The sequence below is a fragment of the Sulfitobacter sp. W027 genome (assembly GCF_025143985.1).
Classification (GTDB): domain Bacteria; phylum Pseudomonadota; class Alphaproteobacteria; order Rhodobacterales; family Rhodobacteraceae; genus Sulfitobacter.
Map to the genome: position 1 here is coordinate 1 of NZ_CP083568.1, position 57,671 is coordinate 57,671.

Below are 57,671 nucleotides of genomic sequence, written 5' to 3' on the forward strand. Positions count from 1 at the left end.
GCCGGTTGGTGCTGGCAAATTTGCCGCCGCTCTCCGATTCCCATTTCCAAACTTTAGGGGGCGTATATTCGGGCGTATCCGACATGTTGATATTCCTTGTTATTCGGGTCTGCTTTGTAGGTGGGGCTTTGCGCAGCGCTTGCAAGCGCTGTGCCGCAACGAAAAGGCCGCCCCAAGAAGGAGCGGCCTTAAAAATCGAATTGCTGCAAGTCTCAGCCCTGACGGGCTTTGAACCGGCGCTGCGTTTTGTTGATGACGTAAACGCGGCCTTTGCGACGCACAACACGGCAATCGCGATGCCGATTCTTGAGCGAGCGGAGCGAATTGCGAACCTTCATAGGTGGTCTCCTCATGTCGTGGCGCGGGCCAGCGCCTGGGTTGCGGGCAACCGCCAAGGCGGGTCGATGAATAAATGGTGGGCGATACTGGGATCGAACCAGTGACCCCTTCGATGTCAACGAAGTGCTCTACCGCTGAGCTAATCACCCACTTAACGACGTTTCATAATCGGCCCCAAACAAAAATGGGGCGCGAAATTTCGCGCCGTTTGGGTGCTATAAAAGGAGTCGGCAGGAGGATCAAGGGCTTTTGACGCGGAATAAACACGCTATGTTCGACGCAGAGGGATTTATTATGCCTATGACCGCCTACGAAGTACTGCATCCTGACCGCAACCGCTCTTGTGTGGTCTTTGCGTCGCCCCATTCAGGGCGCGATTATGCAGCGTCTTTTCTGCGGCGGTCGGTTTTGGATGAACATGCGATCCGCTCTTCTGAGGATGCCTTTGTCGATCTATTGTTCAATTGTGCCCCGCTTCATGGGGCATCCTTTATCAGGGCAGGCGCTCCGCGGGCCTATATCGATCTCAACCGCGCGCCGGAGGAGTTGGACCCATCCGTCATCGAAGGAATACCGCGACAGGGGCATAATCCGCGCGTGGCTTCCGGACTGGGGGTAATCCCTCGCGTGGTGGCCAATGGCCGTGCGATCTACCGTGGCAAGCTGTCCCTAGAAGAGGCGCAGTTGCGAATCGACAGCTACTGGCGGCCTTACCATGCAAAATTACAGGAATTGCTGACCCGGGCGCATCGCCGTTTTGGGCAGGCGGTGCTGGTTGATTGCCACTCCATGCCGCATGAGGCCATGGACGGCGTGGCGCGTGGCGGCATGCGGCGGCCCGATGTGGTGCTGGGCGACCGCTTTGGCGCGGCGGCGGGCGGAGACGTGGTCGACCGAATCGAAGCGGCCTTTGTCGATGCCGGTTTCGTAGTGACACGCAATTCGCCCTTTGCCGGTGCCTATATCACCCAAGCCTATGGCCGCCCCTCACGTGGGCAACATGCGGTGCAGGTTGAGATCGACCGCGCGCTTTACATGAACGAGCGTCTGATTCGCCCGAATGGCGCTTTCGAGGCGGTGCAGGCGGCGCTGCAACGTGTTGTCGCCGAAGTGGCACAGATCGGGCAGGAACGTCTTCCGCTCGCGGCGGAGTAACGTCAGCGCAGGGCGCGGCCCTTCACGATCGCCTTCTCTCCAAAGCGGCTGCGGATACTATCGGCCGCGCGTTCGGCACGGCCACGCTGTGCGGCACCGGGGTCAAGCAAATCACCTGCCATATCTGCGCCTTCTGCACCCGAAAGGTCCGACAGCCCCACGCCAATAAGCCGGTAGGAGGTTTTGTGGTCGACCTGATCGAAAAGGGCGCGGGCGGTGCGATAGATGCGGTCGGCCAGTTGCGTCGGGTCGTGCAGCGACAGGCGGCGGGACAGCAAAGAGTGATCGGCACGTTTGAGCTTTAGGGTCACCACCCGGCCTGCAATCTCTTTCGCCTTTGCCCGGTCCGCGACCTTTTCCGCCAAGCGCCAGATGTGGCCGTCGAGAATCTCCGCATCGCCGGTATCGTCAAAGAATGTCGTCTCATTGCTGATCGATTTTACCGGACGGTGCCTTGACACGCGCCGCTTGTCTTGGCCGCGTGCAAGGTGCCACAGCCGGTCGCCCATACTGCCGAAGCGGGCAATGAGGTCGGTCTGCTCCCACCGCAACAGATCGGAGAAGCTGCGGATGCCTGCTTTTTCCAACGAGGTTTGTGTGGCCGCCCCAACGCCCCAGATCATACCGACAGGTTTGTCGCGCAGAAAAGCAGCAGTTTCCCCCGCGCCAATCACCGAAAAACCATGTGGTTTGTCGAGGTCCGACGCAACCTTGGCCAAGAACTTGTTATGGCTAAGCCCGATGGAGCCAGTCAGTCCCAATTCCAGCTTCATCCGTCGCACCAGACGCGCCAGCATGACAGCAGGGGGCTGGCCGTGCAGCCGCGCGGTGCCGGTCATGTCGAGGAAGGCTTCATCAAGGGACAGAGGTTCAATTGCCGGGGTCATCTCTTCCATCATCGCGCGGATCGCGCGGGAGGCTTCGACATAGGCCTCCATCCGCGGTTTGATGATCACCGCCTCGGGCAAAGCTTGAGCGCCTGAAAACATCGGCATGGCAGAGCGCACACCCCGGATCCGCGCCACATAGCAAGCAGTCGACACGACCCCGCGCCGCCCGCCGCCGATGATAACCGGTTTGCCCGCGAGTTCAGGATTGTCGCGTTTCTCGACCGAGGCATAGAAGGCGTCGCAATCCATATGGGCGATCGACAGGTCGAACAGTCCGGGTGCGACAGCACGCGCGGGCTGCCACAACGTGGACAGCGTCGTGCAGGCACGATTTCATTCAGACAGTCGCGACAGAGGGTAGCTGCCGAAGTTCTGGGTCGCGACAACCGAAAGGGCCGTCGCACCAGAGCTGTAGGTAAAGGAACCGATGTCGATCCCAATCCCGATGTAATCCAGATCGGGGCTAAGAATATTGGCCCGGTGACCGGGACTCTCCATCAACAGCCTGTGCAGGTTTGCAACATCGTCGCGATAGCCTTCTTCGCCCCGCTCTGACTGGATGGCGAGGTTTTCCGCGGTGCGCCAGCTGCCCGACAGATCGAAGTCCGCAGCCCGAATGCGTTGTGTCGGAGACGTGTCATCAACGCCCGTATGGGAAAACACATTGTTCTCCAGCATCCATTCCGAATGATCATCCGCAGATTGGTTGAGGTTCGTTTCAAGCTCAAAGAGGTCCAGATTGAGTGCAGATCGTTCTTGGTTGACGAGTTCCAGCATGTAGAGTTCTAAATCGGTAGCATAGACCATGGGCCGTCTTTTCCTTTTACATGGGCGCCGGAAAAGAAAACTCCGGAACACGAAAGCTGTTGGGGAACCTATTGGTTGATTGGGTCGCGATTACGGCCTGCGTGAGGAAATAGAAAGACGTCGCCGCAAGCGGTCCACACCCGGCGCGGAAATCTGCCACCTTCAGTTAAATTGGCAGTTTTAACTTAAGAATATCTTACCCCCCGGTTGTGTTCTTTGTCTGTGTCCGGACCCAGCCCAGGAACGCCAGGTCCGCATTGCGCAAGACGGCCTGCCCGTTGCGGTCCCAATAGCTGTGCCAATCGGCTTCCAGCGCGTAGACATCTACACCAGGCATCAATGCGCGTGCGGCCTCTAGCGCATCCACGCTCAGCTGCGGCGCACTGCCATGCTCTAGCACCACGGGACGGCGTGAGAAGACCATCAGATCACCGGGTTCTTCGAGCATGTCATAATCAGGGAGATGAGCCGCGCTGGCCATCTTGCGCAGAGCCGCGCGGAACACCCGCAGAGGGGCCGCAGATCCGGACTTCTTATGCAGCGTTGTGACACTTACCCGCCATTCGCGCTGTCGGCCACAATGCTTGCGTGCCAACTCATAGATGCGCCGCTCCAAGGGCTTGCGCAGGCGAAAATAGTCCCGGCTCAACGTCAGCACGGACTTGGTCTGCACAGCACGGAACAACCATTCGCTCAGTGTGACGCCGACAGAGATCATCCGCCCGCCCCGCGCACGGCGCTTGATCTCCCAGGATTCGATAAGGCCTAAACCCTGTGTCGTCTCAATCCCGCCAGTGGCCATATTCGTAGTGATGCGTGTCCCCGCCAGACGCTCGAACGCATCCTTCAGACGGGCATAGGCATCCCCGGATGTATCGCGGTTGGTCGCTACCAGCAGGTCGTGTGCTTTAAGAGTAATGTGGCGCGAAATTTTACGTCCTGCATTCACTGCCGCCATCAACTGACTGATGCAGAAAATGAGAATGTCCTTGTCATGGATTGTTGCCCGCCCTTTGACCGAGGGGATCACCTCGATGGTGGTCCCACCATGCGCATAGGACAAAATGCGTTTGTCGGGCCGGGTCGAAAGGGAGAAAATCGGATGCTCCATCGTGCCCAAGTCATCTTTGGGCGCTGCATCAAATACATCGCAGACGAAAAAATCTGCCGTAGGATGTCGGTCCGGCGACAAGCTGGATACAGGAATATCGGTCATGGCTGTCACCCTGCCTGCAGGTGCGCTGTCGCACCTTGTGTCACTGCTCGCCCGAGGTTGCGGATCATGTCGCCCGCATATCACTCAGATTATACTGCCCCGATTCTTTCGGGGTTTCAGTGACACCTAACCTAAAGTCATAGATACCCCCCCGTCCAGAACTGCTATCGGGGGACCAGAGTCATCTTTTCGGGGGATCAGAGTCACCGTATCGGGGGTTCAGAGTCGGAGAGCTTGGAAAAACCGGGGCTTACCCTTTGGTTTTAAACATTTAAACGAAGGTAGAATGTCCCTGTAACTGTATTATAACCAAATATAACTGAAAAAATTTCCAAATTGCCTCAAATATGTCCCATCCTACAGACTGATACCGCCTTATTTTCTCAGAAAACTCTGACGATGTAGCATCTTTAGTTTCATGTTCGCTCTTTTATGGTACGGTACCGGAAACGACGCACATTAGGAGCATTCATGCCACCCGAAACAGCGGGCCATCTGCCCCCCTATTTCCACATCGACCCCGATCAGGCCAATGCAGCACTGGGTACACCGACCACCACAGAAAACTTTAAAAAGCTGGCGCATGCTTGTGACACTGGCCGACAGGATCTGCAAAACCGCGGCTTACAGGGAGAAAGCGGGCGAAGCTTGCGTCGGTTCTCGACCTGGGAAATTACCCGTTACCTAATCCCCGTCGCCACAGGTCATTTTCGCCGAGTGCTCAAACAGAACCCCGATTTGCCGCAAGGGATTTCCGAAACGGCGGGCGGCGCCAAGTGGTTTACGCTTGATGAAGTTCAGCGCCTGCGTGCGCATTTCGGCAACGAGGGGTCCAAAGCCAAAGAATACTTGCCCTACCGCCCTAAGGGTTTGCCCGCCAAGATGGTCGCCGTAGCCAATTTCAAAGGGGGTGTGGGCAAGACCTCGACGGCGGCGCATCTGGCCATGTCCGCGGCCCTTGATGGCTATAAGGTGCTGGTGGTTGATCTGGACTCCCAAGGCTCCATGACCTCGATCTTTGGCGGTGCGGTCAAGGACGAATGGCAGACAGTGTTCCCGCTAATGGCACGCCACTACGCACTACAGTTGCGTTTGGAGAACCAGCGCCGAATGGACCGCGGCGAGGGGCCTTTGCCGCTTGATGATACGCTTACCGAGGCCTTGAAGGTCGATAGCAAAAGCCTGATCCAGAGCACTCACTGGCCCAACATCGACCTCATCGGCGCGCAGCTCAACCTTTATTGGGCCGAATTCCAAGTGCCGGTCTGGCGCATGCAGGCGCGTGGTTGGAAGCTGTGGGATGCGCTGACGGATATGTTCGCAGCTGACGGCGTGCTGGACGACTACGACGTGATCTTTCTCGATACCCCCCCTGCCCTTGGCTATCTGACAATCAACGGGCTGGCCGCCGCTGACATCCTGCTGGTGCCGCTTGGGGCTTCGTTTCTGGAATTCGACAGTACCGGTCGGTTCTTTGACATGTTGCATGCCACCTTCGGCTCCATTGAGGAGGCTGAGAATATGGCAGCCCGAGCCCTGGGGCGCGAGGGGCTTAATTTCGAATGGGACGCGGTGCGCGCGGTGGTCACTCGGTATGATGGCGCGCAGCAGGCAGAACTTGCTGCATTAATGCAAAGCTATCTTGGCACCGCTCTCTCGCCGCATCGACAGGATTTCACCGCGCTGATCGGACAGGCTGGCGAACAGGTACAGGGCATTTACGAAGCCGACTACCGTGATTTTAACCGTGAGACCTATGTACGCGGTCGTGAAACGTTTGATGCGACCTACGCCGCATTCAAACAGTTGCTGATCGGAGCCTGGAGGCGAGACGAACTGGCTTCCAGAGACACCGGTGCGCAGGTTGTTTAATGACCATGCGGACCTTTTGCCGAATGTTTAAACCTCACGCCGATCCTCGCCCGGCCCCCGCAACAGGAGACGCCCCATGGCCAAACGCAAACGCTTGACCCCCGCCAACCCCGATTTCTTGAATCCTGATTTCTCCGTGAGGGCGCCTGAGACGAAATCCATGGCGCCCTTGGGGGGTATGCGCGCCCCAATCGCGGACGTCGCTTCTGAAGCCTCGGCCACAGCTGCTTTGCAGGAAGTAAGCCGCGAACTGCATGAGGCGCGCGCGCAGGGTCGGATGATCGCCGCCCTGCCGCTGTCTGCGATCCGGCTTGATCACTTGGTGCGCGACCGGATCGCACATGATGACGATGATATGGCGGCCCTCGTTAGCTCTCTGCGCGACCGCGGCCAGCAAACCCCGATCGAGGTCGTGGCGCTGGCAGAGGGTGGTTACGGCCTGATCTCAGGGTGGCGGCGCTGCACGGCGCTGATGCAACTTCATGCGGAAGGTCACGGCGACGGCACTGTGCTTGCGATTGAGCGCCGGCCCAATGATGCCTCGGATGCCTATATCGCGATGGTCGAGGAAAACGAGATCCGCGTGGGTCTAAGCTACTTTGAGCGTGCCCGTATCGCCGCTAAGGCCGTGGAACAGGGTGTGTTCGACACTGAAAAAAGGGCATTGCTGAATCTTTTCGGAACGGCCTCCCGCGCCAAGCGATCCAAGATCAGATCCTTCCTGACGATTGTCGGTGCCCTTGATGGCGCCCTTCGTTTTCCGCAGTCCATTGGAGAGCGTTTAGGCCTGCAACTCTCAAGCGCATTAGAGCGTGACACGGATCTGGGGGCGCGTCTACGGGCTGAACTTCAGGACGGGCGGGTGGAAACGCCAGAGGATGAGATGCAGCTTCTGACGCAGGGGCTCGCAGTAGAATCAGACTCTAAAGACCGCAAAAATACAACTGCCCTGCCAGCGTATTCCGAGCGGGACCTACGCGACGGCCTGCATGTGCGCGTGTACAAATCAGACGGTCGGATCGAGCTGAGTGGCCCTGCCCTTACACCTGAATTGCGCGCCCGTCTGTTGCGATGGCTTGAGAGTTCTTAACAAAACAGGCTCTATCCGTCAGGATAGAGCCTGTTTTAAATGTTTCGCGCGCGAAACATTTCTCTATTTCAGCAAAGATGCCAAGTAGGTACCGTAAGTATTCTTAGCGTATCTTTCAGCCAGCTCAGCCAGTTCGGAGCGGCTGATCCAACCCTTCGAAAACCCGATCTCTTCGGGGCAACCCACCTGCATACCTTGACGGCTTGATAGAGTTCTTACGAAGTTGCTCGCGTCAAGAAGGCTTGCGTGGGTGCCCGTATCGAGCCACGCATACCCTCGGCCCATTTGCTGCACTGTTAGGCTGCCATCATGCAAATAGCTTTCCAGCAAAGCGGTGATCTCCAGCTCGCCGCGCGCGGAGGGTTGGACCTTGCGTGCGCGTGCAGGCGCCGTACCGTCGAGGAAGTAGAGTCCAGTGACCGCGTAATTCGATGGTGGTACTTCCGGTTTTTCGATGATCGAACGCACCGTGCCATCGGGAGCGAAATCAACCACTCCATAGCGTTCCGGATCATGCACGCGGTACCCAAATACGGTCCCGCCTTCCTGCTTATTGTCTGCCTCGGCCAATTGCTCGGGCAGCCCATGGCCAAAGAAAATATTGTCGCCCAGAACCATCGCGCTTGATGCCCCGTCTAGAAATTCTTCAGCTAGGATATAGGCCTGCGCCAGCCCATCAGGTGAGGGTTGTTGGATGTATGTGATCTGCAGTCCCCACTGGCTGCCGTCTCCCAGCGTGCGCTGGAATTGGTCTTGATCCTGTGGCGTGGTGATCACAGCAATCTCGCGGATACCCGCGAGCATCAGGACCGACAAAGGATAATAGACCATCGGCTTGTCATAGATCGGCAAAAGCTGCTTGGAAACGCCGACGGTGATCGGGTACAGCCGCGTGCCCGACCCGCCAGCCAGAATGATGCCCTTGCGCGCCTTCGTGCTTTGGTCCGTCATAATAATAACTTTCTTACAATCTGTGCCAAATTGGCTTTCCAAATTGGGGGGGATATCCCGAAGTCAGACTCTAACGCTGAGCAGTCGAGCCTTGAGTTAAGGGGACGTGTGGCCGGTGTCGGGTAGTCGCATGTGGGGATTCCAGTCACGTCAACCTTCCGCCCCGCCGCAGCAAATGTTTCGCGCGCGAAACATTTCCAACTCGTGGATGGCGTGCCAGCGTAGTGATAGGTGCCGCCGCTTTGGCCTGTGCGCATTGCCCGCGCCATATCTAGCAAAGCCGCTGCGATGCCGGCTGCGGGGGTCGGGCCACCGATTTGGTCATCGACCACACTCAATGCGTCGCGTGTCTCTGACAGGCGGAGCATCGTTTTGACGAAGTTGTTGCCATGGGCCGAGAACACCCAAGACGTGCGTAGGATCGCATATGCCCCGCCGGCCTCGCGCACCGCCTCTTCGCCCGCAGCCTTGGTGCGCCCATAAACACTCAGGGGGGCGATCGGGTCATTGACCTGCCACGGGTCTGTGCCACTGCCGTCAAATACATAGTCGGTCGAGACATGTAGGAACGGAATACCCAGATCCGCGCAGGCCTGCGCCATGGCGGCGGGGGCCTGCGCGTTGATCATCTGGGCAAGGTCGGGCTCCTCCTCGGCGCGGTCTACGGCGGTGTAGGCTGCCGCATTAATCACCACATCGGGGCGGTGCTCTCTGATCGCGGCTGCACAGGACGCCGGATCGCTCAGATCGGCAGCGTGACGGTCCAGAGCTGTGACATCGGCTTGCAATTGAAGCTCAGTGGCGATTTGGCCGGTCTTGCCAAAAACGAGGATCATCCGGTCTTCCCCAGACGCTCGCCCACGCCATCGCGGGCCTGTAGCGCGCGCCACCAAGTTTCATTATCCAGATACCATTGCACGGTTAGGGCAAGGCCTTCCTCGACGGTAACGGAAGGATGCCAACCCAGCTCGGTGTTCATGCGGGCAGGGTCGATAGCATAACGCGCATCATGGCCGGGGCGGTCGGCGACGAAGGTGATTAGGTCCGCATAGGTGCCACTGTCGCGGGGGCGCTTTTCATCCAGGATCCCACAGATCGTTTTAACCAGCTTCAAATTGGTGCGCTCATTCTCACCCCCGATGTTATAGGATCGGCCCAGCTTGCCTTTCTCCAGCACGCATAAAAGCGCGTCGGCGTGATCCTCGACATAGAGCCAATCGCGGATGTTAGCGCCGTCGCCGTAGATCGGTAACGGCTTGCCCGCCAGCGCGTTCAGGATCACCACGGGGACCAGTTTTTCAGGGAAATGGTAGGGCCCGTAGTTGTTAGAGCAATTGGTCAGGACCACGGGAAGCCCGTAGGTTTCGGCCCAAGCGCGCACCAAGTGGTCGCTTGCGGCTTTAGATGCGGAGTAGGGGCTGCGGGGATCGTAGGGGGTGTCTTCGGTGAACATGCCTGCGGGGCCCAGCGACCCGAAAACCTCATCCGTCGAAATGTGGTGAAAGCGGAATGTGTTGGGCCGGCCCTGCGCGGTCCAGTAGGCGCGCGCGGCTTCCAGCATGTGATAGGTGCCGGTGATGTTAGTTTCGATGAAATTACCCGGCCCATCAATCGAGCGGTCGACGTGGCTTTCGGCTGCCAGATGCATGATTGCATCGGGTTTGTGGGTCTTTAAAATGCGGTCCAGCGCGGCACGATCCCGGATGTCGGCATGCTCAAACGTATAAAGAGGGCTGTTGGCCACCTCGGCCACGTTATCAAGGCAGGCGGCATAGGTCAGAGCATCGAGATTGACCACCCGATGCCCCCGCGCCACAGCAAGCCGCACAACTGCCGATCCGATGAAGCCAGCACCGCCGGTTACGAGAATTTTCATGTGTCCTGGCCTTCGAAGCTGAATGGTGTGTCGATATCCGCCAGCCGGGGCGCTTGAGCATCCTTTGCCGAAAGCCGTGGCGCGTCTTCGCCCAATCCCCAGTCGATCCCGATATCAGGATCATCATAGCGCACGGCAGCATCGCAGTCAGGGGCATAGTAATCGGTGCATTTGTAGATAATCTCAGTGTCGGGTGCACGGGTCACAAACCCATGCAGGAAACCCGCAGGGATCAGCAGTTGCTTACCGTTCTGCGCCGAAAGCTCGACGCCGACCCATTGAGCATATGTCGGGCTGCCGCGGCGGATGTCGACGGCCACGTCCAAAAGTGCCCCACGCCCGCACCGTACCAACTTGGCCTGTGCATGGGGGGGCTTTTGGAAATGCAGGCCCCGCACTGTGCCCGCCGCCTCACTGAGGGAATGGTTGTCCTGCACGAAGTCATAATGTAGACCAGCTTGCTCCATCCGCGCCTTATTCCAGCTTTCGGAAAAAAAGCCGCGGGCATCTCCATGGCGGGCCGGGGTCAAAACAACGACCCCCGGCAATGCTGTTTCTTCGATCTTCATCGGGAAATTCCTTGAACCTGAAAACCTGGACCTTCTTGCCAGATTGGGGTCAGAAAGCAACCCGAAGTGCCGGGAGCGGCCTGCGGTGTTTGACTTGGCGGAAGAACTATGACCAGAGCCACACGGAGTTTCAGGCTGGAGATATACTTAGGATGCAAACCACGCTGCCGCCCCTGTCACAGCGCCTTGTAGCAGTTGTCGTGACGTACAATCGGCTGGACCAGCTTCGTCTGACCGTGGCGCGTCTGTTGGCGGCGACCTCAGAAGGGCTAGATCGTATCATTGTGATCGATAACGCCAGTACGGATGGGACGGCTGGCTGGCTGGCGGCCCAGAATGATCCGCATCTGGTGGTGCAGCGCTGTGCGGTGAATGGCGGCGGAGCAGGCGGGTTTGAGGCAGGGATGCGCTTTGCCGTAGATACCTTTAATCCTGAGTGGATCCTGGTCATGGACGACGATGCGCGCCCTGCGCCGGGGGCCGTAGCGGCCTTTTTGGATGCTGACCGCAGCAGTGCGATGGCGTGGTCGGCGGCAGTCTACCATCCTGACGGGCGGATTTGTGATATGAATCGCCCCACGCTTAATCCTTTCTGGCACCGCGGCATGGTCTGGCGCACGCTAAAGGGCGCACTACGGGGACGCGGACGGGCCGGGTTTCACCTAAATCCCGCCGATTACGAGGGCAGTGATTTCAGGGCCGTCGACAGCGGATCCTTTGTCGGGCTGTTTGTTTCGCGCGCGGCGATCAAGACAGTGGGGTATCCAGATGGGTCGCTGTTCATCTACGGCGATGATGTGCTCTATTCGCTGGCTATGAGACAAGCAGGGGGCACGATCCTGTTTGATCCCGCCATTCGGTTCGAACATGATTTTACCACCATTTCAGGCGCTGATCAGCGTTTCCGTCCTCTTTGGAAATCCTATTATCATTACCGTAATCTGCTGATGGTCTATCGCCTGGCTGCTGGTCCGTGGTTCTGGCTGGTGCTGCTGATGATGATGGTGAAATGGGCGCTCAAGGCCCGGTTCCACTCGGGAGAACGGGGACGCTACCTGATGCTGCTGGGCCGCGCGATCCGCGACGGGCTGCTGCGGCGCACTCAGATCCCTCACGCCCGCGTGTTGGCATGGGCCAATCCAGCGTCTTCGCGCCCCTAATTGCGGCTACCGGTTGAGAATGACACGGTGATACCTGCCCATCAAGACGACCCCTAGAAACCCACAGACTCCCGCAAACAGCAGCACATAACTGATGCTGACATAGGAGGCTTCATAGCTGCTGTAGAAACCGCGCCGCATCAATCCCGTGACATGCATGATCGGATTGTACCACAAGATATCCTGTAGCGCGCGTGGCATGCTTTCGTAAAGAAAAAGAACGCCTGAGATCAAGAACATGGGTCGCATGAGGATGCTCCAGATCTGCATCCAGATGTTGAAGAGCCCGAACAGGACACAATTCAGAAGACCCACGCCTAACCCCACCGCAGCGGCCAGGCAAATTGATTGAACAATTGCGCCAACGTCCAGGATGATACGGCTATCGATGGTCAGAACCAGTCCCGTCAGGATGATGATGATCACGAGGGTTTCGGTCAGAACGCCCAGGATAAACCGCGCCAGAACGGCATCCACCCAGGTCACGGCGGGATAGAAGAGCAGGGCGCGCGAAAAGTTGATGCATCGCCCCACCGCAGAACCGAGGTTGTTGTACATCCCGAACGGCAGGAAGCCCGTTGCGAAAAACAACAGGAAACTGGTTCCCAATGGCGGTGTGCGCACCAGAAGAGAAAATCCGAAACCCAAGACAGCGATGCCGCCCAGCGGCTCCAACACGGCCCAAGCATAGCCCCCCGGGGAGCGCCCGTAGCGCGTGGCCATTTCGCGCAGGATCAAGGCCGAGACGGCTCTGAACGTCGCAAAGCTTCGATTTGCACCATGCGCGACGGGACTAACCTGGGCAGAGGGACGCGACATTACGGTTTGCTCCAGTGCTGGCAATACCGGGATCAGTATGTAAAAGATTCCTTAGAAGTTCAAACCATCTTCCGGAAGCAAAATGAGTGAAATGACCCCGAAAGACAGCGCGTCTGCCGAACCTGCTCCGGCCCCCCGGAAGGTCGAGAAGGTGGAGCCCTATGTCCGCCCCGTACGTCGAACGGTAAAGGCGGCGCGTTTCCGGCGTCGTCATTTTGGTTTGGTCCTTTCCTTTTTGGCCGTGGTTCTCATCCCGCTGTCGGTGGTGGGGTTCTACCTTTGGGTGATCGCAAAGGATCAATACATCTCGCTAACCGGTTTCACGGTGCGTCAGGAAGAGGGGGGGAGCGCCTCGGCACTGCTGGGCGGCTTGGCCAGTCTGACAGGAGCATCGGCCTCCTCGGACGGGGACATTCTCTACGAGTTTATACTGAGTCAGTCTCTCGTTCAGAAGATCGACGAAAATGTGGGCCTGCGTGAACATTACAGCAGATATTGGGACGACGATCCGTTCTTTGCCCTGAAGCCCGATGCCAGCATTGAGGATTTGGACAGCTACTGGCGTCGGATCGTAAGTGTTTCCTATGACCGTAGTTCGGGATTGATGGAAATGCGGATAGAGGCGTTCACGCCTGAAAAAGCTCGCGAGATTGCTGTCGAGATCCTGCGATTAAGCCAGAACATGATCAATGACCTTAACGAGCAGGCCCGCGAGGATGCGATGCGCTACGCGCGAATTGATCTTGAAGAGGCGGTCGGAAGGCTCAAAGTGGCCCGTGAGGCACTGACGGCGTTCCGATCCGGGAACCAGCTTGTCGATCCGGCTTCGGATATTCAGGGCCGTGCAGGTGTGATCAACAACCTGCAGCAGCAATTGGCCGAAGCCTTGATTGAGTTGGATCTTCTCAGCGGAACCGATGGGGCTGATCCGCGTCAGCGTCAGGCGGAGCGGCTGATTACCGTGATCCGCGAGCGGATCGCCAACGAGCGCGAGCAGCTGTCCAGTGGGGCAGGGGCGGGGGATGATTACCCGGCCCTGATAGCGGAATACGAAGGTCTAATCGTGGACCGGGAGTTTGCCGAGGAGACATACCGTGCATCACTGGCTGCACTTGATGTAGCCCGGGCCAATGCCTCCCGGCAGAGCCGGTATCTGGCGACATACATCGCGCCAACACTGGCACAGACCAGTGAATATCCCCGTCGTGCCGTGATTTTTGGTCTGGCCTCACTATTCCTGGTGATGGGGTGGGCAATCATGGCATTGGTGTATTATTCCATCCGCGACCGTAGCTGACGGAAAGGGCTGCGATGATCCGCTTTGAGAACCTGAGCAAGAGCTACTGGGTACAGGGCTTTCAGAAGGTTGTGATCGACCATCTCAACACCGAGTTGCCGACCGGTAAGTCGTTGGCGCTGCTGGGGCTAAACGGAGCCGGTAAATCGACCCTGATGCAGCTAATTGCTGGCACGTTGCGCCCCGATAGCGGACGGGTGGTGTCGGATGGGTCGATCTCTTGGCCGGTGGGATTCGGCGGATCATTCCACCCGGATCTGACAGGCGCGCAGAACGTTCGGTTCATCGCGCGTATCTACGGAGTGGACACCGACGAACTGGTCGCCTTTGTCGAGGATTTCGCGGAACTGGGCAAACACTTCGACATGCCGGTACGCAGCTATTCTTCGGGTATGAGGTCACGCCTGACGTTTGGGGCGTCTTTCGGTATCAAATTCGATACTTACCTCGTTGATGAGGTTACTGCAGTGGGCGACGCTGCGTTCCGCCGCAAGAGCAAGGCGCTGTTCAAGGAACGCATGCAGACATCTAGTGCAATCCTTGTTTCGCATGAGATGGGGCAGGTGCGCGACTATTGTGATGCTGCCATCCTGCTGGCAGATGGTCATTTGACCTATTTCGAAGATGTCGAAACAGCGATCAAGTTCCATCTCGATGCCATCGAGGATAGATAACCTAAGAGCTGCGCCGCTTGAAATTCGGGCCATCCTCCTCAATAAGGCCTGATATCTTTTCCCTTAATGCACCGGTATGTGGGCAGGACGTAAAAAACGATGAAACGCTTTGTGATCCTGGGGCTGCCGCGCAGCGGAACGACCTATCTGATGAGTTTGTTGGACGCACATCGCAACGTGATCTGTGCGGGGGAACAGTACAATCCTTATGCGGTTATCGGCTCTAAGCATGACGACAGTCACGCTGCCATACTGGGCCGCGACAAGGATCCGGTCGGCCATATGTACAGGTTCTTTGACGAGGCGGCCGCTAAAGGCGCGGCCAGCGGCGGTTTCAAGTTCATGATCGGCCACAACCTGAATGTATTGCGCGCCCTTGCCACAGACCCCGAAGTGTCCATCATCTACGTCTGGCGCGAGAACCGGCTGGCGCAGGTGTCTTCCCTCATCAAGGCGTACCAAAGCAAGAAATGGGCGCAAAGCAAGGCCGATGAGCATGTGACGCGTAAGATCAAGGCGACCCCGCGCCAGATCAGCCACCGTTGGCATGAATATTCGACATTCGATCATCTGATCTCGATTTGGCTGGCAGGGGTGCCCAACCCCAAGGTCACCTATGAGTACCGCGAATTGTTCCAGCCCGGCTTCGAAGAGAAAATCTGTAATTTTCTGGAAGTACCGTACCGACCCGGCATGAAAAGCCCGTTGATCAAACAAAGCAGCAATTCCATCGCGGACCGTTTCGAGGACCCCAAGCCTATTCGCTACTATTTCAACCAGATCGGGCTGAAGCGCTGGCTGGAAGACGAGTTGTGAGCCGCCCTCTCCGGGTTCTCTACTACAACTGGGTCGACTATCTGGATACGGAAAAGCGCGGCGGCGGTGTAACACTGTATCAGCGCAATTTGATGGAGGGGTTAGAAGGTCGCGATAATGTCGAGGCGGTTTTCCTCTCTGCCGGGCTTGGTCATGATCTGAGGGCGCGCGCCCCGCGGTGGGAACCTGTGCGTCATGGACCCGCTGAAAACGGCGACTGCCGGTATGAGTTGATCAACTCTGGTGTGCTGGCCTCGGCGCATGCCAGCTTCGGCGATCCCGCACAGGTGTCGCATCCGCCCACCAGCGATGTATTTTTCGACTTCGTCGCGCGGACTGGCCCCTATGACGTAATCCACTTCAACAATCTTGAAGGGTTGCCCGTTGAGGTTCTGGCGGTCAAAGAACAGCATCCGGAGACCCGGATTGTCTTGTCCTTGCACAATTACTACCCGATCTGCCCGCAGGTGAACCTCTGGGCACATGAGCGTGAAACCTGCGAAGACTTCCAAGGTGGCGCACGCTGCGTCACCTGCCTGCCGCATCAGCATGACGCGCGCCTGCTGCGCGGAGCTAATGCGGTGTCCTACCGGCTGCGCTGTGCGGGATTGCAGCCGGGTACATGGGCCTATGATTTGGCTTTCCGCGGCATTCTGGCCATAGGCCGACGCGGCTTGCAGGCGCTACGCTGGTTGCGGGGCCGAGGGCAGGTGATGGCGGAAAACCGTTTGTTAGAGCCGCATGTGGCGGCAGATCGTGCCAAAGCTTTTGCGGCGCGTCGTGCAGCCATGATCGACCTGATCAATACCCATTGTGATCATGTGCTATGTGTCTCGGATGCGGTGCGCATGTTGGCGCAGCGCTACGGCGTTGCCTCGGCACTGACCCGCACAAGCTATATCGGGACCCGTGCCGCCGAGTTCTACGACGAGACGGCACCCGCCCAGGATAACCCCCAGAAACAGACCCTGACACTGGGGTATCTGGGCTACATGCGCCGCGACAAAGGGTTCTTTTTCCTGCTGGATGCGCTGGAAGCATTGCCCCCGGATCTCGCTGCTCGGCTGCGCATCATGGTCGCCGCGCGCGCGGCGGACCCTGCCACTATGGCGCGGTTGCGTGCGTTGGGCGATCATCTGGCGGAGGTGATCTATCACGATGGTTATACCCACGCGGAGTTGGAAGCGATTTTGGCGCCGGTAGATATAGGAGTGGTGCCTGTGTTGTGGCACGACAACCTGCCGCAGGTCGCCATTGAGATGCACGCGCGCCGTATCCCCTTGTTGACGGCAGCAAGGGGCGGTGCGCCGGAACTGGGAAACTGCCCGGAGATGGTGTTTGCGCCAGGCGACGTTGCAGACTTTGCCCGACGGATACAGGCTCTTTTGGCCGGAGAGATCTCCATGCAGGCCTATTGGCACGGGGCGATGCGTCCGGTGACCGTACCTGAGCATCTCGTGGAACTGCTGGAAATTTACGAGGAGCATGAGGCGGCACCCTGAGCCGTGCTTGCGCCCTGTTGCCCCCCTTATCCCCTTTGGCCTGCGCAGGGCTCTATGATCGGCCCGGGGTTGCGGGGGAATGCGCAGCTTCAGCCGCGGAGCCTGCGCCTGACGAAAGGCACATCCGTCCATTTTTGCGATAGATCAGGATCGAAGATCACGCTGCGCCCCTCAGAGACGAGGGCGAGATATTTACGGTATTCCTCGGCGTTGTTGAAATGCTGGCCGCGCAGAACTTCGGCCTGTGCTTTGCGCCGAAAATCGGTGTTGTACTTGAAATGCGCAAACAGCAATTCGCGCGGGGCGATGCGCGCGTCGCCGACGAAATGCAACCCCGCCGAAAGGCGCATCCACGGCTGGTAACGCAGCAGCGCCAGTTTTTGCGCGACGAACATGCTGCGGTGCGAGCCTGCAATCAGCCGGTGGCGCAGCGCAGAGGTCCAGCAGCGCTGATCGGCAAAGGGGCCGCGGGCCAAGGTGTTGGCAAGGAACGGTACGCGGTCGGCGTAACCGGCTTGGTCGAAGGGCGTGCCTTGGGCAAAATCGGCATCCTCTAACGGGCCTTGAGGGTACATATCGAGCATGAAGACACGGATGGCCTCGGCAGTCTCGAAATCAGAGTGGTTGAGAAGTTGCGCCAATGTTTGGCTCTGTTTCTCCTGCCAGACCAGCAGTTCGTCGGCATCCGCCACCAAGGACCACTTGCCAACCCGGAAGGCTGCCATCATGGCCTGCTGCCAGGCCACGCCGTATTGCGACAGGCGATAATCCGTATCCACCGAAAACAGCGCCACATCGGGTTGCTGTGCCAGATATTCCAGCGTGCCATCGTCCGAGCAATTGTCGGCGATCAGGAACGCTTCCACGCCCAGCTTGCGGTAATGGGCTAGGAAATGTGGCAGCATGAACATCTCGTTGCGCATGCAGGCCACCACTGCCACCCTTGCATCGCGCGCCCGGGTAACGCTGTCCTCCGAGCTGACGAGTTCCAGCGCGTTGCTCTGATAACCCAGTTCGGCCTCTTGGTAGCTCGGCCAGATCTTGCGCGGCCACAGGCCGGGCTTGTCGTAGCGCACCAATGCATCTGCTTGATCAAGATGAGTATCGAGATGCACCAGTTGCAAGGGGGCCGTCTGGCTGGGGTGAAAGCTGTTGTGCCACAGCGGGACGGGGAGGGCGTCTCCATAGGTCCGGCGGCGCATGGAGATGCGGTAGTCCTCTTCGGCGGGAGAGATGCCGCGCATGGCCAGAAGATCGCCCAGCATCTTGTCTTCCATGAACGAAACGCTAATCAATTGCTGCCCCTCGGGGCTTGCGGCTGCTTCCAAGGCGGCGGCCATGGCTGTGCGACTAAGGGCGTAGCCAGTGCCACCATCGGTGTATTCCGAGGGCTCTGGCGATTTGTCCAGATCGAACCGGCCGCGCAGGGAGCTGGATTTACCCTGGTGCCATTTGCGGTCCATCTGTCCCACTGTGCGATAGAGGCGGCGGCCGTAATAGTCGAACTTGCGGTAGCTGAGCGAGTGGAAAAACAGCGGCGCGTTGAGAAAACAGTCGTCGTCGATCTTCACCATATGCCCGTAGCGGGTGTTGTCATGCACCCATCTAATGGCGGCCAACGTTTTTTGCGGCAGCCCTTCGTAGTCGTCGGGCGCGTCCAGATAGACGATGTCGCCATCCCGTGTACCGTCGCCGTCACCGACCACGACGACATAAGGCACGCCCAGATCCTCCAGCAGGCCCAGCCAGCCCGCGCGCATCGCGGGGATGCGCGTATCAAGGTAGGGCACGCAGGAAAACACTGTGATAATGGTATCGAACAGCGGATGACCGTCCGGTAGGCCTGTGTTGTCACTCGCGGGCAAAGCGGCCAGGGAAATGTCAAGATGATCGACCAGCGCTTGCACCACGGGCAGCAAATCCTCACGGTGCTGGAGGCGGCGCAGGGGCTGGTGCAAAGCGGGTGCCGCGCGCCATTGCGCGCCCTGGGCGTCAAGAAGGACGATTTGCTGGCGGATCCAGTCGCATATTGCCTGCACCTGAGCAGCGTCGCTGTCATGTAGGCTGTCGATCAGGGCCACGGCCATGCCCAGCCCCAAATGATGCGATCCTGCATCAGCTAACTGGCCAAAGCTGTCCGTCAGGGCCTCCGCCAGAGCGGCCTGCGAGGGATTTGCGGTCAACGCAAGTGCTTGCTGCGCGGCCTGTTGCTGGGTGTCGAAATAAGGTGCTCGAGGGGTTTTCGGATAAAGTAGTGGCAGCGCCGTGGCCGCCATGGCCGCGACCTCCGCCGCGACGGGCGCGCTACCGGGGCTGGCCATATGGCGCAGGACGTTGCGATCGCGGTCCCGGCTGTCGGGCGTGTGCAGTGTGCCTAGATCGGACAGGGTGATACCGCCCTCTGAGAGAGTGGGCAGGCCTGCAGGACCGAAGATCTCGCGGCGGACGCGTGGGGCGTCATGGGTTTTTGCGATCTCGAACAGTTGCAAGGCGCGGTGCTTTTGCAGGGCGTCTGTGCGGTTTGAGGCGATGTCGTCAAAGGCCGCCCGCGCCTGTGCGATGTCGGTGGGCAGATCGGCTGCTTTTTCCAGATCAGACCAAAACTGCCTTGACAGGCCATAGATCTCCAGACAGAGCGCCACGACCTCTTGTTGTTGTCGCGGGGGAAGGCGGTGGCGCTGCAGGATTAGGGTGGCCGCGGTGCGGATCAATTCGCGGCAATGCACAGGCTCCCAATAGTTCTCCACGCGCGCCCTGAGAAACGCGGCGAAGGCATTGAGCATACGGATGCGTATATCAACCGGGGTTGTGGCATGCGTGAGGCCAATGCGCACCGCCCAAGCGATGGCGGGCATTACCAGCCATTCGCGTCGCGGCTCGGTGAGCGTCGCCAGACCCTCGGCAGCCTCGCGGTACTGCCCGTCCGCCACCAGATAGGGCAGGCTTGCCGAGACGGCCCAGCGGCTGCCCGCGTGGGGCAGGGGCAGCAGGCCACGGCTTTTGGCGCGCTGGTAAAGGCCCTCGAAATCTCGGTCCTGCGCACAGAAGAATTCCGCCAACTCCAGAAACATTGGGGCCTGTGCTGCCGGAGAGACCTGAAGTCCGTCCAGAACGGCGAGTGCTTCCGGGGACTGCTCGGGCGGGGCGGTTCGGCTCTGCGCCAAGCGGGCAACAACGGTTGCGACCTCGCGGTCAATAGGATCGCCCGCGAGGGGCGGCGGGGCCGGTCTGTCTTGCGTGGCGCTGTCGTTCTCCATGAAGTCCTGCACATCGTAGAAAGCGGCCAGTTCATCAATCCGCTTGTGTGCAGGCGCAGAGAGCAGCGGCAGCAATCCAGCATAACGGATATATTCCAGCGTGTTGAGGCATAGGGTGCTGTCGCTTGTCGCCAACGGCAATGTCAGCAGCGCCTCAATCCGCGCGGCGAGGTCCGTGCGCGTAAGGGTGATCCGGTCGGTTTCGGCGCCTTGAATCAATTCCAGCGTGAGCCCCGCTTCAGCGGGCAGATCGCGCCAGAGAGAAGCAGGCAGCAGGGCGGTGGCCGTGCCTTGCGGTGCGGCGGTAAGTGGCAGGGCCGTGGGGGGGCAAGATACGTCAGAGGACAGCGCTTGCAGTTTAGCCGTGTCGCCCGTGGTGCCAATGCGCAGAGCGAGGCGGCTGTCGAGGACAAGGCCGGTCTGGGGCATCTGCGGGATCACATGTGGGGTGCTGACCGTACCGTTGGTATGGAACCCGGCGATGGCCTCCAATCCGGGGAAACGGGTGTGGCGGCGCAGACCCCGCGGGGCGATGTCGAAGACCTCCTCGCCATTCAGCAGGACGCGAACGCGGGGCGGGGCGAAGTCAAAGACGACGTCCGCGCGCCCCGAGGACAGGTCCACCACATAAGGAATTTCAGCCTTCCATGTGCCGTCGGGGTGCTGGCTGTTGAACACGGCCAGCCCCTCCGCCTGACGTAGCGATAGGTGAAACAGGACTTGGTCGCGGCCCGCCGCCTGAAAATAGATGTTGGCAAAAGGCATGGTGTGGAAATCGGCCCGCAAAGTGAGAAGCCCGTGTTCTTGCAGATTGAAGGCGTGCAGAGGCTTGCTGTTTCCCGCAGGCAGGGCGGGCACTTTGCGGTGGTGAAGTGCAGCCTGCCCGATCCGGCCCATCCGGCCATAGAGCACGGCCATGGGATCAAGCAAACGTGCCAGCCGCGGGCCCACGAACTGATCAAGGCCCGCCTGGCGGTCGTTCCCGTACCCCTGCCATAGGGCGATGAGGGCAGCCCCCAGCACCATCTGCATCCGCGATGCGCGGCTGGCGTATTGACCGAAATACACCTGTTCGCGCAGGGCACGGGCAAAGAGCTTGCGCTGCCAGCCATCCGGCAGGGCCTGTTGTAGAGTGTCTGGAAGGGCCCGCGTGACGGCGCGGGTCAGGGCGGTATGGCCGCGGGACAGCGCGCGCGCGTTGAACGGGGTGTGCCACCTTTCGAACCCACCGTCGCGCAGGGTGACAGTAATGCCGGCATGGGGAATGTAGGTGGTGCAGGGGGCCAGCAGAGCCGCGTTCAGGCACAGTGCCCAATCAGATCTGGGCCCGTCGGTGAAACCCAAGTCGTGGGTGGTGAGAAAGGCGCGCGCGAATATTTTGGCGCTGCTTTGGGCCTCAAGACTCAGAGCTTGGCTGGGAGACAGATTAAGCGGACCTGCAGGCGGGCTGCCCTGCGACCACTGGTCCATATCGAGGATGCCATTGTGATAGGTCGTCAGCCCTGTATCGACATGCGCCAGTCGCATCTGTGTGATGCCGAAATCTGCCTGCGCGCGCAGCATGGCCTCGGTTCGTTGCAAGAGCGTCCAGGGTGTCAGGGCATCGCCGGTTTGCACGAACACCACATAGATGCCGCGTGCCTGTGATAGCCCGTGGTTGAAGGCGACACCCGCCCCCTCGCGCGGGGCACGCAGAATTTTCCAATGGGCAGGCAAGTCCTTCTGATGTGCGCCCACAGCCTGCTGTGCGGCCTTGTTCTGGCAGACGATCAGCGCCTCAAAGCCGGGTGCCGTCTGCGCGCGCAGAGCCGTGAGGCTGCGATCAAGAGCTTCGGTATCATTACCATCCCAGAATAGGATCACGCTGAGGGGCAGGGTGCCTGCCATTTCCAGCGCCCAGCTGCGCCCGATGTCAGGGTCCCAATCGCTGTCATAGTCCAACCCATTCCGCTGCAAAAAGTCCTGCGCGGCGACGGCGAAACGCCGGCGGCGGTCAGGGTCGGCGATCACGGTGCTGCGCTCGAACGTCAGACGGCTTGCGAGGCGGGCGAGAGCGGTGCGCCCGCCGGGGCGATCACTGGCCTCGAATTGCGCGGCAAGGGTTTCAAGCACGTCAAACTGTTCAAATACGCGGTCGCTGTCCTGTCCGGTGATTTGGCCCGCGCGGCCGCGTGTCTGCAGATAAAGCGCCTCGGGCAGGTGAACGATGTGGTCGGTGCGCGCGGCGGCGCGGTGGAAGAAACCGTGGTCCTCGAACCATGTGCCGTTGTCAAAGCGCAGACCTTCGATCAGATCGCGGCGGTAGAGTTTGTTCCAAGCTGATGGAAAATGGCGGATCACATCGCACCAGTCGTGCAGCGGATAGCGGCGCCAAGAGTTATGCTGGGCCAGATCCGGCGCACCGTGGATGGCAGAATGTACGCTGCCTGTGCCGTCTGCCATGTTGGACTGGACGGCGCAGGCCACCCAGTCTGCGCCGCTTTCCTCTAGCACCTGCCACATCCGCATCAGATAGTCCGGCATGATCTGGTCATCACTGTCGACAAAGGCGATGTATCTGCCCACGGCCTGGCTGAGCCCGGTGTTGCGCGCGGCACTGAGCCCTGCATTGTCCTGCCGGATCAGGGTGAAACGCGGATCCCCCCCCGCCGCTTTCAGTGCCGTATCGCCACTGCCGTCGGTGGCGCCATCGTCGATCATTAAGACTTCGAAATCGATTAGAGTTTGAGCCCGCACGCTCCGAATGCAGTCGGCCACATGGTCCTCGACATTGTAGATCGGGATGATCACCGAAACGCAGGGCCTCTGCGGGCAGGACGGGACAGATGCGGTCATTGCAGAACCGCTGCTAGAGTGTGTGTCATGGGGGAGTTGTTTCTCAACTTGCCCCACAGGTAAAGAGCAAGTTGTAGGGCCGCTTGCCTTGCCCCGCTGGGGGGCTGGTGCTACCACCAGCGCTAGGTGCTAACGCTGCGCAAAGGGGTAACCATTGAGCCATCCGTACGTCATCTGGACCATGCGCAGGACCGGAGGCACGACGCTTGCCTCGCTGCTGAGTACCCTGTCAGAGCACAGGGGCGTTGAACATGAACCTTTCAACAATGAGCGAATGTACGGCCACATATCTCAGACGTTTGCGCAAACCTCGGATGCTGTCCAGCTGCGAACGGATCTGCAAAGCTGCTTGGCAGAGAGGCCGGTCATCAAACATTGTTACGAGCTGATGTCGCATGCCTTCAACGCCGTGCTTTTTGAAGTCAGCACAGCGTTGGGGTACCAGCATATCATTCTGGATCGGCGCAGTGAGACAGAGCGCATTCTGTCGCTGGAGCTAGCGCATCTGACAGGCGCCTGGGGCGGAGAGGCTGCGCAGAAGATTTATCCGGCTATTGAGACAGGTGAGATGGCCCTGCAACCGATCAACATGCAGCGCGCAGAGCGGCAGATGCGCCTGTGCAACACGCGTCGCCAAGAACTGGCACAGATAACGGATGATGCGGGGATTGCGCCTTTCGTCGTATATTTCGAGGATGTCTACAGCGACCCCGTCGCAGGGCGCGCGCTGATTGAGCGGTTGCTGGCGTTCTTGGGGATCCGGCCTGAAGAACACCCCGACTACGAACATCTAGTCAGTGATGCCTTATTGCGGCGCGGTCAGAATTCAGCGCGGATCCTACAGGCGGTGCCCGATGTCGATATGGCCGTAAAAAAGCTTGAAGCATTGCGCCGTGTACAAACCACTGCCTTCATGCCTTCCTGACAGAGACCATTCCTGCCGACTTGTTCATTGCCTGCTCAAGCTGACGCTGCAATGTGAACTCACGTTGAAGTGCAGTTCCGGCGCACCGTGGATGGTGGAATGTACGCTGCCTGTGCCGTGTTCAGATATGTTTTTTATTCTGCGCGGTTCTGTATTTCCATTAGGCTGCTTCAAAGACCTCAGCGGCATGTGGCTTCTATCGGATCCGGGCGTGCTTCTATCTGAAAAATGATTGCGTTTTAGCTCGCGGAATATCGTTGATCTGCAGCGCTTCAGAACGCGCGCCATCTCGTCGACTGGGACCTTAGCGTGCCTCCAGCGCTCTATCTTGCGTTGTTCTGTGATACTGAGTTGCTTGTAAACGGCTCCCATACCGACTCCTCCCGTAGCTTGCGGCGTTCATCCAAGTTCAGGTGAGGGTAGCAGCGTACCATTGATCAACTCCATGCAAGGTTCTGTTTGGATACAGAATTCGCACTTCTCTGTGAATCCACTTGGCTACAATGACAAATCCTATAAGGTTAGTTATGTGAAATGTATTCATATAGGAAGTCTCCAATTTTGAATTCAGTGTAAGGTCCCCATTGATAGTCGAAAATCCTAAGTAAAATCGGCTCTCCTCGGGCAGCCTCGATAACTACGTGAAAGTACAGGCAGTTGCTTCCAACGACGTCCTGTTTGGCAGTGGGATAAACATTAGCTCCATTGTTTTCGCTGAGTTCATTATGGAGCTCGAAGAGAAAACCGGGCTCGATATCGACATTGATGATCTCGACAGTTCGATCCGTACCGCGGGCGATCTTTATGATCGCTTGAATGTACTCTGAAGGCACGCACCCGGGGGCTGAATAGGGCCAGAAAAAGTTTGATGCGCCCTCAGAATTTCTGCAAGAAGCTGTGGAAGACCTCTCGCTTCGGGATTGTCGGTGGAAATCAAAGTGGGGATCGCGACATGGCCAAGGGTATGGGATTTATCGGGAACCAAGGAGCCCAGAAACAGGGAACCAAAGACAATACCGGCAACATCATTCATGGTCATGCGGCTCGCGCCATCTTTAACCAAAAGCAGAATATAAGCTCCGCCCAGACCCCGGAAAACCTCGACAAAATTCGCGCCGAAGTGAGCCATGTTGGATTTGTCGCTGCGACGATGCTGCATGTCGGTCAGGTGCCGGCCTATATTGACGCCCATGTGCGGCAGGCCGATTTCATCGAGGCCTTGGATTTGCCAGTGTGCACCTTCGGGTTCGGGTGTCATGCGCCCTTGGGTACCAGAATATCAGAGTCAGAGGTCGACGCGCGGTCCGTCCGGTTGCTGCGCGTTCTTGCCGAGCGCAGCAAAGCCGTTGCTGTAAGGGGGGCGTTTACCGCCGATCTTTGCGCGAAATACGGGGTTAAGAACGTGGAAGTCATGGGCTGCCAGTCCATCTACTATTCGGCCGCCCAGCATGCGCCCGGCGCTTTCCAGCATCACAGCACGACCGGGCGGCAGATGGCCAGCCTGTCAATGCTGCCTGACGAGACAGCGGTCGTGCGTTTCATGATCGAGAATGGCGTGGACTATATCGGGCAGAATGATCTTGTTCAGGAGAAGATCGTTCAGGGAGGGCTAAGTGCCACGGAGTTTGCAGCGGATCGAAGCCATTGGGTCCTACCGAGCATCCGCAAGGTGATCGATGCAGGATCAACCTCTGCTGAAGAGTATTACGCTTACGTCAAAGAGCATTTTCATGTTTTCTATGACGTCCCGAGCTGGGTCAATCACATCGCGGAAAGCTATGATTTTGCCTTCGGCACCCGTTTTCATGGCAACGTTGCAGCGCTTCAGGCTGGGGTTCCGGCGCTTTGGCTTGAGCACGACACGCGCCTTCAGGAGCTATGTGCCCATTTCGCATTGCCGAGCATCGCCCAACAGGATTTTGCACGGATCGGGTCGATGGACGAATTGAAGTCGCTTTGCGATTTCGGCCCCTTCGAGTTGCGCATGCCGCGGCTGATGGATGGTTTCCTGAGCTATCTCGACAAGAATGGTGTGATGCCATTTGTGGATCCGGCTTTTCTGCGCCAGTGTCAGAACTGGACTGGTGACCAAAGGGCCTTTGCATAGCCTATTAGGCACCGCATGGCAGAATTAAAGATCGCCGCTGCGATATTTAGGGTCTTGCGCCGGGCTTTTCTCCGTTGTGTCTTCTGCTGACAGGCTGCCCTTCCCGCTATTGTGCTGGATTGAAAAACAATCCCTGGGCGTAGCACAGCATTGGAGCTCGATTAGTCTTCAATTTGTATGCTACATATGGCGTGCCTCTGCCTCACAGCCTCTAAATATTGGAAACTGGCGTCGGGGGCAGGCAAGAAATTAAAACAGTGCGTGACCGCTGAAAAGTTGGAGCGTAACCTAAGGTCATTCGTGGATATCACCTTTGGCTTATAAAGATTATTCCCCTGCATCGCATAGACGGAGACTGTCATGACTGACCCGAAACTGCTGTCTGGCTTGTCAGAGATGCGCGAGGCCCGACGCGCCTGCCGGGGCCTGATGTGGTCAGCAGCTTTCTTCAGTATTTTCGTCAACCTTTTGATGCTCACGGGTCCGCTCTTCATGTTGCAGACCTACGATAGGGTTCTCGGTTCCCGTTCGGAGGCGACTTTGGTGGCGCTGTTCGCCGTGGTTGCCTTCCTGTTTCTGGTCATGGGGCTGGTCGATTGGGCGCGCAATCGTCTTTTGACGCGGATCGGTGCACGCTTTCAATCGAGGCTTGATCGTCGCGTTTTTGAAGCCATGCTCAAGAAGGCGGCGCTTGCGCAGGAGCGCGGCGAAAGTTCTAAAATGGATCAGCAGCTGAAAGATCTTGAAGCCGTACAGCGGTTCTATGCCTCCCCCGTGTTCTCGTCGCTTTTCGACATGCCTTGGGCGCCGATCTTTCTGATCGGGATTGCCTTTTTTCATCCGTGGTTGGGGGCGGCGGCTGTTGCAGGTGGCTCCATCTTAATCCTGTCAGCCATACTGAACCAAGTCTTCACCAAGACGGCATCCATCAAGTCTGCGGCCGCAAGCTATGTCTCGGACCGCTATTCCGAGCAGTTGCACACCGAGGCTGAAACGATCCGCAGCCTCGGCATGCAGTCCAACGCCTTCGAAAAGTGGTCAAAGACTCGGAACCGTGCCTTGGCACAAAGCGTGTCGGCGGCCGACAAAGGGGGCAGCTTCAGCAACTTCTCAAAGACGTTCCGCCTGTTTATGCAATCTGCGATGCTGGCGCTTGGGGCCTATCTAGTGTTGCTGGGTGAAATCACCCCGGGCGTAATGATTGCCGCGTCGATCCTGCTGGGACGCGCCCTGGCGCCCGTCGAGACGGTCGTCAACCAGTGGAGCACGGTGCAGCGCGCCAAACGGGGCTGGGATAGCTTGGTTGAGCTGCTGTCCAATGTTCCCGAAGATTCCGTGCAGGTCGAACTGCCCCGTCCTCGGGCGCGGATCGACATCCGACAGGTGACCGTAATCCCGCCTAAGGGACGGCAGGCAACCCTGCGCCTGATAAATTTCGAAATTCGCCCCGGAGAGGCGGTTGGGGTGATTGGGCCGAGTGGATCGGGGAAATCCACATTGGCCCGGGCCCTGACGGGGGTCTGGCCCCTGGCGGGGGGGAAGATCACCCTCGATGGTGCGCCGCTGAACCAGTACCATCCGACCAAACTGGCTGAGTATTTCGGCTATCTGCCGCAAAAGGTTTCCCTGTTCGACGGTACAGTCGCCGAGAACATCGCCCGTCTTTCGACAGATTACGACGATGAAAAAGTTGTCGCCGCAGCCAAGAAAGCGGCGGCGCATGAGATGATCTTAAAGCTGTCGCAGGGGTACAACACGCCGCTACACGCAATCAGCACTGAACTGTCAGGCGGCCAGATCCAGCGTCTAGGTTTGGCCCGAGCGCTTTACAGCGACCCGGTGTTGCTTGTGCTGGACGAGCCGAACTCGAATTTGGACAATGAAGGATCGACTGCATTGAACAACGCGATCGTGGCAATCAAGGCCGAAGGCGGAGCAGTGGTGATCATGGCGCACCGTCCAGCCGCGATCAAGGAATGTGAGAAACTTCTTGTCCTTGAGGAAGGGGCGCGCCGGGCATGGGGGCCGCGTGAAAAGGTGATGTCGGAAATGCTCACCAACTTCCAAACCCTTCGCACAGCCGCCAAAACGAACACCTCGGGAGGTGTAGTATGAGCGCATCGACTGGAAATAATCGCTTCAGGGCGGCCATACCGCTTGTGGTCGGCTTCGGTACGATCCTTTTGTTGCTAGGTGGGTTCACCTACTGGGCCGCACGCGCGCAGATCGACGGGGCCGTCGTGGCCTCGGGACGGATGGTCGTGGAACGTAACCGGCAAGCCGTTCAGCACCTGACCGGCGGCATCGTGGAGGAAATACTCGTCAGGGAAGGTGATAGTGTCGAAGAAGGCGAGCTGCTGGTTAGGCTAGATCCGACCCTTGCGCTGTCGGAACTCAAGATCGTTGAGGGGCAGCTCTATGAGCTTATGGCCCGCCGCGGCCGCCTTGAGGCGGAGCGCGACGAAGCCGATGAGATCACCTTCGACCCGCGCCTGATCGAGAGAGCCAAGAATGACCCGGACGTAGACGCCTTGATGAAGGGGCAGCAAAACCTTTTTGAAGCCCGTGCCGAAACATTGGAAAGCGCGGTTACGCAGTTGGGCAATCAACGACAGCAGTTGGAGGAGCAGATTCGAGGCATTACCGCGCAGTTGACCGCAACCGACCGGCAGATCGCGCTGGTAGACACAGAAATAGTGTCCCAACAGACCCTGCTGGACAAGGGGCTGGCGCAAAGCTCCCGCGTGCTGGCGCTTCAGCGCGAGGACGCACGGCTTGCTGGCGCTGTCGGAGATCTGACCGCCCGCCGCGCTCAGGCGTTGGAACGCAAGGCTGAGTTGACGATCCAGGAACTCCAGTACCGCGGCAACCGGCGCGAAGAGGCGATCTCGGTTCTGCGCGACCTGCAGTACAATGAGCTTGAGATGGCCGAACGCAGCCGCGCGTTGCAGACCCAACTCAACCAGATGGAAATTCGCGCACCCACCACCGGCATTGTTTACGACCTGAAAGTATACGGCCGCATGTCAGTGATCCGCCCGGCAGAGGCGTTGCTTTTCTTGGTGCCACAAGACCGCGCGCTGGTTATCGAAGCTCAAATTGATCCGATCAACGTAACGGATGTTCATGTGGCCCAAGACGTGATCCTGCGGTTCAGCGCATTTGACATGCGCGAGACCCCCGACCTTTTTGGCAAAGTCACCCAAGTGTCGCCGGATGCCTTCACTGACAGTCAGACTGGTCGCTCCTTTTACCGTGTCGAGATTGAGCTGCCCAAGGAAGAGCTGACCAAGCTCACAGCGGATCAGACGCTCATTCCGGGCATGCCGGTGGACGCATTCATCCGCACCGGAGAGCATACGCCGCTGACCTATCTAGTCTCGCCGCTCACGCGGTATTTTAACAAGGCGATGCGCGACAACGGCTGACCTTGCTTCCCGAGAGCCGAGCGGCGAAAGGCATCCCCCCTCCCTCTGGGGAGTTTAATTTGGGTAGGCGCCTACCTGCCTTGCGGAAATTCGTGTTCTTGAGGGCCGTGCGCAAGGGATGACGCCTTTATTTTGACCAGATTGCAAGGCATTCCCCGAGGTGAAATCGGCCGCTTTTGTGTCCAGCATGGAAACGATGAAAGGGCTTCGGCCCCGAAGTTTGTATGCGCATAAAAATAGGAATGAACATTCTTCGCGTGCCTTTATATATCTCTGTTTTTGGATTTCTGCTGCATATACTGCGACTCTTGCCGTAAATCAGCACGACTTTCGGAAAGGCGCTGCTCTTGAAGCGCTAATTTGATATCAAATTTTCACCGTGCGTTGGACTTATATTCCAAAGCGACACGCTCTTCGCGCTAAGCTGCGCAGGGCATTTGTTTCTTTTTTGGAAACGCACTGTCTCGGGCGATATGAAAATGAAGCGTTAATATACCCCCAAACGAGGGTAGTCCGGAATTCCTAAAAGTGGCTGAAATGAGGCAGGTGCCGTCATGACTTCGGCGTCTGAGTTCTAATCCGTATCTGGCCAGCGAATTTTGGTTATGCGGATATTTTTCAATCCTGAGGGGGATAAAATCATGGCTATTAAGACAAAGAACCAAGCATGGGCAATGAATCCAGCGACCTGGACCGGCTCAACGCCGAACTCTGATAACGGGGCCTTTGCCGATCATGTGAACCGCGGCAATGGTGGCAACGGAGACGACCACATCAGAGGCAATGACAACAGCAACACCATTTTTGGCGGCAACGGAAAAGATTTTCTTAATGGTGACGGTGGTGACGACTACCTCTGGGGTGACAACGGCGACGACGCTTTGATCGGCGGCTTCCCTAACGACCCAGACGATGGCGATGACCAACTGTCCGGTGGCGGTGGTGATGACGTGCTCGCTGGTGGTTCTGGCAATGACACGCTGATTGGTGGCGTGGGTCATGATCTGCTGATCGGGGGCTCCGGCAATGACGACCTTTACGGTCAAGAGGGCATGGACATCCTGCTCGGTGGCTCGGGACGCGACAGAATGCGCGGCGGTGACGGCGATGATTGCATGGCCGGTCAGTCGGGCAACGATACGATGCATGGCGATGATGGCGAAGACAAAATGTCCGGCGGCTCAGGCGATGACATCATGTACGGCGGCGCCGACAATGACACGATGTTCGGTAATGCCGGTGAGGACTATCTAAACGGTGGCACCGGTGACGACGTCATGGCTGGCGGTTCCGGCAACGACACGATGCGTGGCTTTGATGGTAATGACTTCATGCACGGCCAGGATGGCGATGATGTTCTCCTTGGTCAGCGTGGGGACGATATGATCCTTGGTGGCTGGGGTGACGACGTGATCCAGGGTGGCGGCGATGACGATGTCATCTTTGGTAACGAAGGTAACGACGTGATCGAAGGTAACGACAACGCTGACTGCATCGAAGGCGGTGCGGGCAATGACCTGATTTTTGGTGATAACGCAGACCTTCAGCCGGCTCAAGGCGAGGCCAGTGATACCATCAATGGTGGCTCAGGTAATGATACGATCTTTGGCGGCGAAGACGATGACGTTGTCGAAGGTGGGGAAGGTGCGGACCGGATCATGGGCGGCACTGGGAACGACACCCTAGCTGGCAATGACGGTAATGATTTCATCCGCGGCGATGAGGGCAACGATCATATCCGCGGCAACGACGGCAACGATGTCCTATCCGGTAGTGAGGGTGACGACATCATTAATGGCGACGGTGGCAACGACCAAATCTTTGGTGGTGAAGGCGACGACTGTCTGGCCGGTGACGATGGTAAAGATGTTGTCACGGGCGGCGTAGGTAACGACACCATTGATGGGGGTGACGGTGCCGATAATCTAGACGGTGGTCTGGGTAACGACTATGTCTTCGGCGGCAGCGGCAATGACCGCATCTGGGGTGACAAAGGCGAAGCTGAAGGTGGTAACGACACGCTGCTGGGTGGCGAAGGCGATGACCTTCTGGACGGTGGTAAAGGCACTGACTGTCTGATCGCCGACGCGGGAAAAGACATCCTAACCGGTGGTGGTGACGGTGACGATTTTGTCTTCGGTCACGGTGTGGACCTGAACGGTGACGGTGATTGCGACGATAAGGGCGAAACCCAGCTCGACTTCGGGGAGCGGAACGTCATCACCGACTTCGATGACGACCAGCAAGATCGTATTGTCTTCCACTCTGAGTTCGAAGGTACCTTGTCTGCCGTAATCATGAACAACGGCGAGGATATCTTCATCACATCCAGCTTGGGTGGTTCTGTCATTGTCCGAGGTCTGGTTAACGAGCTGGAAGGCCTCGACCCAAGTAACCCCTTCTTCAACAATGATATGCTGATCGATTTCCTTACCAATACCGGCGAAGATGGTGATGGCAAAGGTGTCATCTACTTCGAAGACAAATGCATCGCGCCGATCGATTGCGATGCCGATCAGGCAGTAGCTAACTGCGAAGTGGAATTGCCGCTTGTTCAAGGCTGCATCGAAGAGCTGTCCACGGATGCAATTGGTGACACCTCCATTTCGACTACAGAAGCGCAGATCGCTGACTTCTTCGTTGAAGAGGATGCGAATGTGTGGCTGTCGGGCAACCTGCTCGGTGTTGACCTGTTTGCTGAATAAGAGGGACTTCGGGGACTGCCGCAAGGCGGTCCCTTTCTCTAAAAGAACAAGGCGACCTCGTTCGTTGTGGCCGCCTTTACCGGGAAGGATCGTGCGCGGGACTCTAAAAGTCTATTGCACGTCCCCCGGGCACCGCCTTCGCAAGGAGGCGGTGCTTCATTTTTTTCAGATCAAAAAGTCGTCCCACACCTCTGCGAGGGTTGCGTTTCTGATGATCAGAGCATCGGCATTACCGAGGTCAAAGAACAAGTCTGCACCGTATTCTTTGGCGCGGGCCGCGAGTGGGGAAGCATTATCTAAGTTGAAAGCCTGAAAATCCAGAACGTCTATATTGTCCTGAAAATCAAGCACGACATCAATATTCATGCCCGGTGCAAAGACGAATGTATCGCTGCCTTCGTTGCCGACCAGCCAGTCTGTACCCGCTTGCCCTTCAAGAGTATCGTGACCGGTGCCGCCAACCAGTACATCGTTTCCCGATCGGCCCTGTATCCAGTCATCCCCGGCCCAGCCGTCGATCCGATTTGATGACCCGTCACCGCGCAGGTCGTCATCATGCCGCGACCCGGTGACACCTTCAATTGAGATATAGACATCGCCACGCGCCTCACCGGCATTTTTGTCCGGTGCAGCCATATCGACATTTATTGCAGATGCCGCAGTCCTATAATCGGCAATATCTATGCCTTGCCCCCCGTCAAGCCGATCCGCACCCTGCCCGCCACGCAGTTTGTCGTTGCCATTGCCACCCAAGAGGGTATCCGAACCGGCTTTTGCCACCAGAACATCGTTGCCATCCAGACCGCGCAGTTCTTCGTTGGCATCCGAACCTAAGATCAGATCCCCACCATTGGTACCCGAAATTATCTCGGGGCTAGGTGGTGCTGGGGGAGTAGGTGAGGTGCCGCCGTTATCAAGGAGAACCTGCCCGTCGGTAGCGGCGAAGTTCTGGGTAATCATCACCATGGGATACCCGTTGTAATCCCCGATCTCGATTCCTATTCCGACGTAGTCATAGTTGGTATTAAGGATGTTCGCCCGATGGCCGGGACTGTCCATCAACCTGTCGTGGATGTCCTCGACATCATCAGAATAGCCCACAGCCCCCCGGCTACTTTGCATGCCGATATTCTCGCCTGACCGCCAACTTCCTGAGAAATCAAAATCTGCCGCAGTCATACGGTCTGTGGCCGAACTGCCCCCTGCCCCGGTATGCGAAAACACATCCTGTGTCAGCATCCATTGGCTGTGATCTTCGGCGGCCGAATTCAGCCGTTGTTCGAGCTGTAGGTCAGGCAAGCCCGCTGCCCGCCGCTCTTGGTTAATTAGATTTAGCATCTCTCGCTCAAGTTCACTTGCAATCGACATCGGCTGCCCTTTTCTCTGTCCCTAGCTGCGGAGGGTAACTGGCATGGGGCAAAAAACCGGACAATAGTGCCTACAGGCTTGGTCGAATACTTGCCTATTTTGTTGCTGAGATGGCGTCATTCCGCCTGCTTTGAACGGGAAAAAGCGGAATGATGGACATATTACGCGCCCAGATCGGCTAATCAGACACTAATACAACTTAATGTTGCGTGCAGGCGAGAGGTCCAATACCTGTCGCTCTTGGGAAAATCGATTGATAGTAGAGACTGATCAACTGACTCTGCCGATGAGTATCCGTTTTAACGAAGATCTGCTTCATGTAGCTGCGGACTGTTGCCACCGACAACCCGGTCTCTTCCGCGGTCTGGGCAACAGTCCACCCCCCTATGATGCCCAGTGCGACCTTCCGCTCAGAGGCCGTCAGTTCAAATGTGTCAAAGAAAGACTTGCATAACTTCTCATGATCCACTTGCTCGGTCTCGAACAGGATCAGGGCAAGTGGCGAAGATGAGTTGATCAGAGGGGTGACCAACAAAATCTGTGAGCCTTCCCTTCCTCCGGCGATCGAAACGGTTGAGGTTCTCTTCTCTGCTGAGGTCGCCGCGGAAATCGCGAGATGTAATGCGGTCAGATCGGATGGTTCAGCCACGAAACGATTGTTTTCAATGCGGAGGCCCAAAACACAGCCGCCTCCATCCTTTTTGTGACGTCCGTCGTGAACGATTTCTCCCGTTTCGCTGACGACAGCAATGCTCAGGGAAAGCGCCTGAGTTGCAGACTGCAGAATCTTTTCCTGCCATGCCGTCTGCGACATTATCAGCTGGTTCAACTGCAACTGGACATATGCCATGCCCATCTTAACCATCCTCTGGGGCATATCAGGCCCCTGACCTGGGCATTGCTTGAAGGCGATGACAGGTGCCAACCTGCCGGCGAGTTCGCCCACGCAGATTTGGTAACAACCAGCGCTGATCCAGATATGGTCCCCGTCCATGATATCGGCAACCGTGTCTTGCTGGTAGCCTTCGGTTCGACAGTTGACCGTAAAATGCAAAGCAAGGCGTAATTTCACCGCCTTAATCAGATCACTGAGGTCTTCTTCACCTGCGCCGTGGCTTCTACCAACCCAAGATTCAACAATCCTTTTTGATCTTACGTCGACGAAAGCCATGAGGATGAATGGAAGGTTTATTGATTGGCAGAATGAATTGGCAAAATCCACCTTCGCGCCGTTAACTTTAGCCCTCTTCCGAAATACGTGCATTATAATTTCCTTCCAGGAAATCTCTATACAGATAGGAATCAGTAATTAATAAAATAATCGTCAGAAATAAGTTCAATATTACCCATTGCGCGCACTAAGAATGCGTGCTGAGCAGACAAGTCAAGACATTGATATGGAAAGCTAAAATCGGCACTTTCCTTAAATTGCATTTCTTATTCTAAGTTGACCCTACGTATTGCTTTTGGCAGCTTAAAAACCTGTCATACTCAGAATAAGGTAGTCCCCCTCAATTGAGGGTATATTAGCGAAATTTAGCCTATCGGGCAACACTTCTGAAATTTCTCAAAAGCCAATATCGGCCCCTTCTATAAAGCCTGAACGACTTGCTTCTACTTCAGGTTATGCTCTGTTTGGTTTTATTTCGGTGGCCTGAACCCCGACCATTGACGTTTATAAATGAGATTATTCAATTACGACAATTGGATAGACATCAGTCGCTCTAAATCCGCTTAGGAAGACCTTCATGGTGCCGATCGTCGAGCGCCGATACCCCCAAATGGGGGGCGCAACTTTAGAGAGATATTTTTCTAGGTCTGGTCTTTCGCAAAATCAGCCTGCCAAGTGTGAAATTCGTTAATACCTTGGTCATATCGCGTTATTTTGCCTTGGGCATTCGAATCAGTGACGGTTTGGAACGATTGCCTTTTAGGCTGCGCTAGAAAGCAGCTCAAGCTCCCTAGCTGTGTAAAGATCAGTCGGTGGCTTTGTCGGATGCTGGGCGTACAAGCCTTAAGATCTTTGCGCAGGCCGCACCCTCATAAGGGTCGTACCCGGGCGCACAGCCCCTGTTTGCTCACGGCGCAAATCTTTCCGTGCAAAACGGTGGATCAGCTGCGGAGGTGTCAATTGTCTGCTTCTCCGGACGTTGTTAGTCCTAATGCAATGTCTTACAGGTGGACATGAAGGGGATCAGTACCGTGCAAGACGATTTGACTCAATTCGATGAGGCCTGCGGCGTCGAGGTCTCTGCCTACGGCTGGAATGATGATAGTTGGAGCGAGCCCAGCAGCTTCTTACAGATACATTCCGTAGATTCTGTATGGGCCTCCCTCTTCATTCCCGAGACAGACACTAAACGCCAAACGAAACTGGTAGCCTTGTTCGATGGCGGTACTTGCAGGGTGGTCAAAGTCACGCGCGGCGAGGTTTCCAAAGTCGGGCCTTTTGTGCCGATCGACGGAAAAATTGATCTTCATGTGGTCTGTGAATACCCCGAAGCAAACAGTTTTGGCGACAAACGGAAACTGGGCGTAATTGTTCAGCTGGAAGACGCAGATAACCGCAAACATCGCGTGGAACTGAAGGCATTGAAGACAACCTTCGTTCCCCCTCTGAACCATCCCGATGCCCAGCTCGTGGCACTTGAATTTGATTACGACTTCTACCTCCAGCAGTTTGCGCCGGAAGACCGTCCAGACAATGCGTTGATGCACTATCTCCTGCTTGGATGGCACAGTGGTTTCGACCCCAACCCGCAATTTTCCGTGGCCGAGTTCAGCATGGAAGCCTCTGCGGCCGAGACGCTAGAGCGCAACCCTCTTGCCCTCGACATTTTGAAGCGTAAGCCGTTCGGGAATTCGCAAAGCGATGATCTAGCTTTGGATTTTCCTTTGGACGAAAAACTACAAGCGCTTTGGCAGTCGCTTGCTGGGGCAGCTTCTGAGCAGCGCCCCGACTTCAGGTTCGACGCAGAATTTTATCAAGAACAACACAGGAATGTCGTGTTGGACGGCATGTCTTTACAAGAGCATTTCCTGCCCTACGGCCTTAAGGGAAACGCTACGAGAAACCTCTATGGGCTGGTAGGGAGCAAGATTTCAGGATTGAAACAGAAAATCCTGGACCTGTTAAATCATGAAGAGTTGACGACCCTGATTGAGGAGAATTACCCCGACGCGCTGGAGTTGGTGTTTGAACTTCTTGCGCAGGGCGCTCCGGTAGATCAGAGCATCTCAGACTTTTCCTCAGAACACTACTTGGAAAACTACAAAGATGTTCGCGAGGCGGGTACAATCCCCATCCTGCATTACCTTGGGCACGGGTTCCGCGAAGGCAGGCAAACCTTGGCGACATTGCGCTCACACATGTCCATCGGCCAGCAAACCTTTGATCCCTCATTGCCAACTTGCCTGATCTGTACACATGATTTCTCTAAGACCGGGGCTCCGATGGTGGCGCTCGACATGGTCAAGGAAGCCAGTCTCACACATAATGTCATCGTCGCATCCTTACGCCCCGGAGAACTTCAGCTTGCCTTTGCGCCCTACTGCATGGTGATGTTGGCCACTGGCACCCCTTTCGAGGAGTTCGGCTATTTCAACCACGCGGCGCTCGACAAGATCGACTTCGCGATCCTGAATTCGGTAGAATCTTGGCCTTTCACAAAACTTCTGGTGAGCCGGAACATCCCCTTTGCCTCCTATATTCATGAATATACCGACTACACGCGCCCCGCGTATAAGAGTAAATTTATCTGCTGGTTTTCAGATGTGATCGTTTATTCGTCGGACGCCGTCCGCGATAGCTGGAACCCGGCGCTGCGCGAAGTTGCTTTTGACACCGCGCGTGACAGCTTTGTTATTCCACAGCACCGCTTGGTCGAGGGGGGCGTCACGCAGGCCGACTATCAGGACGCCCGCGCCAAGCTATCGGATATCTTAGGAATAGATTGTACGGACCGCCGGATCATTTATGGCGCTGGCCAGATTCAGATCCGCAAAGGGACGGACCTGTTCGTGATGACAGCCCAGCAAGCTGCGGCCCTAGATCCCAAAGCGATATTCATCTGGATTGGAGATGGCTACAATCACGAAGACCTCACATTTGGGGTTTGGCTGGATAAGCACATGCGCGAAGCCCATGTGAACGCAAAAGACTCCAACCTGTTCTTCCTTCCCGCTGGCCCCTACTACCTTGATATCTGCAGGGCGGCCGATGCCATGTTCATGTCGTCGCGCATCGATCCGCTGCCCAATGTCGTCTTCGACGCAACCCGCCACGGCACGGCTGTGATCCTGTTCGAGGGATCCTCGGGGTTCGATGACGCGATCTATTCGAAATCCCCGCTGTTGCACCGCGTGGGTTTCGGCAGGCTGGACAGCGCCTGTGCGGCACTTCTCTCAGCGCCGCGGAAAGCTATGCAGTCCTTCGGCCTGATGAGCACAGCCGAGGGACAGTTGCAGAGGCCAATCGAGGATGATCAAACCTCCACATTTTCCCCGTTCCACGAGATAAGTAGCAGGCTTGAAACCCACTTGGCGGAAAAGCGTGACACGCGGCCGCAAGAAGACTTGTACGACCTGCCGATGATGTACTCCACTGATGAGGCCCATACGGAGTTCCGAAAGCTTGAGCGCGCAAAGACCCGCCAATACGGGCGCCGGATGATCTGGAACTCTCCCGATGAAGCGATGGCAGCCGCGTCAACAACGGGCGGCTGGATGCATGAAGGAACTGAGATATGCATCTACGGGGACCTCGACGAAACGGCTAAACTGCCTGCGTTTTCGATCCACAATCATGCCTTCTATCTCGACGGTCTTGAAGAAGAAATTGCCGACTACGGCTTTTACAAGCATGCGCAGCGCATCGTCTTTACCACCGACAGCCAGAATAAGGCACGGCGGATCGCGAGCATTGGCAAAAGACATGACTTAAAAATCGAAATAATCGTCGTGCCAAACCAAGGCAGGGACATATTGCCTTTTATCAATCTGGTGACTGAGGACACGGCGGGCGCGGACGAGGATATCTGGTGCCACATCCACCGTAAGAAATCCATTCAATCCGCTGCTACGGGGGATATTTGGTGGTCCTTCCTGATGAAGGTGCTAACAGGCGGGAAGCAGAACCTTTCCACGGCACTGCAGGAAATCAGCAAGGACGGTGTGGGGTTGGTGACCGCTTTTGACCCCTATATCGTAGGCTGGGACGACTCCGCGCGCCTACTGCCCCGGTTTTCCGACCGCTTCCCGCATCCGCTGCCCGCGCATCCGGTGCTGTTTCCCGTTGGGAACATGTTCTGGGTCAAGGCCGGGGTCGTGCGCCAGATGAAGGCGATCTTTGGCGACAACTACCCATGGCCAAACGAGCCGATCGCCAATGACGGCACGGAGTACCACCTCATCGAGCGTCTATGGCCGGCAGCCGTGAAAATGGTTGGACTGTCTTCGCGCTTTATGGACAAAAAGGGACAGCAGCGTGCATAGACAGAAAATGTTTGGATGGCGGCCGACATGGTACTCCCATTGGCGGAATGAACCGGCGAAAACAGGAGGCTCCGACGCGTGAAAGTCATATTCCATATTGGGATGGGGAAGACGGGCACCAGTTCAATCCAAACGTCCCTGCGCCAGAATGCCGAGCTTCTTCAGGAAAATAATGCCTGCTACCTTGGCATGTGGTTCGATTTCATTGATCCCGCCTTCAACCGTATTGATGGATTCCACAGGTTTGCACATGAGGAACCTGATGCCCTGCGCGCCCATGCAGAAACTTTCGTCGAGGTTCTCGAAAAAAAAGGCAACGCGCTTTACATTCACTCTAACGAGGGAATTTTCGGCTTGGCCGATAGGATGGAACCTTTCTTTTCGGCGTTGATCGAAAAAGGGGTAGATGTCTCCATCCTTACCTATATGCGCCCTCCGCACGACTGGCTGCCGTCAGCCTTCACCCAGTGGAACATCCGCCACAAGCAACAAAAAGGCCCCGTGCAAACATTTGCCACACGCGCGCCCACCCTATTGGGGGTCTATGCTGCCGCGCAGATCTGGCACAGGAATTTCCCTAATCACTTTGAAGCGCGGCTCTACGACAAGGGGATGGACGTTGTATCTGACTTCGCCGGGGTCGTGGGCTTGCCGCTGGTACCTCCTCAGACCCGCAGCTTGGAACGCAGCTCAGATGCGGAGACAGTCCTGCGTGCTCTGTTCAACGATCGCTTCGAAAGCCCGGTGATGCCGGAGTTGTTCAACAACACGGTTATGCAAGGCCATGGTGGATTGCCGCGTACGATCGACGAGATGATCGGCCGCACTTTGGACTTTGAAGGTCTCGATGAAATCGTCGCAGACCGGGCCGAACTTTTTGCCTATATCAAAGATGAGATTGGTCTGGACCTTCGGGCAGACTCTCCGTCTGGACCGCGCAAAGAGATAGACCGTGAGACCATTCATCGCAAACTCATGGATTACCTTGTGTTTATCACCCTTGAGCAATCCCTACAGATCAGGAAGCTAAAGAAAGAGGTGGCCGAAATAAAAGTTAACATTGGCGCACCGGATTCCTGATATGCATCGCGCGCTTGTCATCGGTGGCGGCGGCTTTATCGGTCAGCATCTCGTGCGGGCTTTGAAAAAGCGGTATGAGGTGGCGGTGCTCGATTTTGCCTCCCCCCCCGCAAACCAGATGGATGTTGACTGGGTGATGGGATCAATCACCGACAGCACCTTGGTGGCCTCTGCTGTCGATGGCTGCGATTCAGTCGTCTTTCTGGCCAATGCCTCCCTGCCTGGCTCGTCTCAAGGCGATTTCGAACGCGAGGCCACAGGACATATTGGCGCCACCCTACGCGTGGCAGAAATCTGCAAGGATCAAGGCGTTAAGAGGTTTCTCTTCGCCTCCTCAGGGGGCACTGTTTATGGCTACGATTCGCCGCCCGGCGGCCTGACTGAACACAGTCCGACTTGGCCTTTAAATGGCTACGGTGTCTCTAAGCTCTCAATCGAACATTACCTGCGGTTGATGAACACCCAAGGGCCCATGCGCACCCTATCGCTCAGGCTGTCCAACCCCTATGGCGAAGGTCAGCGCGCGCTTCGCGCGCAAGGCGTGGTTGCGGCAGCCATGCAAAATACAATGGCAGGCACGGTTATGCCTATTTGGGGCGATGGAAGTGTCGAGCGGGACTTTATCCACGTCGAGGACGTCGCCGCAGCATTTCTGTCGGGTCTTTCCTATAACGGAGATGCAAATGTCGTTAATATCGGCTCGGGTAAGGCCCTTTCGATCAAAGATATCCTAAAACTCACGCGCTATTACACCGGGCGCGACCTCACTGTCGATTTTCAACCCAACCGCCATATTGACGTTCACCGCAACGTCCTATGTATCGCCCGCGCCCGTGAAGAGTTGGGATGGTCCCCGCAAATCGATATCGACCAAGGAATGGAACGTACCGCCCTATGGTGGCAAGAACTCTGAAGTGAAGCAGCGCCATGTCTCACTCCGACATCTACCGGATTTGCATTCCGCGCCAATGGCCGAGGCATCCGAGCAAGGTTTCCCCTTAGCAGCACCATGGTACACACGCCTGTGCCCATGCGCCTAATCTCAAACCAGAATCGCCGCTCCGTCCAGAGCCAAGAGCGTTGCGGCAGAAGCCGTCACCTTTAACCCCCCACTTTTGTGCAATTCTCCATAGGGCTTTGGAGGTTGTTGCAGGAGGCGCAGGTTTCTAAAGTGCGCCACAAAAGGCGTAGAGCGCGAAAGGCCGGATATGAATTTTCTGAATGTAGGCGCGGGGCTCAGCGGGGCGGTTCTGGCACGGGGTCTGGCGGACGAAGGCCATAGGGTCACCGTGATCGACAGCCGCTCCCATGTCGCTGGCAATTGTCATACCGAGCGCTGTCCCGAGACAGGCGTTCTGGTACATATCTACGGGCCACATATCTTCCATACCGATGACGCTCAGGTCTGGGAGTACGTGAACAACTTCGCGACCTTCCGGCCCTACCACAACCGGGTTAAGAGCACGGCAGGCGGTGCAGTTTATTCGCTACCCGTCAACCTACACACGATTAACCAGTTCTTCGGCAAGACCATGAACCCCGAGGAAGCGCGCGATTTCATTGAGCAGACACAGGCCGACACCTCAATTACAAACCCGCAAAACTTCGAGGAACAGGCACTGCGCTTCGTGGGCCGCGACCTCTACGAGGCGTTCTTCAAGGGCTATACCGAAAAGCAATGGGGCTGCGCGCCCAGCGAACTGCCCGCCTCGATCCTCAAGCGCCTGCCGCTGCGGTTCAACTACGACGACAACTACTTCGCCCATCAGTTTCAGGGCATGCCCGAACAGGGCTATACCGCTATGGTCGAAGCCATTTTAGACCATGCCAACATCGATGTGCATTTGGATACGCCCTTCACCCATGACATGGCTGCGCGTGCGGATCACGTGATCTGGTCTGGCCCGCTGGACAGCTATTTTGACTACTCCCTCGGCCGCCTTGGTTACCGTACGCTGGATTTTGAGCGTTTCACCGGGACCGGCGACTGGCAAGGCTGCGCAGTAATGAATTATGGTGATCGCGACGTGCCTTTCACCCGCATCACAGAGCACAAGCACTTCGCCCCCTGGGAGCATCATGAGGCCACCGTGTGCTACCGCGAATACTCCCGCGCCTGCGGCGAGGGCGACCTGCCTTATTACCCAATTCGCCTAGTCGAGGGGAAAGCCCTACTTAGCGCTTACGAGGCGCTTGCCGCCGCGCAGGACGACGTGAGCTTTGTGGGGCGCTTGGGCACCTATCGCTACCTCGATATGGACATAACCATCCGAGAGGCGCTTAATCTGCTGCCGCGCCTGCTGGAGCGTTTCGGGCATGAATGACTGGCGGATTCTGCTCTAAAGCTAAGTTTAGAGCAGAATTAGGTCCTACCCCTTAGCACCTTGGCCACGGGCATAGACGTCCTCATAGCGGATAATGTCGTCCTCACCCAAGTAGCTGCCGGTCTGCACCTCAATCAGCACCATTGGCATCTTGCCGGGGTTCTCCATCCGGTGGACCGCTCCGAGTGGCACATAGACCGACTGGTTTTCCGAGATCAGCTTCACCTCGTCATCAACAGTGACCTGTGCGGTGCCCTCGACGACAATCCAATGTTCGGCGCGGTGATGGTGGCTTTGCAGAGACAAAGCCGCGCCGGGATGCACGACGATGCGTTTGACCTGAAACCGATTGCCGACGACAAGGCTCTCGAACCAGCCCCATGGACGATAGTCGCGCGGCAATGTGTCGGCCTGTGCCATACCTTGGGCCTTGAGCATGCTGACTGCCTGCTTGACCCCTTGAGTATGGTCACGATGGGCGACGAGCACCGCGTCGGGCATGGCGATCGCGATAATATCTTCCAGACCAATGCCCACCAGTTGCTGCCGCGGGTCCTCGGCCCGCAGTAATGTGTTGTGGCACTCGAGAGCGGTGGCTCCTGGTGTGGTCACAACGCCCTGCGCGTCTTTTTCCCCATCGCGCCAAACAGCTTCCCAACTGCCCAGATCGGACCAGTCTCCGCTGTAGGGCACGACGCTGAGGTTGTCGACCTTCTCCATGATTGCGTAGTCGATGGAATCGTCTTCCAGTGTGGCCCAGGGATCGGGGGCCAGACGTGTGAAATGCAGGTCCTGATCGGCCTGTGCCACGGCTTGTCGCGTCGTCTCTAGCATCTGCGGGGCATGTTTCTCGAAGGCTGTGATCAGCGCGCGGGTGGTGAACAAAAATATGCCCGCGTTCCACAGATGCTTGCCTCCCTCCATCAGGGTCTGCGCCGTGGCCGCATCGGGTTTTTCGACAAAGCCCTCCAGCGGTTGGGCCTCAGGCGCAAAATCCGCCTCCAGTTCCTGAGACAGGGCCAGCCAGCCATAGCCCGTCTCGGGGCGCGTGGGACGGATCCCAAAAGTTACCAGTCGCCCCGCCTGCGCGGTGGGCACAGCGGCGGCGATCGCATCGCGGAACCGTTGGGCGTCTTCGATGACATGGTCGGACGGTGCCACCAGCATCAGCGTATCGGCACCGTCGTTCTGGGCCTCAAGCGCCAACGCGCCCGCCAAAACCGCAGGAGCGGTATTGCGCGCCTCGGGCTCGATCAGCGTGGTCAAGGCCGCTTTCTCTATCGCGGCCAGTTGCTCGGTCACGACAAAACGGTAATCGGCACCGGTGACAATCAGCGGCGCACCGAAGCCAGCCCCTGAAAGGCGCAACACAGAAGCCTGAAACAGGCTCGTGTCGCCGGTGAACTTCGCGAACTGCTTGGGGTAGCTTTTGCGCGACAGGGGCCACAAACGGGTTCCTGCTCCTCCGCACAGTAGCAGCGGGTATATCATGTCGGTCATACGAACCTTTCATATGGTGCGTAATAATTGAAAGAGTATCAAAATATAACCTTGGGTATCCTCCACACAGGCCGTGTTCAAGTTGTATTGCCGTGGGTTGGCGGCAGGAACCTCTTGGAATTGCACAGGATGCTCTCGTGAGATAGATACGGCCACACCAGATCAGAGCAGGATACCCGCATGCCGTTGCTTCTTCATGCCGTCATCATAAGCTGGGAAGGATACGGCGAAAAGGCGCGCGATATCGCGCAGGCCTTGGAGGGATCAGTCGATCGGCTGACGGTAATTTACTCGAACAAGGACAATCGCCCCGAAACGGGCCCTGGCACCTGGGTCCAAGTCCCGCAAAGCTGGTATTACGGTGCCAAGTTCCGCGCCGCGCTTGACATGATTGGCGCTGACGAAATCATGCTGCAAGTCCATGCGGACGCGCATAGTGAAGACTGGGCGGCACTGGCGCTAAGGTGCGCAGCGTGCTTCGATGCACGCGACGACCTCGGGATATGGACACCCGATATCACTTGGACGCCCTGGCCCTCGGAGGTGGTTGGACGGGGGGTGATTAGTGGCACCACTCTGCTGAGGGTCGCCCAGACCGATGGCATCGTCTGGGCCCTACATCCTGCGCTCTATCCTGCATTGCGCGCGCTGGATTACAGCGGCAATAATCTGGGTTGGGGGATCGATTGGGTGGCACTATATGATAGCATGCAAAAAGAAAGATTGGTGGTTCGCGACCTGTCTCAAGCCGTCAGTCACCCACGCAGCCGCGGCTATCACAACGCTGAAGCCGCCCAGCACATGAAGAACTTTCTCGGCCAACTTCCCGCATCCGATCAGCGTGAGATCATGCGCTTGCATGCCGATCTGGAGACACGCAAAAATGCCATGGTCCCCGACTATCACGTTTCAATCGCGCCATTTGACCACGCCCTCATTCCCTCGGAGACAGCTTTCATGCCATCATTCTTTTCCGCATCCCATTCTGCTGCGAAAATTGCCGAGGTTTTCGTTGTAGGCGGCAATGTCTATGTGAAAGCGGCTGGCAAAAACATTGAGGCAGACCTTGCCATCGACGTTGGGGGGCGGCAGTTCCCGCTTAAGCAGATGGAGGATAAGCCACCTCTCTCCCATATCACTCAAAACTTTCCATTGGTCGCACAGAAAAGCACCACCACCTACCAACAGCTTGATGATCTGGGTGAATGGCAGATGGACGGGTGGCACACCCTCCGCGTCATTCCCGATTTCAAATCACGCACCCAGAAAATCGACCTCGGTGGTGAGCTGGTCATTGAGCCTCAGGATGGGCCGCGCGTATTTCTGGCCAATCTGGCCCAGCATAGGGCCAAGGGAGATCTGATCGTCCGACTTCGCAATGGTGATGGCCATGTCTTGCACGAACTGCGCTGCTCCTTCGGCAGCGGTCATGTAGGGGGAACAGACCCTGATCTGTACCAGCCGGTGGAACTCCCCCTGCCTCAAAGCGACCGGACGCTGCATCTAAGCCTCCACCTCGATAGCCGCGACTCCGCGGCGACCACACAAGATGCCCCGGCCGTCTTTTTCATCGCGCGTCCGCGCTTGCGCGCCGCCGGCACGACTGGCATGTCGGCCCTGGTGGCCAATGCCACGCACGCCGAAACCCCCGTGCCGGGGGCCAGATGGTACCGCGCCACCATCGACACGGTCTCCCAGGGCCGTGGCACGGAGATCGCACTGGCATCAGGCAAGGAGCGCCACACGCTGATGTCCCTGCAGCCGCTGTCTCTGTCCCTGCGCAACGATTGGGGGCATGTCCTGGACTTCAATTCCGATCAGACCCTGCCTGCCACCGTCTGGCTGAACGGAGCACCTGGCTTCGCGATCCACCTCAAACAGGGCCACAATAGCCTGCGCTTTCCGGCGGAATACCTAACCGGGCAACATACGCTGCTCGATATACGCGATGCCTCCGGCAGCGTTAGTCTCTGGCGCAACTGGTTCCTGCCGCGCCGCCAGACCACAACGCTTGATACGCTGATTGCAGAAACGAAAGGCCCCTACCCCAGCGATCTCTTCCCCCAGTCGCCACAGCGCTTCAGCGCGCTGCGCAACCACCTTGCCGATGGCACGGACCCCGAACTGCTGCCCCAACTCAGCATTGCCATTGAGGCATTGGAGGCGGGCCATGAGAACCTCAAGCGCAAGCCGCTCGTCTTTCCTCAGGTGGAAGCCCCCGATGTCTCGGTCGTCATTCCCGCCCACAACAAGGTTAACGTAACCTATGCCTGCCTCGCCGCGCTGCTGCTGGCATGGAACAAGGCCAGCTTTGAGGTGATCCTGGTCGATGATGCCTCCACGGATGAAACCGCAGAGATCGAGAATTTGGTCAGCGGCATTACTGTAATCCACAACGAAGAAGCCCAGCGGTTCATCCGGGCCTGCAATGCGGGGGCCGCCCGCGCACGTGGGAAGTACGTGGTGCTGCTCAACAATGACACCGAGCCTACGACAGGCTGGCTCGACGCGCTCATCGACGCGTTTCATCGTTTTCCCAATGTGGGCCTTGTCGGCTCCAAGCTGCTCTATCCCGACGGGACATTGCAGGATGCGGGCGGCATCATTTGGAATTCGGGTGATCCGTGGAACTACGGAAACCGTCAGAACCCACATGACCCTCGTTTCTCCTATGCCCGCCAGGCAGATTATCTGTCGGGTGCCGCGATGATGACCACCAAAACCATCTGGGACGAGGTTGATGGCCTCAGCAGCTATCTGGAGCCGATGTATTTCGAGGATACCGATTTCGCCTTCAAGGTTCGCGATGCGGGCTATACGACCTGGTATGTGCCTTCCTCAGTCGTCTACCACTACGAGGGAATGACCAGCGGGACCGATACATCCAAAGGCTACAAACGCTATCAGGAAGTCAACCGGCCCAAGTTCAAACGCAAATGGGCCCGGGCGTTCAGCAATTTTTCTAAGACCGGCACAGCACCCGATCTGGAAAAGGACCGTGGCATCATCGGCCGGGTGTTGTTCGTCGATTCCACAACCCCGATGCCTGATCAAAGCGCGGGCAGCTACGCTGCGGTCCAGGAAATCAAGCTGGTCCAGTCACTGGGGTACAAGGTAACGTTCATCGCGGAAAACGTTGCCTATATGGCAAAGTACACCACCGAATTGGAGAAAATGGGGGTCGAGGTGATCACCGCGCCTTTCTACGTTAGCATAAATGAATTCTTAGATGCCCGCGGCGCAGAATTCGATGCTTTCTACATCACCCGCTACCATGTGGTGAACGATACGGCTCCCAAGATCCGCGCGGTCAATCCGCAGGCGCGCATCATCATGAACAATGCCGATTTACACTACCTCCGATTGCTGCGCCGCGCGATCGCGGAGAAGGACGAGACCCAAAAAGAAGCCGCACGTCAGGTCCGGGAAGAAGAATTCGCCGCGATGCGTAGCGTTGATGTGATGCTGTCCTATAACGACCGTGAACAAGCGGTGATTGAGGCCCAGTCCGAAGGGGACGTTAACGTGATGACCTGCCCTTGGGTACTGGAATGTCCTGAGACCGTGCCTCCGCGCGCCGGGCGCGAAGGCGTGTCTTTCCTTGGGGGGTTCCAACACCAGCCCAATGTTGAGGGCGTACAGTGGTTCGCCCGGAACGTCATGGACCGGCTGGAGCAAAAAGGCTCCAACCTGGTGCTGACGCTTTATGGCTCGCGCATGAAGGACGATGTCAAAAGCCTCGCTAGCCCACTAGTCAAACCCGTGGGCTTCATCGAAGACCTATCGGATGCCTATGACCGACATCTGATCTTTGTCGCTCCCCTGCTGTCGGGTGCCGGGATCAAGGGCAAGGTGCTTAGCGCGCTCGCCAGCGGCATTCCTTGCATCCTTAGCCCCGTGGCGGCTGAGGGTATCGGGTTGCGCGACGGCCGCGACTGTCTGATTGCGGACAAGCCCGAAGACTGGATTGCAGCGCTGGAACGGCTGAGCGCAGATGAAACCCTGTGGCAGACCCTGTCCGACAATGGCCATGACCTCGCCTGCACGAAGTTCTCCTTTGAGAACGGCCGTAAGCTGATGCGCGCAGCCTTCGAAAGCGCAGATCTGTTCGGCCAGTTCGACTGACACGCGCCCCACCGGCGCGGCCTGAAGGCTGCGGAAATTGCAGCCCCCTGGGCAAGAATGCTTTCGTAGCAGTGTATAAACTGACAAAATGCCTTTCTTTAATGGCATCCATAAAACCACCATATCGATCCCGAGCCGATGGCCTGCCAGGTCGACCAAAACAAAGGGCGCTCCTCTCGTGTCATCTTCACCTCGTACCGTCCTGCTGCACTACCACCTGTTCAAGAATGCGGGCACCTCCCTTGACGCGATCTTGAAAGGACATTTTCAAGACCGCTGGCTGACGCAAGAATTCGCCCCCAAGGGCGGCAACAACACACCCTTGGTGCAGGACTGGATCCGCGCCACCCCCCAAGGGGTCGCCTATTCCACCCACACCGCCATTGGCCCATTGCCGCAGGTTGACGGCGTAAAAATCATACCGCTGATCCTGCTGCGAGATCCTGTTAAAAGAGTGATCTCCGCCTACAAGTTCGAGCGCCAGCAGCAGGTCGATAACTGGGGGGCAAATCTAGCCAAGACTGCGGACCTAGAAGGCTATATCAAAGCCCGCCTTGCTGTTGGCAACGACCGCCAGTGTCGCAATTTCCAGACCAGCCGCCTTGCCTCACTACAAGGCGGCGATGCTCCGGAACTGGACCGTGCAATCGCCGGGCTGAAGAAGATTCATGCTGAAGGCCTGGTCGGGCTGGTGTCGGATTTCACCGGCTTCATCGACAGGCTCAATACTCTGGTGCAGAAATTTCACCCCTCGTTCAACGGTGAGGTCGTGCGCTCTAATGTCACCGGCAAAGATAGTGCCCCGGACCCGGAAGTGATCAAACTGCTCACCCAATCCAACCTCGACGATGCACGGGTGCTGGCCCATGCAGAAACTCTGTTGAACAGGGATTAGGCTAACGAATTATCTGCAAAAAGTGGGGCGAGCATCTCACGAAAATACAGCTCACCCCAAATTGCCCGGCTAACCCATAGAGTTAAATAGATGGAAAAATCCTGGTCAAAATAGAACCCGACTGGAAGACTTTAAAATGAATGAAGAAACTTCACTGAGCTTCAAACCTATTGAGATTTTTCCCCACCGATCCGAACCCTTTTCAAAACAAAAAAACGACTCAATATACCTCTTTGAAGAAATGGAGGCCTATTCGTTCAACGCGTTTGGCAAATTCGGCGTTCCGAACATTCCATACATACTTCACCTCAATAATTGCACCCTCTATCCTCAGGGGTTCGCTGGGCGAACAGAAGAAGATTCAGGTACCCCATTGCCCCGCCCATGGAAAAAACGCCGTGGGAGACTTCTTGTTAGTGAAAACAATGAGTTTTTTCACGACAGTTTCTTCGAAGCATTTCTCGCCACGCCCAAGATTGAGTTTAATGTTTCACGGCAGTGGTTCGCAAAATTGAATACCCCGACCGAAGTCATTGATGGTGATTGCGTTCTTTTGGAAAGGGCAACCAAGCATTTTGGCCACATGTTGCTTGAGACGCCTTCAAGACACTGGCCAGATGTTATTGAAGGCTTGAAGGATGAATATCGAAAGATGCAGTTTGTGGCAGTTAGTACACATTCACTAAATGCGTCTTATGAACATTGGCCTCGGTATTTAAAGGATTTTTTGAATGCGCTCGAAGTTAACTTTGAGGATATAAAAATTGTTTCCAAGCCTGCAATAATTAGGTCTCTTTTCATCCCTAGCCGAATAACCGTACACGCACATCAAGGCGTGAACCATTTATATTTCGATGTTATGCGGCGTGCCTCGGCAAACCTGGCTAAGAACGCCCAATGTGAAAAAGGCTTGCCAAAAAAGGTCTACTTGACCAGATCTGGGAGCAATGTCTCCAATCGATCTGTACAAAATGAATACCTAATTGAGAATGAGTTTTTGTCACGCGGCTTTGAAATTATCCGCCCAGAAGAATTGAGCCTAGAGCAACAGGCTATTCTCATTAATCAGGCGACTGAAATTGCAGGTATCTCTGGCTCCCAGCTTCATCTTTCAATGTTCAGGAGCCACCCCGGATTGAAAGTTTTTCGCATAGCTCCGGATTGGCACAACCCGCCATGGGATCAGCGAGCTGAGAAATTTACCATGGCGAAAGTGACCACATCGATAATTAAAACGGAAATGATGAGCAGTGAAAAGCCGCAAACATGGTCGTTGTCCAATACTCATCTATCCAACCTTTCTAAGGATATAGATGAATGGCTTGCTGGTCCCGCGATAAACTGACAAAACCTCCGCAAGAGGGGAATGTCTGATGCAGATACAGGTCATCGCCAACTGTCAGGCCCGCCCGGTCAGCGCACAGATAGAACGTGTAGCGCCGGACATGCGTATTCTCAAACCTATTATTCTGCATCTGTCCAAAGCCGAACAGAAGGCCGAACAACTGGCGCAAATCGCACAGGCTGACGTGATTTTTGCTCAACTAACCCAAGACGGGTTCCAGCCTGCCCATCTGGCCAGCGCCAACCTTAAGGAACGGTTCGGGGATAAGGTGGTGATCTGGCCGAATATTTTCTACACGGGCCAGCAACCTTATCTGCGCTATTTCACGCACCCCAAGTTGGGCCGTCTGATGGGCCCTCTCGAAGCGCTGCATGACATTCGCCTCTACCGGAGTTGGAAGCATACAGGTCAGGTCGATCCGAATGCGCTGGACCATTTCGACCCCGCCTTCATCGCCTCCACGCACGCGCTTTCAATCGCAGAGCTGGAAAAGAAGGAGGCGCGCTGTCATGTGGCGATCTCAGACTTCCTAGCTGCCAATGCAGACAACCAGCGGCTGTTCTTCACTTTCAACCACCCTTCACAGCTTGTCCTTGCCGAAATGGCGCGGCGCTTGTTGCACAGCATGGGGCTGGATACGGAACCGCAAGACGACCCCTCTCTATCCGAGCCGCTCGCCAGATATCAGGTGCCTTCCGTCTGGAGCGCAAGTGAGGCTGTTTATCAGGGCGATGCCTATACGGTTGATGCCAACAACACGGTGCTCGGTCTGGGCGGAGCACCAAGGCGCTACACACGTGAAGAGCTTTGCTCCAGTTTTCAGAAGATTTACGATGCTAACGACATCTACCAAACATTTAACGGAGTCCGCCTGACACCCAGCATTCTGGAAGACGTTGAGTTTCTAAGTAAGACGGGCAGTTTAGAGAGTTAAACTCAAACGCTTACTGCTGCTCACTAAACGAGCCAAACCGACTACTATAATGATAGGTCTTTTTTCAGACTGTTTTGAGCCTGATGAATCGTTTATCCCGATGGTTGTTCGCAGTGGTAATGCACTTCCCCTTGATAAAATTTCCAATGATTCACTACGTGCGTTTCAGGGGTACATGCGGCCGCTCAATGACGGGAAATTTGATCTGCTGATGGAAGAGAAGGACTGCCTATTTGGCAGAAAGGTAGATCACGAGAAGAGCCCGAAAATCAGGAAGTATGTTGAAAAGGTGGTCTCTGGGTACTGAAATCCGGTTCCACGAAAGTACCACATTGGCTTCGCTCTGGAAAATGCCCCCACCACCGGGCCGTCTGCATGCATCACACAGACGGCCCCGCGTATCTATTTTCGGCTTGAGTCTAGAACAGCTCAATCTCGATCAGATCGTTCACTCCGTTGAGCACTAGAACCTCTCCGCCGTCGAACTCCAAAGTGGTGTTGCCGTCCGTAACTCTGCCAAAGGTCGAGACGACCTGCTGCGTGTTCAGTTGGCCGTGGGTGGCGCTCCACAAGTCTTCGTCGAGACGCAGGACATCGCCATCGTCAAAATCAGAGATTTCGTCACGCCCGCTCCGCACCGCAAATACGAAGGTGTCGTCGCCTGTCCCTCCAGTAAGCAGGTCATTGCCCGCCCCCCCTTCAAGCGTATCGTCACCAGCCCCACCTCTGAGGGTATCGCGTCCCCAGCTGCCCATGAGACTGTCATTGCCCGCATCTCCCGAGATGCGGTCGTCGCCGCCGCCACCGTAGAGGCTGTCATTGTGCAAGCCTCCATCTATCTTGTCGTGGCCGTCTCCACCCCAGATCAGGTCGTTGCCATTCGCCCCCCAGATGACATCGTTGCCGTCGCCGCCTCCCACGGTATCGCTCCAACCGCCCGCGTAGATCGTGTCATCGCCCGACCCGGCCCAAATCTTGTCGAAACCGTCCATGCCGCCCAGTACGTCATCTCCCGCACCGCCAAGAAGCAGATCATTGCCGGTCCCTGCCCAGATCCGGTCTGCATCATTGCCGCCATCAAGTGTGTCATGCCCCTGCCCGCCATCGATGGTATCATGCCCATCATTACCCCAGATCCGGTCATCTCCGCGATTTCCCCAGATAGCATCATTACCGTTGCCACCACCGACGACATCACTCCCGTTGCCGGCATATATGGTATCGTTGCCCGACCCAGCCCAGATCGTGTCGGTGCCGTCCATGCCACCAATCACATCATCGCCAGCACCGCCCAGAACCCGGTCGTTGCCGGCGCTGGCCCAGATCCGGTCGGCATCACTACCGCCATGCAGATAATCGTTCCCCTCTCCCCCGTTCAGAGTGTCGTTTCCATCCCCCCCATGGAGGGTGTCATCTCCCGCGCCCCCGTTGAGAACCTCATCGTCCGCGCCCCCGGTGAGGACCGCGCCTGCGACAACATCCCCGCTGTCCTCGGGGCCGGACGGGACGGTGTCAGCCTCTGGAGTTCCCCTATCCCCGTTCAAATCGTCCAAATCGACGTGGCCCTCAGTGCTGCCGAAGTTCTGGGTCGCGACAACCGAAAGGGCCGTCGCACCAGAGCTGTAGGTAAAGGAACCGATGTCGATCCCAATCCCGATGTAATCCAGATCGGGGCTAAGAATATTGGCCCGGTGACCGGGACTCTCCATCAACAGCCTGTGCAGGTTTGCAACATCGTCGCGATAGCCTTCTTCGCCCCGCTCTGACTGGATGGCGAGGTTTTCCGCGGTGCGCCAGCTGCCCGACAGATCGAAGTCCGCAGCCCGAATGCGTTGTGTCGGAGACGTGTCATCAACGCCCGTATGGGAAAACACATTGTTCTCCAGCATCCATTCCGAATGATCATCCGCAGATTGGTTGAGGTTCGTTTCAAGCTCAAAGAGGTCCAGATTGAGTGCAGATCGTTCTTGGTTGACGAGTTCCAGCATGTAGAGTTCTAAATCGGTAGCATAGACCATGGGCCGTCTTTTCCTTTTACATGGGCGCCGGAAAAGAAAACTCCGGAACACGAAAGCTGTTGGGGAACCTATTGGTTGATTGGGTCGCGATTACGGCCTGCGTGAGGAAATAGAAAGACGTCGCCGCAAGCGGTCCACACCCGGCGCGGAAATCTGCCACCTTCAGTTAAATTGGCAGTTTTAACTTAAGAATATCTTACCCCCCGGTTGTGTTCTTTGTCTGTGTCCGGACCCAGCCCAGGAACGCCAGGTCCGCATTGCGCAAGACGGCCTGCCCGTTGCGGTCCCAATAGCTGTGCCAATCGGCTTCCAGCGCGTAGACATCTACACCAGGCATCAATGCGCGTGCGGCCTCTAGCGCATCCACGCTCAGCTGCGGCGCACTGCCATGCTCTAGCACCACGGGACGGCGTGAGAAGACCATCAGATCACCGGGTTCTTCGAGCATGTCATAATCAGGGAGATGAGCCGCGCTGGCCATCTTGCGCAGAGCCGCGCGGAACACCCGCAGAGGGGCCGCAGATCCGGACTTCTTATGCAGCGTTGTGACACTTACCCGCCATTCGCGCTGTCGGCCACAATGCTTGCGTGCCAACTCATAGATGCGCCGCTCCAAGGGCTTGCGCAGGCGAAAATAGTCCCGGCTCAACGTCAGCACGGACTTGGTCTGCACAGCACGGAACAACCATTCGCTCAGTGTGACGCCGACAGAGATCATCCGCCCGCCCCGCGCACGGCGCTTGATCTCCCAGGATTCGATAAGGCCTAAACCCTGTGTCGTCTCAATCCCGCCAGTGGCCATATTCGTAGTGATGCGTGTCCCCGCCAGACGCTCGAACGCATCCTTCAGACGGGCATAGGCATCCCCGGATGTATCGCGGTTGGTCGCTACCAGCAGGTCGTGTGCTTTAAGAGTAATGTGGCGCGAAATTTTACGTCCTGCATTCACTGCCGCCATCAACTGACTGATGCAGAAAATGAGAATGTCCTTGTCATGGATTGTTGCCCGCCCTTTGACCGAGGGGATCACCTCGATGGTGGTCCCACCATGCGCATAGGACAAAATGCGTTTGTCGGGCCGGGTCGAAAGGGAGAAAATCGGATGCTCCATCGTGCCCAAGTCATCTTTGGGCGCTGCATCAAATACATCGCAGACGAAAAAATCTGCCGTAGGATGTCGGTCCGGCGACAAGCTGGATACAGGAATATCGGTCATGGCTGTCACCCTGCCTGCAGGTGCGCTGTCGCACCTTGTGTCACTGCTCGCCCGAGGTTGCGGATCATGTCGCCCGCATATCACTCAGATTATACTGCCCCGATTCTTTCGGGGTTTCAGTGACACCTAACCTAAAGTCATAGATACCCCCCCGTCCAGAACTGCTATCGGGGGACCAGAGTCATCTTTTCGGGGGATCAGAGTCACCGTATCGGGGGTTCAGAGTCGGAGAGCTTGGAAAAACCGGGGCTTACCCTTTGGTTTTAAACATTTAAACGAAGGTAGAATGTCCCTGTAACTGTATTATAACCAAATATAACTGAAAAAATTTCCAAATTGCCTCAAATATGTCCCATCCTACAGACTGATACCGCCTTATTTTCTCAGAAAACTCTGACGATGTAGCATCTTTAGTTTCATGTTCGCTCTTTTATGGTACGGTACCGGAAACGACGCACATTAGGAGCATTCATGCCACCCGAAACAGCGGGCCATCTGCCCCCCTATTTCCACATCGACCCCGATCAGGCCAATGCAGCACTGGGTACACCGACCACCACAGAAAACTTTAAAAAGCTGGCGCATGCTTGTGACACTGGCCGACAGGATCTGCAAAACCGCGGCTTACAGGGAGAAAGCGGGCGAAGCTTGCGTCGGTTCTCGACCTGGGAAATTACCCGTTACCTAATCCCCGTCGCCACAGGTCATTTTCGCCGAGTGCTCAAACAGAACCCCGATTTGCCGCAAGGGATTTCCGAAACGGCGGGCGGCGCCAAGTGGTTTACGCTTGATGAAGTTCAGCGCCTGCGTGCGCATTTCGGCAACGAGGGGTCCAAAGCCAAAGAATACTTGCCCTACCGCCCTAAGGGTTTGCCCGCCAAGATGGTCGCCGTAGCCAATTTCAAAGGGGGTGTGGGCAAGACCTCGACGGCGGCGCATCTGGCCATGTCCGCGGCCCTTGATGGCTATAAGGTGCTGGTGGTTGATCTGGACTCCCAAGGCTCCATGACCTCGATCTTTGGCGGTGCGGTCAAGGACGAATGGCAGACAGTGTTCCCGCTAATGGCACGCCACTACGCACTACAGTTGCGTTTGGAGAACCAGCGCCGAATGGACCGCGGCGAGGGGCCTTTGCCGCTTGATGATACGCTTACCGAGGCCTTGAAGGTCGATAGCAAAAGCCTGATCCAGAGCACTCACTGGCCCAACATCGACCTCATCGGCGCGCAGCTCAACCTTTATTGGGCCGAATTCCAAGTGCCGGTCTGGCGCATGCAGGCGCGTGGTTGGAAGCTGTGGGATGCGCTGACGGATATGTTCGCAGCTGACGGCGTGCTGGACGACTACGACGTGATCTTTCTCGATACCCCCCCTGCCCTTGGCTATCTGACAATCAACGGGCTGGCCGCCGCTGACATCCTGCTGGTGCCGCTTGGGGCTTCGTTTCTGGAATTCGACAGTACCGGTCGGTTCTTTGACATGTTGCATGCCACCTTCGGCTCCATTGAGGAGGCTGAGAATATGGCAGCCCGAGCCCTGGGGCGCGAGGGGCTTAATTTCGAATGGGACGCGGTGCGCGCGGTGGTCACTCGGTATGATGGCGCGCAGCAGGCAGAACTTGCTGCATTAATGCAAAGCTATCTTGGCACCGCTCTCTCGCCGCATCGACAGGATTTCACCGCGCTGATCGGACAGGCTGGCGAACAGGTACAGGGCATTTACGAAGCCGACTACCGTGATTTTAACCGTGAGACCTATGTACGCGGTCGTGAAACGTTTGATGCGACCTACGCCGCATTCAAACAGTTGCTGATCGGAGCCTGGAGGCGAGACGAACTGGCTTCCAGAGACACCGGTGCGCAGGTTGTTTAATGACCATGCGGACCTTTTGCCGAATGTTTAAACCTCACGCCGATCCTCGCCCGGCCCCCGCAACAGGAGACGCCCCATGGCCAAACGCAAACGCTTGACCCCCGCCAACCCCGATTTCTTGAATCCTGATTTCTCCGTGAGGGCGCCTGAGACGAAATCCATGGCGCCCTTGGGGGGTATGCGCGCCCCAATCGCGGACGTCGCTTCTGAAGCCTCGGCCACAGCTGCTTTGCAGGAAGTAAGCCGCGAACTGCATGAGGCGCGCGCGCAGGGTCGGATGATCGCCGCCCTGCCGCTGTCTGCGATCCGGCTTGATCACTTGGTGCGCGACCGGATCGCACATGATGACGATGATATGGCGGCCCTCGTTAGCTCTCTGCGCGACCGCGGCCAGCAAACCCCGATCGAGGTCGTGGCGCTGGCAGAGGGTGGTTACGGCCTGATCTCAGGGTGGCGGCGCTGCACGGCGCTGATGCAACTTCATGCGGAAGGTCACGGCGACGGCACTGTGCTTGCGATTGAGCGCCGGCCCAATGATGCCTCGGATGCCTATATCGCGATGGTCGAGGAAAACGAGATCCGCGTGGGTCTAAGCTACTTTGAGCGTGCCCGTATCGCCGCTAAGGCCGTGGAACAGGGTGTGTTCGACACTGAAAAAAGGGCATTGCTGAATCTTTTCGGAACGGCCTCCCGCGCCAAGCGATCCAAGATCAGATCCTTCCTGACGATTGTCGGTGCCCTTGATGGCGCCCTTCGTTTTCCGCAGTCCATTGGAGAGCGTTTAGGCCTGCAACTCTCAAGCGCATTAGAGCGTGACACGGATCTGGGGGCGCGTCTACGGGCTGAACTTCAGGACGGGCGGGTGGAAACGCCAGAGGATGAGATGCAGCTTCTGACGCAGGGGCTCGCAGTAGAATCAGACTCTAAAGACCGCAAAAATACAACTGCCCTGCCAGCGTATTCCGAGCGGGACCTACGCGACGGCCTGCATGTGCGCGTGTACAAATCAGACGGTCGGATCGAGCTGAGTGGCCCTGCCCTTACACCTGAATTGCGCGCCCGTCTGTTGCGATGGCTTGAGAGTTCTTAACAAAACAGGCTCTATCCGTCAGGATAGAGCCTGTTTTAAATGTTTCGCGCGCGAAACATTTCTCTATTTCAGCAAAGATGCCAAGTAGGTACCGTAAGTATTCTTAGCGTATCTTTCAGCC

The 57,671-nt window shown here is 57.0% G+C and carries 40 protein-coding genes, 1 tRNA gene and 1 pseudogene (1 of these 42 running past the window's edge); 24 read left to right on the forward strand and 18 right to left on the reverse strand.

Annotation, left to right across the window (positions count from 1 at the left end):
* Positions 1-212: 212 nt before the first annotated feature.
* Both ykgO and K3759_RS19965 read right to left on the reverse strand, forming a co-directional pair.
* Positions 213-338, reverse strand: coding sequence for a type B 50S ribosomal protein L36 (gene ykgO, locus K3759_RS19960; protein ID WP_005850168.1), 126 nt, complete (start codon positions 336-338; stop codon positions 213-215).
* A 75-nt stretch (positions 339-413) separates the two neighbouring features.
* Positions 414-488 (reverse strand) — tRNA-Val (locus tag K3759_RS19965).
* A 145-nt stretch (positions 489-633) separates the two neighbouring features.
* Here K3759_RS19965 and K3759_RS19970 point away from each other — a divergent pair.
* Positions 634-1,494 (forward strand): N-formylglutamate amidohydrolase, encoded by an 861-nt coding sequence (locus K3759_RS19970; protein ID WP_259984167.1) that lies wholly within the window; start codon positions 634-636, stop codon positions 1,492-1,494.
* Positions 1,495-1,496: 2 nt separating this feature from the next.
* Here K3759_RS19970 and K3759_RS19975 read toward each other — a convergent pair.
* From K3759_RS19975 to K3759_RS19985, 3 genes and pseudogenes are all read right to left on the reverse strand, one after another.
* Positions 1,497-2,770, reverse strand: a pseudogene (locus K3759_RS19975) (DNA polymerase IV).
* Entirely contained in the window at positions 2,718-3,191 is a 474-nt protein-coding gene (locus K3759_RS19980) for a CAP domain-containing protein (protein WP_259986649.1), read from the reverse strand. The pseudogene K3759_RS19975 and the gene K3759_RS19980 overlap by 53 nt, the downstream one beginning before the upstream one ends.
* A gap of 196 nt (positions 3,192-3,387) precedes the next feature.
* A complete protein-coding gene (locus K3759_RS19985; RefSeq protein ID WP_259986629.1) occupies positions 3,388-4,407 on the reverse strand; it encodes a replication initiator protein A in 1,020 nt (339 codons plus the stop codon).
* 471 nt (positions 4,408-4,878) lie between these two features.
* On the opposite strand from K3759_RS19985, the gene K3759_RS19990 reads away from it, so the two are divergent.
* Together K3759_RS19990 and K3759_RS19995 are read left to right on the forward strand one after the other, a co-directional pair.
* On the forward strand, positions 4,879-6,279 hold the full coding sequence (locus tag K3759_RS19990) for an AAA family ATPase (RefSeq protein WP_259986630.1): 1,401 nt from the start codon (positions 4,879-4,881) through the stop codon (positions 6,277-6,279).
* A gap of 76 nt (positions 6,280-6,355) precedes the next feature.
* Positions 6,356-7,369 (forward strand): ParB N-terminal domain-containing protein, encoded by a 1,014-nt coding sequence (locus K3759_RS19995; protein ID WP_259986631.1) that lies wholly within the window; start codon positions 6,356-6,358, stop codon positions 7,367-7,369.
* Between the two features lie 63 nt (positions 7,370-7,432).
* On the opposite strand, the gene rfbA (K3759_RS20000) is transcribed toward K3759_RS19995, so the two are convergent.
* Genes rfbA (K3759_RS20000) through rfbC form a run of 4 tightly spaced genes read right to left on the reverse strand, consistent with a single transcriptional unit; the run spans position 7,433 to position 10,765 of the window.
* Complete coding sequence (rfbA, locus tag K3759_RS20000) at positions 7,433-8,320, reverse strand: glucose-1-phosphate thymidylyltransferase RfbA (protein ID WP_259986633.1); 888 nt, start codon at positions 8,318-8,320, stop codon at positions 7,433-7,435.
* Positions 8,317-9,156, reverse strand: coding sequence for a dTDP-4-dehydrorhamnose reductase (gene rfbD, locus K3759_RS20005; protein ID WP_259986635.1), 840 nt, complete (start codon positions 9,154-9,156; stop codon positions 8,317-8,319). Before rfbD ends, rfbA (K3759_RS20000) begins: the two co-directional genes overlap by 4 nt.
* A complete protein-coding gene (gene rfbB, locus K3759_RS20010; protein WP_259986637.1) occupies positions 9,153-10,196 on the reverse strand; it encodes a dTDP-glucose 4,6-dehydratase in 1,044 nt (347 codons plus the stop codon). The genes rfbD and rfbB overlap by 4 nt, the downstream gene beginning before the upstream one ends.
* Positions 10,193-10,765: a dTDP-4-dehydrorhamnose 3,5-epimerase gene (gene rfbC, locus K3759_RS20015; RefSeq protein ID WP_259986639.1), complete on the reverse strand. Its 573-nt coding sequence runs from the start codon at positions 10,763-10,765 to the stop codon at positions 10,193-10,195. Before rfbC ends, rfbB begins: the two co-directional genes overlap by 4 nt.
* Positions 10,766-10,917: 152 nt before the next feature.
* On the opposite strand from rfbC, the gene K3759_RS20020 reads away from it, so the two are divergent.
* The gene (locus K3759_RS20020) at positions 10,918-11,925 is read left to right on the forward strand and encodes a glycosyltransferase (protein ID WP_259986641.1); all 1,008 of its coding nucleotides are present in this window, start codon (positions 10,918-10,920) and stop codon (positions 11,923-11,925) included.
* A gap of 6 nt (positions 11,926-11,931) precedes the next feature.
* On the opposite strand, the gene K3759_RS20025 is transcribed toward K3759_RS20020, so the two are convergent.
* Complete coding sequence (locus K3759_RS20025) at positions 11,932-12,744, reverse strand: ABC transporter permease (RefSeq protein WP_259986642.1); 813 nt, start codon at positions 12,742-12,744, stop codon at positions 11,932-11,934.
* 82 nt (positions 12,745-12,826) lie between these two features.
* Between K3759_RS20025 and K3759_RS20030 the strand changes: the two genes are divergently transcribed.
* The 4 genes from K3759_RS20030 to K3759_RS20045 all read left to right on the forward strand — a co-directional run bounded on the left by K3759_RS20030 (position 12,827) and on the right by K3759_RS20045 (position 17,033).
* The gene (locus K3759_RS20030) at positions 12,827-14,041 is read left to right on the forward strand and encodes a sugar transporter (protein WP_259986643.1); all 1,215 of its coding nucleotides are present in this window, start codon (positions 12,827-12,829) and stop codon (positions 14,039-14,041) included.
* A 14-nt stretch (positions 14,042-14,055) separates the two neighbouring features.
* On the forward strand, positions 14,056-14,715 hold the full coding sequence (locus K3759_RS20035) for an ABC transporter ATP-binding protein (RefSeq protein ID WP_259986644.1): 660 nt from the start codon (positions 14,056-14,058) through the stop codon (positions 14,713-14,715).
* 99 nt (positions 14,716-14,814) lie between these two features.
* Positions 14,815-15,531, forward strand: a complete 717-nt coding sequence (locus K3759_RS20040) for a sulfotransferase (RefSeq protein ID WP_259986645.1) — start codon at positions 14,815-14,817, stop codon at positions 15,529-15,531.
* Positions 15,528-17,033 carry a glycosyltransferase gene (locus tag K3759_RS20045; protein ID WP_259986651.1) on the forward strand — a complete coding sequence of 502 codons (1,506 nt, stop codon included), beginning with the start codon at positions 15,528-15,530 and terminating at the stop codon, positions 17,031-17,033. Before K3759_RS20040 ends, K3759_RS20045 begins: the two co-directional genes overlap by 4 nt.
* 89 nt (positions 17,034-17,122) lie before the next feature.
* Here K3759_RS20045 and K3759_RS20050 read toward each other — a convergent pair whose 3' ends face one another.
* Positions 17,123-23,125, reverse strand: a complete 6,003-nt coding sequence (locus K3759_RS20050; protein WP_259986652.1) for a glycosyltransferase — start codon at positions 23,123-23,125, stop codon at positions 17,123-17,125.
* A 154-nt stretch (positions 23,126-23,279) separates the two neighbouring features.
* On the opposite strand from K3759_RS20050, the gene K3759_RS20055 reads away from it, so the two are divergent.
* Positions 23,280-24,050: a hypothetical protein gene (locus tag K3759_RS20055; protein ID WP_259986653.1), complete on the forward strand. Its 771-nt coding sequence runs from the start codon at positions 23,280-23,282 to the stop codon at positions 24,048-24,050.
* Between the two features lie 24 nt (positions 24,051-24,074).
* On the opposite strand, the gene K3759_RS20060 is transcribed toward K3759_RS20055, so the two are convergent.
* Entirely contained in the window at positions 24,075-24,422 is a 348-nt protein-coding gene (locus K3759_RS20060; RefSeq protein ID WP_259986655.1) for a helix-turn-helix domain-containing protein, read from the reverse strand.
* A gap of 269 nt (positions 24,423-24,691) precedes the next feature.
* On the opposite strand from K3759_RS20060, the gene K3759_RS20065 reads away from it, so the two are divergent.
* From K3759_RS20065 to K3759_RS20085, 5 genes are all read left to right on the forward strand, one after another.
* On the forward strand, positions 24,692-24,877 hold the full coding sequence (locus tag K3759_RS20065; protein ID WP_259986656.1) for a phosphopantetheine-binding protein: 186 nt from the start codon (positions 24,692-24,694) through the stop codon (positions 24,875-24,877).
* 125 nt (positions 24,878-25,002) lie between these two features.
* Positions 25,003-26,157: a polysaccharide pyruvyl transferase family protein gene (locus tag K3759_RS20070; RefSeq protein WP_259986657.1), complete on the forward strand. Its 1,155-nt coding sequence runs from the start codon at positions 25,003-25,005 to the stop codon at positions 26,155-26,157.
* 360 nt (positions 26,158-26,517) lie between these two features.
* Positions 26,518-28,272 (forward strand): type I secretion system permease/ATPase, encoded by a 1,755-nt coding sequence (locus tag K3759_RS20075; protein WP_259986659.1) that lies wholly within the window; start codon positions 26,518-26,520, stop codon positions 28,270-28,272.
* Positions 28,269-29,585, forward strand: a complete 1,317-nt coding sequence (locus K3759_RS20080) for an HlyD family type I secretion periplasmic adaptor subunit (protein ID WP_259986661.1) — start codon at positions 28,269-28,271, stop codon at positions 29,583-29,585. The genes K3759_RS20075 and K3759_RS20080 overlap by 4 nt, the downstream gene beginning before the upstream one ends.
* Before the next feature lie 641 nt (positions 29,586-30,226).
* Positions 30,227-32,290 carry a calcium-binding protein gene (locus K3759_RS20085; RefSeq protein ID WP_259986663.1) on the forward strand — a complete coding sequence of 688 codons (2,064 nt, stop codon included), beginning with the start codon at positions 30,227-30,229 and terminating at the stop codon, positions 32,288-32,290.
* Between the two features lie 165 nt (positions 32,291-32,455).
* Here K3759_RS20085 and K3759_RS20090 read toward each other — a convergent pair whose 3' ends face one another.
* Positions 32,456-33,658: a CAP domain-containing protein gene (locus tag K3759_RS20090; protein ID WP_259986665.1), complete on the reverse strand. Its 1,203-nt coding sequence runs from the start codon at positions 33,656-33,658 to the stop codon at positions 32,456-32,458.
* A 199-nt stretch (positions 33,659-33,857) separates the two neighbouring features.
* Positions 33,858-34,922, reverse strand: coding sequence for a helix-turn-helix transcriptional regulator (locus K3759_RS20095; RefSeq protein WP_259986666.1), 1,065 nt, complete (start codon positions 34,920-34,922; stop codon positions 33,858-33,860).
* A gap of 938 nt (positions 34,923-35,860) precedes the next feature.
* On the opposite strand from K3759_RS20095, the gene K3759_RS20100 reads away from it, so the two are divergent.
* From K3759_RS20100 to glf, 4 genes are all read left to right on the forward strand, one after another.
* Positions 35,861-39,151, forward strand: coding sequence for a rhamnan synthesis F family protein (locus K3759_RS20100; RefSeq protein ID WP_259986616.1), 3,291 nt, complete (start codon positions 35,861-35,863; stop codon positions 39,149-39,151).
* Positions 39,152-39,229: 78 nt separating this feature from the next.
* Complete coding sequence (locus tag K3759_RS20105) at positions 39,230-40,231, forward strand: hypothetical protein (protein ID WP_259986618.1); 1,002 nt, start codon at positions 39,230-39,232, stop codon at positions 40,229-40,231.
* A 1-nt stretch (position 40,232) separates the two neighbouring features.
* The gene (locus tag K3759_RS20110) at positions 40,233-41,144 is read left to right on the forward strand and encodes an NAD-dependent epimerase/dehydratase family protein (RefSeq protein ID WP_259986620.1); all 912 of its coding nucleotides are present in this window, start codon (positions 40,233-40,235) and stop codon (positions 41,142-41,144) included.
* A gap of 295 nt (positions 41,145-41,439) precedes the next feature.
* A complete protein-coding gene (glf, locus tag K3759_RS20115) occupies positions 41,440-42,555 on the forward strand; it encodes a UDP-galactopyranose mutase (RefSeq protein ID WP_311199030.1) in 1,116 nt (371 codons plus the stop codon).
* Positions 42,556-42,600: 45 nt separating this feature from the next.
* Here glf and K3759_RS20120 read toward each other — a convergent pair whose 3' ends face one another.
* A complete protein-coding gene (locus K3759_RS20120; protein ID WP_409202539.1) occupies positions 42,601-44,046 on the reverse strand; it encodes a mannose-1-phosphate guanylyltransferase/mannose-6-phosphate isomerase in 1,446 nt (481 codons plus the stop codon).
* A gap of 189 nt (positions 44,047-44,235) precedes the next feature.
* Between K3759_RS20120 and K3759_RS20125 the strand changes: the two genes are divergently transcribed.
* The 4 genes from K3759_RS20125 (at position 44,236) to K3759_RS20140 (ending at position 51,354) form a co-directional block, all read left to right on the forward strand.
* Positions 44,236-48,180 (forward strand): glycosyltransferase, encoded by a 3,945-nt coding sequence (locus K3759_RS20125; RefSeq protein ID WP_259986624.1) that lies wholly within the window; start codon positions 44,236-44,238, stop codon positions 48,178-48,180.
* Positions 48,181-48,268: 88 nt separating this feature from the next.
* Positions 48,269-49,075: a hypothetical protein gene (locus tag K3759_RS20130; RefSeq protein WP_259986625.1), complete on the forward strand. Its 807-nt coding sequence runs from the start codon at positions 48,269-48,271 to the stop codon at positions 49,073-49,075.
* A 136-nt stretch (positions 49,076-49,211) separates the two neighbouring features.
* Entirely contained in the window at positions 49,212-50,420 is a 1,209-nt protein-coding gene (locus tag K3759_RS20135; protein ID WP_259986626.1) for a DUF563 domain-containing protein, read from the forward strand.
* A gap of 28 nt (positions 50,421-50,448) precedes the next feature.
* Positions 50,449-51,354 (forward strand): WcbI family polysaccharide biosynthesis putative acetyltransferase, encoded by a 906-nt coding sequence (locus K3759_RS20140; protein WP_259986627.1) that lies wholly within the window; start codon positions 50,449-50,451, stop codon positions 51,352-51,354.
* A gap of 419 nt (positions 51,355-51,773) precedes the next feature.
* On the opposite strand, the gene K3759_RS20145 is transcribed toward K3759_RS20140, so the two are convergent.
* Positions 51,774-53,372, reverse strand: a complete 1,599-nt coding sequence (locus tag K3759_RS20145; RefSeq protein WP_259986628.1) for a CAP domain-containing protein — start codon at positions 53,370-53,372, stop codon at positions 51,774-51,776.
* A gap of 196 nt (positions 53,373-53,568) precedes the next feature.
* On the reverse strand, positions 53,569-54,588 hold the full coding sequence (locus K3759_RS20150; protein ID WP_259986629.1) for a replication initiator protein A: 1,020 nt from the start codon (positions 54,586-54,588) through the stop codon (positions 53,569-53,571).
* A 471-nt stretch (positions 54,589-55,059) separates the two neighbouring features.
* Here K3759_RS20150 and K3759_RS20155 point away from each other — a divergent pair, with 471 nt between their 5' ends.
* Together K3759_RS20155 and K3759_RS20160 are read left to right on the forward strand one after the other, a co-directional pair.
* On the forward strand, positions 55,060-56,460 hold the full coding sequence (locus K3759_RS20155; RefSeq protein ID WP_259986630.1) for an AAA family ATPase: 1,401 nt from the start codon (positions 55,060-55,062) through the stop codon (positions 56,458-56,460).
* A 76-nt stretch (positions 56,461-56,536) separates the two neighbouring features.
* Complete coding sequence (locus K3759_RS20160) at positions 56,537-57,550, forward strand: ParB N-terminal domain-containing protein (RefSeq protein ID WP_259986631.1); 1,014 nt, start codon at positions 56,537-56,539, stop codon at positions 57,548-57,550.
* Positions 57,551-57,613: 63 nt separating this feature from the next.
* On the opposite strand, the gene rfbA (K3759_RS20165) is transcribed toward K3759_RS20160, so the two are convergent.
* Positions 57,614-57,671, reverse strand: the final stretch of a protein-coding gene (gene rfbA / locus K3759_RS20165) for a glucose-1-phosphate thymidylyltransferase RfbA (protein WP_259986633.1). The gene runs 830 nt beyond the window's last position; only the last 58 of its 888 coding nucleotides appear in the window; its start codon lies off the right edge, out of view; its stop codon occupies positions 57,614-57,616.

Excerpts from the sequence above, each read along its gene's own strand:
- K3759_RS20060 (WP_259986655.1), bottom strand. The coding sequence starts at position 24,422 with ATGGGAGCCGTTTACAAGCAACTCAGTATCACAGAACAACGCAAGATA.
- K3759_RS20155 (WP_259986630.1), top strand. The coding sequence starts at position 55,060 with ATGCCACCCGAAACAGCGGGCCATCTGCCCCCCTATTTCCACATCGAC.
- glf (WP_311199030.1), top strand. The coding sequence starts at position 41,440 with ATGAATTTTCTGAATGTAGGCGCGGGGCTCAGCGGGGCGGTTCTGGCA.
- K3759_RS20135 (WP_259986626.1), top strand. The coding sequence starts at position 49,212 with ATGAATGAAGAAACTTCACTGAGCTTCAAACCTATTGAGATTTTTCCC.
- K3759_RS20075 (WP_259986659.1), top strand. The coding sequence starts at position 26,518 with ATGACTGACCCGAAACTGCTGTCTGGCTTGTCAGAGATGCGCGAGGCC.
- K3759_RS20030 (WP_259986643.1), top strand. The coding sequence starts at position 12,827 with ATGAGTGAAATGACCCCGAAAGACAGCGCGTCTGCCGAACCTGCTCCG.
- ykgO (WP_005850168.1), bottom strand. The coding sequence starts at position 338 with ATGAAGGTTCGCAATTCGCTCCGCTCGCTCAAGAATCGGCATCGCGAT.
- K3759_RS19970 (WP_259984167.1), top strand. The coding sequence starts at position 634 with ATGCCTATGACCGCCTACGAAGTACTGCATCCTGACCGCAACCGCTCT.
- K3759_RS19990 (WP_259986630.1), top strand. The coding sequence starts at position 4,879 with ATGCCACCCGAAACAGCGGGCCATCTGCCCCCCTATTTCCACATCGAC.
- rfbA (WP_259986633.1), bottom strand. The coding sequence starts at position 8,320 with ATGACGGACCAAAGCACGAAGGCGCGCAAGGGCATCATTCTGGCTGGC.
- K3759_RS20050 (WP_259986652.1), bottom strand. The coding sequence starts at position 23,125 with ATGACCGCATCTGTCCCGTCCTGCCCGCAGAGGCCCTGCGTTTCGGTG.
- K3759_RS20090 (WP_259986665.1), bottom strand. The coding sequence starts at position 33,658 with ATGTCGATTGCAAGTGAACTTGAGCGAGAGATGCTAAATCTAATTAAC.
- K3759_RS19995 (WP_259986631.1), top strand. The coding sequence starts at position 6,356 with ATGGCCAAACGCAAACGCTTGACCCCCGCCAACCCCGATTTCTTGAAT.
- K3759_RS20085 (WP_259986663.1), top strand. The coding sequence starts at position 30,227 with ATGGCTATTAAGACAAAGAACCAAGCATGGGCAATGAATCCAGCGACC.
- K3759_RS20025 (WP_259986642.1), bottom strand. The coding sequence starts at position 12,744 with ATGTCGCGTCCCTCTGCCCAGGTTAGTCCCGTCGCGCATGGTGCAAAT.
- K3759_RS20110 (WP_259986620.1), top strand. The coding sequence starts at position 40,233 with ATGCATCGCGCGCTTGTCATCGGTGGCGGCGGCTTTATCGGTCAGCAT.
- K3759_RS20130 (WP_259986625.1), top strand. The coding sequence starts at position 48,269 with ATGCCTTTCTTTAATGGCATCCATAAAACCACCATATCGATCCCGAGC.
- K3759_RS20070 (WP_259986657.1), top strand. The coding sequence starts at position 25,003 with ATGGCCAAGGGTATGGGATTTATCGGGAACCAAGGAGCCCAGAAACAG.
- K3759_RS20040 (WP_259986645.1), top strand. The coding sequence starts at position 14,815 with ATGAAACGCTTTGTGATCCTGGGGCTGCCGCGCAGCGGAACGACCTAT.
- K3759_RS20160 (WP_259986631.1), top strand. The coding sequence starts at position 56,537 with ATGGCCAAACGCAAACGCTTGACCCCCGCCAACCCCGATTTCTTGAAT.
- rfbC (WP_259986639.1), bottom strand. The coding sequence starts at position 10,765 with ATGAAGATCGAAGAAACAGCATTGCCGGGGGTCGTTGTTTTGACCCCG.
- rfbD (WP_259986635.1), bottom strand. The coding sequence starts at position 9,156 with ATGATCCTCGTTTTTGGCAAGACCGGCCAAATCGCCACTGAGCTTCAA.
- K3759_RS19980 (WP_259986649.1), bottom strand. The coding sequence starts at position 3,191 with ATGGTCTATGCTACCGATTTAGAACTCTACATGCTGGAACTCGTCAAC.
- K3759_RS20020 (WP_259986641.1), top strand. The coding sequence starts at position 10,918 with ATGCAAACCACGCTGCCGCCCCTGTCACAGCGCCTTGTAGCAGTTGTC.
- K3759_RS19985 (WP_259986629.1), bottom strand. The coding sequence starts at position 4,407 with ATGACCGATATTCCTGTATCCAGCTTGTCGCCGGACCGACATCCTACG.
- K3759_RS20120 (WP_409202539.1), bottom strand. The coding sequence starts at position 44,046 with ATGATATACCCGCTGCTACTGTGCGGAGGAGCAGGAACCCGTTTGTGG.
- K3759_RS20095 (WP_259986666.1), bottom strand. The coding sequence starts at position 34,922 with ATGCACGTATTTCGGAAGAGGGCTAAAGTTAACGGCGCGAAGGTGGAT.
- K3759_RS20140 (WP_259986627.1), top strand. The coding sequence starts at position 50,449 with ATGCAGATACAGGTCATCGCCAACTGTCAGGCCCGCCCGGTCAGCGCA.
- K3759_RS20125 (WP_259986624.1), top strand. The coding sequence starts at position 44,236 with ATGCCGTTGCTTCTTCATGCCGTCATCATAAGCTGGGAAGGATACGGC.
- K3759_RS20150 (WP_259986629.1), bottom strand. The coding sequence starts at position 54,588 with ATGACCGATATTCCTGTATCCAGCTTGTCGCCGGACCGACATCCTACG.
- K3759_RS20035 (WP_259986644.1), top strand. The coding sequence starts at position 14,056 with ATGATCCGCTTTGAGAACCTGAGCAAGAGCTACTGGGTACAGGGCTTT.
- K3759_RS20080 (WP_259986661.1), top strand. The coding sequence starts at position 28,269 with ATGAGCGCATCGACTGGAAATAATCGCTTCAGGGCGGCCATACCGCTT.
- rfbB (WP_259986637.1), bottom strand. The coding sequence starts at position 10,196 with ATGAAAATTCTCGTAACCGGCGGTGCTGGCTTCATCGGATCGGCAGTT.
- K3759_RS20145 (WP_259986628.1), bottom strand. The coding sequence starts at position 53,372 with ATGGTCTATGCTACCGATTTAGAACTCTACATGCTGGAACTCGTCAAC.